This window comes from Dickeya chrysanthemi NCPPB 402 (assembly GCF_000406105.1).
In the GTDB taxonomy this organism is placed as follows: domain Bacteria; phylum Pseudomonadota; class Gammaproteobacteria; order Enterobacterales; family Enterobacteriaceae; genus Dickeya; species Dickeya chrysanthemi.
This window is the reverse complement of sequence record NZ_CM001974.1, coordinates 3,586,157-3,643,031: the sequence shown is the minus strand read 5'-3', so window position 1 is coordinate 3,643,031 and position 56,875 is coordinate 3,586,157. Positions and strand designations below refer to the sequence as shown.

The window sequence follows — 56,875 nt, the reverse complement described above, 5'->3', positions numbered from 1 at the left end:
GCGTTTTTCCGCAAGCATCCGGCCGGGCGTCAGTTTTTCGAGTTTTATGGCGAAAACCTGTTCCGCTCCGACATCTGTAACGCGGATGTGAAGCTGGGCGATTTGTTGATTCATGAAGGTGCCGCTAAAAAAGCGCAGAAATTCGCGGCTACCGTGTTCAACGCAGACAAAACCTACTTTGTGCTGAACGGGACGTCGGCAGCGAACAAAGTGGTGACCAACGCGTTGCTGACGCGCGGCGACCTGGTGTTGTTCGATCGAAATAACCATAAATCCAACCACCATGGTGCGTTGATTCAGGCCGGCGCAACGCCGATTTATCTGGAAACGGCCCGTAACCCCTTTGGTTTTATCGGTGGCGTGGATGCGCACTGTTTTGATGAAGGCTATCTGCGCGAGCTAATACGCGAGGTCGCCCCGGCGCGTGCCGACGAGCCCCGGCCATTCCGTCTGGCGGTGATTCAGTTGGGTACGTATGACGGCACTATTTATAACGCCCGACAAGTGGTGGATAGCATCGGTCATTTGTGCGACTACATTCTGTTTGACTCTGCCTGGGTGGGGTATGAGCAGTTCATCCCGATGATGGAACAGTGCTCACCGCTGTTGCTGGACTTAAATGAGAACGATCCGGGGATTTTTGTCACCCAATCGGTACATAAGCAGCAAGCCGGTTTCTCGCAAACTTCGCAAATTCACAAGAAAGACAACCACATTCGTGGGCAAAAGCGCTTTTGCCCACATAAGCGACTGAATAACGCCTTCATGCTGCACGCTTCCACCAGCCCGTTTTACCCGCTGTTTGCCGCGCTGGACGTCAACGCCAAAATGCATGAAGGGCCGGGCGGGCGCCGTCTGTGGATGGAATGCGTCAGGCTGGGGATTGAAGCGCGTAAGCAACTGCTGGAACGCTGTACGCTGATTAAGCCGTTTGTGCCGCCGATGGTCGGGGGAAAACGCTGGCAGGATCACGACACCGAAGCGATGGCGCAAGACGTGCGTTTCTTTAACTTCGAGCCGGGCGACAACTGGCATGCTTTCGAAGGCTACGCGCAGCAACAGTATTTTGTCGATCCGTGCAAGCTGTTGCTGACCACGCCGGGAATTGATGCGGCAACCGGCGCTTATACCCAATTTGGTATTCCGGCCACCATTCTCGCCAATTACCTGCGTGAGCACGGCATTATTCCGGAAAAGTGCGATCTTAACTCGATTTTGTTCCTGCTGACGCCGGCGGAAGATAGCGTGAAGATGGAGCGTCTGGTAGCGGCGCTGGTGCAGTTCGAGCAACTGATCGAGCAGGATGCGCCGTTAAGCGAAGTCTTGCCGAGCCTGTATCACAAGTATGAGCAGCGTTATACCGGCTATACGTTGCGGCAGTTATGCCAGGAAATGCATGATTTTTATGCCAGCCACGATGTGAAGCGGCTACAGAAAGAGATGTTCCGTAAAGCCTCTTTCCCGCAGGCGGTAGTACTGCCGCAGGATGCACATACCGCGTATATTCGTGGTGAAGTCGATCTGGTGCCGCTGGCTGAAGCGGAAGGGCGCATCGCTGCCGAAGGGGCGTTGCCTTATCCGCCGGGCGTGCTGTGCGTGGTACCGGGGGAAATCTGGGGCGGCGCGGTTCTGCACTATTTCCAGGCACTGGAGGCAGGCATAAACCTGATGCCGGGCTTTGCGCCGGAATTGCAGGGGGTTTACAGCGTGGCGCAGGAAGACGGCAGCAAGCGCTTGTGCGCGAATGTGATTGCCCGCTAACTGGCTTGTGCTGTATTCACCAAAGAGGAACCGGGGGAAATAAACCCCCGGTTTTTTTATCGCTAATGGGTCATCAGGCGGCTGTTTTCTCGTGCTCTGCTTTCAGCCGGTTGACTTCTTCTTTCTGTTTACGCAGCCCGTACCAGCCGGCAATCAGCATGATGGCCAGCACCGGAATGGTGGCGATAGTCCAGGTGCCGTTCGGGTAATCCAGCGCCATCAGTACCAGTACGCTGAGCAAAAACGCCAGCGTCAGCCAGGAAGAGAACGGCGCCAGCGGCATACGGAAAGAAACCGGTGCGGCTTTGCCCTGACGAATCGCCTGACGCAGCTTCATCTGACAAATAATGATGAATGCCCAGGAGCAGATAATGCCGAGCGAGGCGACGTTCAGCACGATTTCAAATACCTGCGACGGCACAATATAGTTGAGAAATACCCCGATCACATGAATACAGACGGTGACCAGAATCCCGGCATAGGGCACAGACTGGGCGCTCATGTTGCCAAGGAATTTCGGCGCGGAACCGCCCTGAGACAGCGAACGCAGGATGCGGCCGGTGGAGTACAACCCGGAGTTAAGGCTGGAGAGCGCCGCCGACAGCACCACGATATTCATGATGGTGCCGATATAGGGCACGCCCAGCTTGCTGAAGAAGGTGACGAACGGGCTTTGCCCAGCCTGATACGCATTCCACGGCAGCAGGCAAACCAGCAGAATGACCGACCCGACGTAAAACAGGCCAATACGCCAGATAACACTGTTGACCGCTTTAGGTAGCGTCTTTTCCGGGTCTTTACACTCGCCGGCGGCGGTGCCGATCAGCTCTACGCCGGCGAACGCAAAGATAACCCCTTGTATCAGCACCAATGCCGGCAGCAAGCCGTGTGGGAATAAGCCGCCGTTGTCGGTAATCAGGTGCAGCCCTGGTATGTTGCCGTCCAGCGTTTTACCGGACCCCAGAAAAATCGTACCCACGACCAGAAACAGGGAAATTGCGGCGACTTTGATCAGCGCAAACCAGAACTCCATCTCGGCGAACCATTTCACGCCAATCATGTTCATGGTGGTGACGATCGCCAGCGCACCCAGTGCGAACATCCACTGAGGGACCTCGGCAAAGGTGCCCCAGTAGTGCATGTAGAGCGCGACGGCGGTGATATCGACGATGCCGGTCATCGCCCAGTTGAGGAAATACATCCAACCGGCGACATAAGAGGCTTTTTCACCCAAAAATTCGCGGGCGTAGGAAACAAAGCTGCCGCTGGAGGGGCGATGCACGATAAGCTCGCCCAGGGCGCGCAGAATGAAGAAAGAGAAAATGCCGCATACCAGATAGACCAGCGCCAGCGCCGGGCCTGCCATTTGCAGCCGAGCACCGGCACCAAGGAATAAGCCGGTGCCAATCGAACCGCCAATGGCGATCATCTGTACCTGGCGGTTACCCATGCTTTTGTGGTAACCCGCCTCATGTGAATCGAGCCAGCGTCGTTTGGCGTGGTGTTCGGTCTCGTTTTTATGTTGATTCATTACCCGTTAGGTTCCCTTGTCTGTCATTCAGGAGCATGAAATGGCTGTTGTGTCACAGCCTGACTCATCGAGTGGATTAGGTTTTCTGGCTCTGCCGCGTTGGTGGGCCAAAAACGTCAGCGATGCTACCGTGTCCTGACCGGAGAGGCAAAAATTCTCTGCGTTGATTCAATGGGTTTGTTTTGTTTTTATGCTTTCTATTTTTATTTTTTCAAATAATTAATTTGATAAATTTAGGTTTTAAAGTCTTTAAATCTATTAATTAGCTTTTTAGATAGTGTTTGCTTATGACTGTAACCAATCGTTTGCATTGATTATTTATTAATCATTACTAATGTGTGGGATGGAGGCGGCAAGGCGGGAGGCAGAAAATGTTGACCAACAGAGGGAAACAGGCGGCGTCCGTTATGAAATCCGGACACCGCCTGTAGCGTGCGACGTTAGCGACTATAACCGCGATAGTTTTTCTGCGCCGTGTTGACCTTGTACAGATAATGCCGCGATTCCGCCGATGGATGGCGGGTGGTCAGCGTCTGGTAAACCTCGCCGGGCGACATATTATTGATAAGGCTAAACGCGGTGTCCTTATCGCTGGAGAAGACCCGCAACACGCTGCCGGCACCGCCGTTATAGGCAGTGATCATCGCGTAGCGTTGCGATGTCGGGTCCTGAATGCCCGACAGGTAGACGTTTTTCAGCATCGACAGATAAGCCGTACCGGTATCGATGTTGTTTTCCGGGTCAAACAGGTAGCTGCGGCTCGGTTGTCCCCATTTGCCTTTCATCTTGAATACGTCGCGCCCGGCGCTGTGCTGCACCACCTGCATTAATCCTAACGCGTCGGAGCGGCTCACCGCGTAGGGGTTAAAGCTGGACTCGGTTTGCATAATCGCCAGAATCAGCGAGGTGTCGATGCCATAGCGCTCGGAAGCCTGACGCACCATCGGCAGGTATTTGTGCGCGCGTTTATCCAGGTGGTTCGGCACCAGTTGAATCGTCACCGACCAGATCACGCGCATACCGGACGTGCGGCGTTGCAGTTTATTTTGCAGCAGATAATCAGCGAAATTGCCGGCGCGGCCTTCCCAGCGGATCGGCTGGCCGGTGTTGTCCAACACCTGGCCGTACAGCAACGGCTCGCGGCTGATTTGGATATCGTTGGCGTCGGAATAGAGGTCGGTATTGCTGGCGTTATCCCCCATCAGCAAGGTGGTGATGATGGCCTGACGCAGACTGGCCTGATAATTCGTTGAAGAAATGGTTTCGATGGTGATGGTACCGGCGTCAAAGTTGACGTGACTACGCGTCATATATTGATCAGAGTATTTGACGTAGTCTTTGGGGCCGGCGATCAACACCTCGTTCAATCCCCAGATGTTTTCGATGTTATTGGCGAATTGCCCCATCAAAATGTCGAAGGCGTTGGTGTCTTTGATAAAAGCCTCGTTGTTCTCACCGCCTTTTTTGCTGGAGCAGGAGATCAACAACGGGGCGACAAGCAGCAAAACAAACAGTTTCTTCATCGTATCAAGCCGTACGGGATCAGGGATGCATCAGCGCCTGGCGGCCCCTGTCATTTAATGTTGCGGCGGGGTATAACCGTCGATATGCACATCCTTGCCTTCGAACAGGAACTGCACCATCTCCTGCTCCAGCAGCTTGCGATGCTCTACATTCATCATGTTGAGCTTTTTCTCGTTGATCAGCATGGTCTGCTTGCTCTGCCACAAGACCCAGGCTTCTTTCGATATTTCGTTATAGATACGTTTACCCAGCTCGCCGGGATAGAGCTGGAAATCGAGCCCTTCGGCGTCGCGTTGTAAAAAAGTACAAAAAATGGTTCTGCTCATGCTTATTCCTCATCATGTGCGCAGGCGTCAGCGAAGACCGATTGCGGCTGAGCCAGCTGGCGTAGCAGCCGTTCCACCGGAGCGGCAAGCCCTACGGACGGCGGGTGCGCTAAGTTATACCAGAGACCGGCACCTTCATCCATGCAGGAACCGTTGTCGGAGATATCCAGCCACATCGGTACAATATCCAGGTGGAAATGGCTGAAGGTATGACGAAAAGCAATGCCCTGCCGCAGCCCCTGCCGCCGGATGCCGCGCTGCTCGAGCCATTGCGTTAGTTCATCTTTCGTGGCGAACTGTGGGAAACAGTACAGACCGCCCCACAAGCCGACGGCCGGGCGTTGCTCCAGCCAGACGGTTTGCTCGTTTTGCAGCAACAGGAACCAGGCGTCCCTTTCCGGCAGGGTCTGTTTGGGTTTTTTGCCGGGGTACTCGGCCCAGTTGTGGTTAGCGTAAGCGATACAGCCGTTGCTGAGCGGGCACAGTTCGCATTTCGGGCGACTGCGGGTGCAGACCATTGCGCCCAAATCCATCATCGCCTGATTGAATTTTTCGACGCCGTGCGCGGGCGTGACGGTTTCACTTAGCGTCCATAGCTGTTTCTCGACCTCTTTTTTGCCGGGCCAGCCGGCTACGGCATAGCAACGCGCCAGCACCCGTTTGACATTACCGTCCAGAATCGGGTAGTGCTGGCCGAGCGATAGCGAGAGAATGGCGCCGGCGGTGGAACGGCCCACGCCGGGCAGGTCGACAATGTCGTCAAAGCGAGTAGGAAAATCGCCGCCATGGCGATTAACGATGGTCTGTGCCGCCTTATGCAGGTTGCGGGCGCGGGCATAATAGCCGAGTCCGGTCCACAGATGCAGCACGTCGTCTAATGGCGCCGCCGCCAGTTCGCTTACCGTAGGAAAACGCGCCATAAACCGTTCGAAATAAGGGATGACGGTGGCGACCTGAGTCTGCTGTAGCATCACTTCCGACAGCCAGACTTTATAAGGGGTTTTTTCAAGTTGCCAGGGTAGGGTTTTACGGCCGTAGCGCTCGTACCACTCCAGTACCTGTTGCGCGAACTGTTGCGCTTGCATCATAAGGGGCGTCGTTATCCGGCAGGTAAAAATTTGACAGCGATTCCAGCACAGAGTGAATGTACTGTAAACCGGAACTTTCCGCCTCTGCCTACTTGCTAAACAACCGTATCCTTGGATAATGCGCGTTTTCCCAACCCAATCAGACTTACAGAAAGCATTATGATCAATAACGTCATCTCTCCGGAATTCGATGAAAACGGCCGCCCACTGCGTAGAATCCGCAGTTTTGTGCGCCGCCAGGGCCGCCTGACCAAAGGGCAGCAACAGGCGTTGGATGATTTTTGGCCGGTGATGGGCGTGGAATATCAGAATGAGCCGCTGGATTTTGCCCGGTTATTTGGGCGAGATGCGCCCGTGGTGTTGGAGATCGGTTTTGGGATGGGGGCGTCGCTGGTGACGATGGCGCAGCAGCATCCGGAACAAAATTTTATCGGTATAGAAGTGCATGTCCCCGGTGTGGGCGCTTGCCTGGGGGCGGCGCAGGAAGCGGGCGTCGATAACCTGAGGGTGATGTGCCATGACGCGGTGGACGTGCTTGAGCGTATGATCCCCGATGGTTCGCTTGCCATGGTGCAGCTGTTTTTCCCTGACCCGTGGCACAAGGCGCGTCATAACAAACGCCGCATCGTACAGGCGCCGTTTGCTGAACTGGTAAAGCGTAAGCTGGCGCCTGGCGGGGTGTTCCATATGGCGACCGACTGGGAACCTTATGCGCAACATATGCTCGAAGTGATGAGTGCGGTCGCAGGTTATCGCAATCTGTCGGACCATTATGATTATGTACCGCGTCCGGCTTCACGGCCGTTGACCAAATTTGAGGCCCGCGGCCAACGGCTGGGCCATGGTGTCTGGGATCTGATGTTTGAGAGGAATCAATAATGGCTAATAAGAATCGGAGTCGTCGTTTACGTAAAAAGTTACATATCGATGAGTTTCAGGAGTTTGGTTTTTCCGTCAGTTGGCGTTTTCCACAGGGAATCAGCGTGGAAGAGATTGACCGCACGTTGGATCTGTTCGTCGATGAAGTGATCGAGCCGAATGGGTTGGCGTTTGAAGGCAGCGGCTATTTGCAGTGGGAAGGTCTGGTGTGCCTGCAAAAGCTGGGTAACTGCACCGATGAACAGCGCGAGCTGGTGCGTAACTGGCTGGTATCCCATCAATTGACGGATGTGACGGTCAGCGATCTGTTTGATATCTGGTGGGATTTGCCTGCCAACCTCGGTTAAACCGCGCGTTCTTGGTCATCACTGGCGGTTATCGCCGGTGATGACGGTCGTTGGTCTTTGCCGCCGGTTATTTCCGGCTGGCGTCGGGCGCTGTTTTTTCAGGAGTCTTTATGTTGCGTAAAATGACCTTGGGAGCATTGATGTTACTGGCCTTGCAGGCGCAGGCGGCCTATCAGTGTAATGTTCAACCTCAGGACGACATCGTTATCAGCCCACAGAGTGTGAAAGTGGTGGGCGCCAGCGGCAATCTGCAAATTTCGCCGCAGGGTGACATCGTGAGCAACGGCAGTGCGCTGAACCTCAGCGCGGCACAGCGCCAGCAGGCCAAGTCGTACCAGTCTGAACTTCGCCAGCAACTGCCATGGATTGACGACGGAGCCAGGCAGCATCTGGAGAAAGCGCGCCAGGCGCTGGATAAGGTCATTGTGCAGCAATTGGGCAGCGACAGTAATGTGCGCAATCGCCTTGGTACGCTGGATGAGCAACTCAAGCAGCAGATGAATCGGATTATCGAGCATCGTAGCGATGGCCTGACTTTCCATCATCAGGCGATTAAACAGGTTGAGCAGGACGGGCGGCAAATCGTTGAACGTACGATGGGCGGCGTCTTGCAGGACAGCCTTAACGAAATGGGCGTGAAACAGATGGGGAGCGGCGGCAACCCATTACAGGCAATGATGGGCAACCTCGGCGGGTTGCAGAAAGCGATTCAGACCGAATGGAATAACCAGGAAGCGGATTTTCAGCGTTTTGGTCACGATGTCTGTAACCGGGTAACGGCACTGGAAAACCAACGCAAGACGTTATTGCAGTCGATTAAGTAACTGAGACCACTGGCTGGTATTTTGAAAACTGCGCCTTCCCGGTGGGGAAGGCGCATGGCGAGGTTAAGGTGCGGGAATGGTGAAGCGGCGGTGGATCGCTTCCAGTTCGTCAAGGATCTCGCCGTCCAGCGTCAGAGAGAGGCTATCCAGATTGATTTTTAACTGCTCCAGTGTGGTCGCCCCCAGCAGTGTACTGGCGACGAACGGCTGCTGACGTACAAACGCCAGCGCCATTTGCGCCGGATTCAGACCGTGTTTTTGCGCTAACGCCACGTACTCGGCGATGGCTTGCTGAGTATGCGGCGCAGAATAGCGCACAAAGCGGCTAAACAGCGTATTGCGCGCGCCGGCCGGTTTGGCGCCGTTCAGGTATTTACCCGTCAATGTGCCAAATGCCAGCGGCGAGTAAGCCAACAGTTCGACCCCTTCATGCTGGCTGATTTCCGCCAGACCGACCTCGAAGCTGCGATTCAGCAGACTATACGGATTTTGGATCGAAACAATCCGCGGCAGCTCGTGTTTTTCCGCCAGTTGCAGATAGCGCATCACTCCCCATGGGCTTTCGTTCGACACGCCGATATAGCGAATTTTACCTGCGCGCACCTGTTCGTTCAGCGCTTCCAACGTTTCCAGTAGCGTGACGGCTGGTTTTTCGTTGGTGTACTGATAGTTCAGCTTGCCGAAGCTGTTGGTCTGGCGTTGCGGCCAGTGCAACTGATACAAGTCGATGTAGTCAGTGTTCAGACGTCTGAGGCTGTCATCCAGCGCGGCACGGATATTTTTTCGATCCAGCGCCTGCTGCGGGCGCAGGCTATTGTCATTGAGGCGTACCGGCCCGGCGACTTTGCTGGCGATGATCAGCTTTTCACGCCCGCCGCGGCTTTTCAGCCAGGAACCGATATAACTTTCCGTCAGCCCCTGCGTTTGTGGACGCGGCGGAACCGGGTAGATTTCCGCGGTATCAATCAGGTTAACGCCGGCGGCAACCGCTAAATCCAACTGGGCGTGGGCATCGGCCTCGCTGTTCTGTTCGCCAAAGGTCATGGTGCCCAGACCCAGCGTACTGACTTCCAAACTGCTGTGGGGAATACGGTGATAGAGCATTGCGGTTTCCTTTTTATTCTTCTGAGTAACTCGGGTGCGACGGCACCGCAATTTTGACTATAACCAAGCCGTGAGGAGGGGGGAAGGCTCTTTGTGCGGCAAGGTGGAGTATTAATGCGGGGAAAACGCGTTATTCCCCCGAAGACGGGGGAATAACGGGGGACGGGCTGAACGATCGCCCCATGTGGGGCAGTTGAGGGGAAACCGGACTTAACGCTCGATAACCTGCGAAACATTGTCGTTGTTGAGCTGGTGTTGCACACCGTCTTCATCAGTATAACTGAGCAGCCCGGTGGACGAATCCAACTGCGGCTTGCCTTTGGTCAATAGCATCTGTCCGTCTTTGGTGGCGATAACATAGTGGCTGGCACAGCCGGAGAGCAGGACGACAAAAGTCAGGGCAACGGCGGTTTTTATCCGAAATCGCATACTGAATTTACCTGTTATTTAGCAAAAAAACTGAACGTCTCTTCAGTCTAGCAAAGCGTGGTTTGGCTGGGATTAGGATTTATGGCAAAAAAATTAAAAAGATACGTAAGAATAGGGTAGGAAACGGCCGATTGACCGTTTCCCACCGGGGAATTACTGTTTTTTGGAGGATTTCTTGCCACGCATCAGGTTCAGCGCTTCTACTGACATGGAGAAGAACATGGCGAAGTAGATATAGCCTTTCGGAACATGAATATCGACGCTTTCCAGAATCAGCGTAAAGCCCACCAGAATCAGGAATGACAACGCCAGCATTTTTACCGAGGGGTGACGATCGACAAATTCGCCGATGGGGCGAGCGGAAAACATCATGACGCCGACGGCAATCACCACCGCAGCCATCATGATAAACAGATGGTCAGACAAACCCACGGCGGTAATGACCGAATCCAGACTGAAGATGATGTCCAGCAGCATAATCTGCACAATGGCGCCAAAGAAGGAATGTACCTGCGAAGTATGATCTTCCGAGCCGCCTTCAATGGTTTCATGAATTTCCTTGCTGGATTTCCAGATCAGGAACAGGCCGCCAAGGAACAGAATCAGGTCACGGGCGGAAATCTCCTGCCCGAATACGCTAAACAACGGATTGGTGAGCCTGATAACCCAGGCGATGGACGCCAGCAGGCCGAGACGCATCAGCATAGCGCCCATCAGGCCGATACGGCGAGCTTTGTTCTGCTGATGTTTGGGAAGCTTGGCGACGACCAGTGACAAAAAGATGATGTTGTCGATGCCAAGTACGATTTCCAGTATGGTGAGTGTTCCCAACGCTAACCAGGCATTGGGATCTGCGATCCAATCAAACATTATCTCAGTGCATCCTTAAACGAAACGTAAACGACTATTATCTCTGTCTTGCTACTGCGCAGGCAAGAGGATTTACAGCCGCCGGACTTCAGGCGGCAGGTGTGTTGGTTTTCCTGCAACCCGACGTATTTGGGGTACAGGCTGCGCTACGCCCTGTGGGCATTACAGCAGAAAATGCCGGGCCAGTAACGGCGTAGTGAAGGTTTTCTTCAGGTAAAAACCGCGCGGCAGCGTCAGAATCGGCTGTCCGTGTTCGCCAATCGCCTCGGTTAGCGCCCGGCTATTGGCGGCCTTTGGGCGCAACTGCAACACTTCGCCGTGGCGGGCGGTGATGCTTTCCACTTTGCCCAGCACGATCAAATCCATGAGTTCTTCCCAATCCTGTCGTAATTGCCGTTCTTCCTCCGGGCTGGGGCTCCATAACAGCGGCGCGCCGATTCGGCGTTCTCCCAGCGGGATGGGGCGCGAGCCTTCCACCGGGATCCACAGCACTCGGGTTAGCTTGCGGCGCACATGGCTGCTTTCCCAGGTTACGCCGCTGTTGCCGGTGAGCGGGGCGACGCAGACAAAGGTGGTTTCCAGCGGCCGTCCTTGTGCATCGACCGGGATGGTTTTCAATTCTACGCCGATATCGGGGAAATCCTGTTCCGGCTTGCTACCGGCGCTGGCGCCCAGAAAGCGTTCCAGCAGCACACCGATCCACCCTTTATCCCGTTTCAGGTTGGCAGGCAGCGGCAGTTCGGCAACGTGGGCCAGCTCCGCCAGCGAATAACCGGCCAGCGCCTGCGCCCGTAACAGCAAGGTCTGTTCACTGTCCGGCGGAGCCTGATGGGGCGTGGGTATCTGCATGGATTGCGTATCCGTTACTGGTAATCAGGGTGATTAAAAAAAATACAGCCATAACGGAGGATAACGTCAGGCATTCAGCTATTCAGGCGGAAAATAATAATAGCATGATTCTTTTATGATTTTTTTTCCTTTCACCGTTGTGAAAAAAGTGCCGCCGATTTTTGTTCATGATAAGACACCGACAATGAACAGGATTTTACACTATGTTATCCACAGATTTTTGGGATAACCGGGATAACTCAGGATTACTGTTTTGATTTACAGCCTTGACGGGCGCTGCTTTTGCTGGTTTAGCCGATTTTTTGGCTGGTTTTCCGTGGTTGCCTGTGGATAAAACCGGCGTAGTGCGATCTTTCGCCACTCTGAAAACGGCATTAAGTTCGGGCAGTAATGAGCGGTGGAGAACGCGGGGAAAAGCACGTTAATTGATTGAAAGGGAATGGCAATTTAGCGAGAGAGATCACGCTTACGTAAAAGTCGAAACGAGTTTTACGCACTTTTTCATGATGTTCTTCACAAAGATGTCCACAGAAAAAGTGAATAAAACGGCGTAATTGCCGCTCGAATGTTTATAACTTTGATCCTATCTGTGGGTTAACGATATTTTATCTAGAGAAAAGTGCGGGTAGCGACGCAGTGGGCCGGAACCGCCGATGTCTGTGCAATTGCCGCAAACGTATCAATAAAGGGATGTAAAGCGGGAGTTTACCGCCTGTCAGGAGTGTGAAACAATCGAGTCATCTTTGCATTCTAGTTTATCGAGGTAGTCCGGTGATCGACGATGATGGCTACCGCCCGAATGTTGGTATTGTAATTTGTAATCGGCAGGGCCAGGTATTGTGGGCCCGCCGCTACGGCCAGCACTCCTGGCAGTTTCCTCAAGGGGGAATTAACCCCGGAGAGAGCGCGGAACAGGCTATGTTCCGCGAACTGTTCGAGGAGGTGGGGCTGCGGAAAAAGGACGTTCGTATTCTGGCTTCCACCCGAAGCTGGTTACGCTATAAATTGCCAAAACGTTTGGTGCGTTGGGATACAAAACCGGTTTGTATCGGCCAAAAGCAGAAATGGTTTCTGCTACAGTTAATGTGTAATGAATCCGACATCAACATGCAAAGCAGCGGCACCCCGGAATTCGACGGATGGCGTTGGGTGAGCTACTGGTATCCGGTACGCCAGGTGGTGTCGTTCAAACGTGATGTTTACCGAAAGGTGATGAAGGAATTTGTCACCGCCGTGATGCAGCTACAGGAGAATTCGGCTACCCGAATGTCATCAGGAACCAGACGAAAACGAGGATAACCCGACACATCATGATGCTCACGCGACTGCGAGAAATTATTGAAAAGGTTGCAGCCGCGGCCCGGCTGAGTGATGCGTTAGACATTCTGGTGAATGAAACCTGTCTGGCGATGGATACGGAAGTCTGCTCCATCTATCTGGCTGATCACGATCGTCAATGTTATTACCTGATGGCGACGCGCGGGTTGAAAAAACCGCGCGGCCGTACGATTACGCTGGCGTTTGGCCAGGGGATTGTCGGGCTGGTCGGCGAGCGGGCCGAGCCTATCAATCTGGCCGATGCGCAAAGCCACCCCAGTTTCAAATTCATTCCGGCCGTACGCGAACAGCATTTTCGATCGTTTCTGGGCGTGCCGGTGATCCACCGGCGTCAACTGTTGGGCGTGCTGGTGGTACAGCAGCGCGAGCACCGGCAATTCGATAAAAACGAAGAATCGTTCATGGTGACGCTGGCCACCCAGATGGCGGCGATCCTGTCCCAATCTCAGATGAAGGCGCTGTTCGGGCAATACCGGCAAACACGCATTAAGGCGATGGCCGCGTCGTCCGGCGTTGCTATCGCACCAGGCTGGCAAGACCGCAGCCAGCCGTCGCTGGAGTTGGTATTTCCGGCCTCCAGTCTCGACAGCGATCGTGAGCGTTCCCGACTATTGATGGCGATGGAAGAAGCCGGCGCCGAGTTTCGCCGTTTCAGCAAACGCTTCAGCGCCAGTTCGCAGAAAGAGAGTGCGGCCATCTTCGATTTCTATTCCCACTTGCTTAATGACGCTCGCCTCAAACGCGACCTGTTTCAGGAGGTGGATACCGGCAGCGTGGCTGAATGGGCGGTCAAGGTCGTGGTCGAGCGGTTTGCCGCGCAGTTCGCCAGCCTGCAAGATCCCTACCTGCGCGATCGCTCCAGCGATTTGCGGGCGTTAGGGCAGCGTTTGCTGTTTCATCTTGACGACAATGCGCAAAGCAACGGCCAATGGCCGCCGCGTTTTATTTTGGTCGCCGACGAACTGACGGCGACCGTACTGGCGGAAGTGCCGCAGGATCGCCTGGCCGGTGTGGTTGCCTATGATGGGGCCGCCAATTCCCATGCCGCTATACTGGTGCGAGCGATGGGGATCCCTACGTTGATGGGCGCGGATATTCAGCCCGATCTACTGCATCAGCGCCTGCTGGTGCTGGATGGCTATCGCGGTGAGTTGCTGGTCGATCCGGAGCCGGTGCTGGTGCAGGAATATCAGCGTCTGCTGAGCGAAGAAAACGAGCTGACCCGGCTAGCGGAAGATGACATGGAGCGCCCGGCGGTGCTGAAAAGCGGCGAACGGGTGGATGTGATGCTCAATGCCGGCCTGAGCGCCGAGCATGAGAAACGCTTTATTAATCAGGTTGACGGCGTGGGGCTGTACCGTACCGAAATTCCATTTATGTTGCAGAACGGTTTCCCCTCGGAAGAGGAACAGATGACGCAATATGAAGGCATGTTACGGCTATATCCGACCCGGCCGGTGATGTTGCGTACGCTGGATATCGGTGCGGACAAGCAGTTACCTTACCTGCCCATCAGCGAGGAAAACCCTTGTCTGGGCTGGCGGGGCATTCGGGTAACGCTTGATCAGCCGGAAATCTTCATGATTCAGGTTCGCGCCATGCTGCGCGCCAACGCATATATCGGCAATCTGAGCATTTTATTGCCGATGATCAACAGCCTGGATGAGATCGATGAAGCGAAGCGTTTAATCGATCGGGCGGCAGCGGAGGTGTCGGAACTGCTTGGCTTCCCATCACCGCGCCCGCGCATCGGTATTATGATTGAGGTGCCGTCGATGCTGTTCCTGTTGCCGCACCTGGTATCCCGCATCGATTTCGTTTCCGTCGGCACCAATGACCTGACCCAGTATTTACTGGCGGTGGATCGCAATAATCCACATGTCGGCACCCTTTACGACAGCCTGCACCCCGCGATGCTGCAGGCGCTGAATATGATTATCACTCAGTGCCATCATTACCAACTGCCGGTTTCGGTATGCGGCGAAATGGCGGGGGAGCCGATGGGCGCGTTGTTGCTGATCGGGTTGGGATTCCGCACACTGAGTATGAACGGGCGTAGTGTCGCCCGCATCAAATACCTGTTGCGTCGCATTGGCGAAGGCGAAACCCGTCAACTGGTCGCTAAAGTGCTCAACGCACAAACAGCCAGCGAAGTGCGCCAATGGGCGTCGATCTTCATCGAAGAGCGTGGACTTGGCGGCTTGATTCGTGGTGGGCGCTAAACGCGACAGCGCCCGCTTGCCATCCCCGTCATCCCCGTAAATGTTTACAGTTCTTTTATTCCCTCGTTGCCAACTGTTTCCGCTGGCTATGCTATCATGCGCAACCGCGGACGGCCGACGGGAGACCTGCCTGCTTCCGGCCCCTTGAATAGCCCCGAAATCAGGGACAAAGCAACGATAATGTGGTGATCGATGACGACGAGCTATCTGGTATTTCCTCAGTTTGATCCGGTGATTTTATCTATCGGGCCGCTTTCTCTGCACTGGTATGGATTGATGTATTTGGTCGGGTTTGTGTTTGCCATGTGGCTGGCGGTACGCCGGGCGAACAAACCGGGTAGCGGATGGCATAAAGACGAAGTAGAAAACCTGCTTTACTTCGGGTTCCTCGGCGTGTTCGTCGGGGGGCGTTTGGGGTATGTATTGTTCTATGCTCTCCCTTCATTTTTGGATAATCCGCTCTATCTGTTCCGGGTGTGGGACGGCGGCATGTCTTTCCACGGCGGGCTGTTGGGCGTTATCTCGGTGATGTTGTGGTTCGCGCATCGCACCAAACGTCATTTCTTTCAGGTATCTGATTTCATTGCGCCATTGATTCCGTTTGGTCTGGGCGCGGGCCGTCTGGGGAACTTTATCAATGGTGAACTTTGGGGCCGCGTCACGACCGATACGCCGTGGGCGATGCTGTTTCCCAGCTCTCGCGCTGAAGATATGACGCTGGCGGCAGGCAACCCGCAATGGCAGGCGATTTTTAACCAGTACGGCGTTTTGCCGCGTCATCCGTCGCAGTTGTATGAACTGCTGCTGGAAGGCGTGGTGCTGTTCATCATTCTGAACCTGTTCATTCGCAAATCTCGTCCGATGGGCAGCGTATCCGGGCTATTTCTGATCGGTTACGGCTCTTTCCGCATTATTGTGGAATTCTTCCGCCAGCCGGATGCCCAACTAGGATTATTCAGCGGCATCAGCATGGGGCAGATTCTGTCGGTGCCGATGGTGCTGGCCGGTATTTTGATGATGGTCTGGGCGTATCGCCGCCAGTCGAGCCGGCAGTGATTGTTGATCTAATTACGTAGATAGAGGTGGTATGAAACAGTATCTGGAACTGATGAAAAAAGTGCTCGAAGAAGGGACTCCCAAAGATGACCGCACGGGCACGGGAACGTTATCGATTTTCGGTCATCAGATGCGTTTCAACCTGCAGGAAGGGTTTCCGCTGGTGACCACCAAGCGTTGCCATCTGCGATCCATCATCCACGAACTGTTGTGGTTTCTCAATGGCGATACCAATATCGGCTACCTGAATGACAATAAGGTGTCGATTTGGGACGAATGGGCGGATGAGAATGGCTCACTCGGGCCGGTTTACGGCAAGCAGTGGCGAGCCTGGGGCGCGGCGGATGGCCGTCAGATAGACCAGTTGCAGACCGTGCTGAATCAACTGAAGCAGGATCCGGATTCCCGCCGTATCATTGTTTCAGCCTGGAATGTCGGGGAACTGGACAAAATGGCGCTGGCGCCCTGCCATGCCTTTTTCCAGTTTTACGTTGCCAACGGCAAACTCTCTTGCCAGTTGTACCAGCGTTCCTGTGACGTATTCCTCGGCCTGCCGTTCAATATTGCCAGTTATGCGCTGCTGGTACACATGATGGCGCAGCAATGTGATTTGGAGGTCGGGGATTTCGTCTGGACCGGCGGCGATACCCACCTTTATAACAACCACCTTGAGCAGACGCGCCTCCAGTTGAGCCGTGAGCCGCGTCCGTTGCCGCGACTGGTTATCAAGCGCCGTCCTGAGTCGCTGTTTGATTACCGGTTTGAAGATTTCGACATCGAAGGATATGACCCGCACCCAGCCATCAAGGCGCCGGTAGCCGTTTAAGTCTTTATTCTGTCTCGCTCTCACCGCCCAAAGGCGGATGCCGCTGACCATGGAAATGCTGTTTTCCGTTGAGTAGCCCAGCATCTGACCGATGGGCGGTTTTTTTTCTTCTCTGCTGATTTGCGGGCAAGCGCGCAATTCCCTTGTATGTTGCTACCGCACCGTATCTTGCCTGCGATACGGCTCGTAACCCTATGCTTCGGCGCTATTCATCGCATCGCTGCGCTATAGAATTGCCGCTATGAACAGACCTAACCAAAGGCAGCGGGGTTTTTCCCTGCTGGAACTCATCATCGTGATAACCATTGTGGCGTTACTGACGAGCGGTGGGATGTACAGCTGGCTGGCTTATCGGCAGGCATTACAACTGGAACAACACGCCCGGCATTTACTGGCATTTATGGGGCGCGTGCAAGCCAATGCTTACTGGCGTAACCAGACCGACACGCTGTGGCTTAAGTCTGCAAACGGCAACTGGTGTATGGGAAATGGCGCGGAACCGGCTGCCTGCCCGCCTGAAAGTACATCCATTTTTACCCGCACATCGCGGGATGTCGCGCTGGTTGAAACCACCAGTGAACGGTTGATGTTTTATGGCCTGCGTAATGCCGCGCAGGCTGGGCATCTTACATTAAGCAATCCTGCCGGGCGTGTCAGGCTGGTGATATCGGCGCGTGGTCGTTTGCGCCTTTGCAGCGAGTCCCGGCCGTTACAAGGCATCCCGGTATGTTGAAGACATTATCCGGAAAAATGGTTCGAGGGTTTACTCTGCCGGAAGTGATGCTGGCGATGGTATTGAGCAGTATGACCATGTTGGCATTGGCGCAGTTGCTGCCATTATTGCGAACTCAGATGCAGGATAGCGCCAGTCTTATCCGCCTGGAGCACCTGCTAAGTCAGACGCTGTTCGGTATAGAAAAAGATATTCGACGTGCCGGGTTTTGCGCAGGCCGCTGTCAGGGGGCGTCGTTGACGCTGGAGACCGGCGCCAGCCGGCAGGTGAGTTGCCTGACGGTGGCTTACGACGTCAACCGTAATGGGCGCTGGGAAACGGGGGAGCAGTCTGAACCGGAGTTTTTTAGCTACCGTTTACGCGGCGGCGCGCTGGAGGTACAAACCGGTGGCCCTCGTTGTCAGGGCAATCGCTGGGAGAAATTACTGGATCCTGACGAAGTCACTGTCGATCGATTTGAAATAACAGAAGTCACAAAGGATGCATCCGGTATTCGGTCTCGTTATCAGGTTTTACTGACCGGTTACTGGACTACACGCCCGGCGCAGCGGCTGCAGGTGGATAGTCTGGTGTCAGGGAGGAATCATGCAGGGTAGGCAACAGCAGGGCAGCATACTGGTGGTGGTCATGTTGGTGATGATGATAGGTATGTTGATGTTGGGCGGGTTGCAGCGCCAGTTGGATGTCCAGCTACGACAAGGTATTGATGAACAGCGCTTCTGGCAGGCATTCAATCAGGGGGTATCGTCGCTGAATTGGGGAATCAGTCTTCAGTGGCAAATCATCGAAGGATGGCAATGTCAGGCTCAACCATCAGCACAGTTACGCGTTTGTCTGCGTATAAACAGCGAAAACCGTTATGGGCTGCTGCGCGCCGAGGGAAATGTTATCGGCGAGCGGCAACCTTTGGCGTTTTATCACCGAGTGGTGGCTGATGTCGCTGCGACTGGAGGGCGGATCCAACCTGTGGCTGGCGGGTGGTCGGATTTTTGTCCTGAGACGATGGAGTTTGCCTGTGCGCCGACACCTTAAAAGGCGGCGTTGCGGCAGCTGTGCCGGTTTCAGTCTGCCGGAAACGCTGGTGGCAGCCCTGTTATTCGCGGTATCGCTGGCCGGTCTCTTGCAATATCATCAGGTACTTCAGCAATCGCTGTTGCATCAAATGCAACAGCGCCAGGCATGGCGGCTGGCCCATCACCGATTGGAAGAGGAAAGTGCCGGCCGGGTTTCCGCGTCACCGGGTATGCCGGCGGGGTGGGAACTACATCGGGCCGAGCAACTCTCGCCGCCGGCTTGTCGCCGCGTTACCGTGACGGTGGTGACGCCTTATCACTACCGGGCGGTATTGAACCGCTGGTTTTGTGATGCCGCTGATGTCGTTGCTCAACGCGACGACCCATAGCCTGAAATAAGAGCTTATATAACGCCTCTGGAGATATTGATGCGGAAATCTTGTGTTTGGTTAAGCGTGTTGCTGTTGGTTTTCTGGTTTCCGACCACTCAGGCGTCAGATGGCTGGCAGTCGTTACCGCAGACGGTACGAAAGAGTGAAAATGACGAGCGACAGTATCAGGCGATTCGGCTTGATAACGATATGACGGTGTTGCTGGTATCTGATATGCAGGCTACCCGTTCGCTGGCGGCGCTGGCGTTACCGGTCGGGTCGCTGGATAACCCGCCACAGCAGCCGGGATTGGCCCATTATCTGGAACATATGTTGCTGATGGGCTCGAAACGTTACCCGCAAGCTGACGGGTTGGCCGAGTTTCTGAAAATGCATGGCGGCAGCCACAATGCCAGCACGGCCTCTTACCGCACGGCTTTTTATCTTGAAGTGGAAAATGATGCGCTGCAACCGGCGGTTGACCGGCTGGCTGATGCGATTGCCGAACCATTACTTGATCCCGTCAACGCTGATCGTGAACGACATGCGGTCAATGCGGAATTGACTATGGCCCGCGCCCGTGACGGCCTGCGTATGGCGCAGGTCGGGGCTGAAACCATCAATCCGGCGCATCCTGGTTCCCGTTTTGCGGGCGGTAATCTGGAAACCCTCAGCGACAAGCCCGGTAGCAAGCTGCATGATGAGTTGGTCGGTTTCTACCAGCGTTATTACTCCGCCAATCTGATGAAAGGCGTGGTGTATGGCAAGCGCCCTCTGCCGGAGTTGGCGGCTATTGCCGCTTCGACGTTTGGACGGATTGCTAATCGCCAGGCCAGCGTCCCGCCGATTACTGAACCGGTGGTGACGGATGAACAACGTGGGCTGTTCATCCATTATGTTCCGGCGCAACCGCGCAAGCAGCTAAAGATTGAGTTTCGGATCGACAACAACAGCCCGGCGTTTCGCAGTAAAACAGATACCTACATCAGTTACCTGATCGGTAATCGCAGTCAGAATACGCTTTCTGACTGGCTGCAAAAACAGGGGTTGGCCGAGTCGGTGCATGCCAGCGCTGATCCGATGTCCGAGCGTAATAGCGGCGTGTTTAATATTAATGTCGATTTGACCGACAAGGGGTTGGAACAGCAGGACAATGTGATTGCCGGCGTCTTCGCCTATCTGGAAAAACTGCGCAATGAGGGGATCCAGCCGCGTTATTTCGATGAGATCTCCCGCGTACTGAATATCGACTTCCGATATCCCTCTCTGACCCGCGATATGGGCTATGTAGAGTGGCTGGTCGATACCATGTTGCGGCTGCCGGTGGAGTACACGCTTGAAGGTGCTTATCTGGCCGACCGCTTTGCCCCTGATGCAATCAAAGCGCGGTTATCAACCATGACCCCCAACAATGCGCGTATCTGGGTCATCAGCCCCGAGCAACCGCACAATAAAGAGGCTTATTTTGTCGGTGCGCCTTACCAGGTGGATAAAATCGGCGACGCACGGATCATGAAGTGGCGGCAGGTAGCTCAATCGCTGACGCTCAGCTTGCCGACGCCTAACCCGTATATTCCGGATGATTTCTCGCTGATTGCCGCGGATGCGGCGATTACGCATCCCAAGAAAATCGTCGACCAGCCTGGGCTGCGTGTGTTTTACATGCCCAGCCGCTATTTCGCCAGCGAGCCGAAGGCTGATATTACGTTGATGTTGCGTAATCGCATGGCGAACGATTCTGCCCGTAATCAGGTGCTGTTTGCCCTGAATGATTATCTGGCCGGTGTGGCGTTGGATGCTCTCAGTTATCAGGCTTCGGTGGGCGGTATCGGTTTTTCTACCGGCAGCAATGATGGGCTGGTAATGACAGCCAGCGGCTACACCCAGCATTTACCTGATTTATTGCTGACGCTGGTAGAGCAGTACGCCAGTTTTAATTCGACGCAAGAGCAACTGGAACAGGCGAAATCCTGGTATGCCGAACAATTGGATGCCGCCGATAAGGCTAAAGCCTATGAGCAGGCGATGTTTCCGATTAAAGGGCTGTCGAGCGTGCCTTATAGCGAACGCAGCGAGCGGCGCAACTTGCTGAAGGACATTACGCTGCAAGAGTTGGTGCAATACCGTAAAGCGTTGTTACAGCAGGCGGCGCCGGAGATGCTGGTGGTCGGTAATCTGGAGCAGGATAAGGTGGTTAGCCTGTCGCATAATCTGCGTGAGCGGTTGGGCTGCGGCGGTATAGAGTGGTGGCGGGGGCAATCGGTCAGCATTAGCCAGTCACAGCGAGCCATGCTGCAACGCAGCGGCGGCAGTACCGATTCGGCACTGGCGGCAGTGTATATCCCTGCCGGATATGGCGAGATAAAGAGCGCTGCGTACAGCAAGCTGCTGGGGCAGATCATTCATCCCTGGTTCTTTAATCAGTTGCGTACAGAGGAGCAACTGGGGTATGCCGTGTTTGCCACGCCGGTATCTGTTGATCGCCAGTGGGGGATTGGTTTTCTGCTACAGAGCAACAGCAAGCAGCCGGGTTACCTTTATCAACGTTATCAGGATTTTTTTGGTAAAGCCGAACAGCGTTTGAGCGCCATGAATGCACAGACGTTTGCCCAGAACAAACAAGGGTTGATCAATGCACTCAGCCAGCCGCCTCAGACGTTGGATGAGGAAGTGGCGCGTTTGCGTGGTGATTTGGAGCGGGAGAATTTTGCTTTCGATACGCGTCAGCAATTGATCGGGCAATTGGCGTCCATTTCTTCGGCTCAGTTGACGGATTTTTTCCGGCAGGCGCTGCAGCCGCAAGGGCTGGCGGTGTTATCCCAGATTTCTGGCAGTTCCAGTGGGCAGGCAGATTATGCCCGGCCATCGGAATGGCAGTCTTATGCATCAACGTCCGCCTTGCAGCAAACACTGTCGTTGAAAACGGTTGAACAGAAGCCGGCTGAAAAAGAAACCCAATAACGACGGGTGAAGAGGTTTCCACTGGTACCACACCGTGTGCGGCTGATAGCGTAAGAGAAAACCAGAAGAGAAAAGGCTGGGATGGGAAGCAGTAACGCGTGGTGATGACCACGCGTTACCGGCTTCATAGGCCGTTTTACAGGTCGATGACCAAAATCTTGGAGCGACGCTGATAATTGTAAAGCTCTTGTTTGCGTTTCGGCAGTACTGCCACTTCCGCCGGCTGAAAACCGCGCTCCTGAAACCAGTGAATACTGTGGGTGGTCAGCACAAACAGGCGTTTTAGCCCCTGCTGGCGCGCCTGTGTGGCGACATGATGCAGCAATTGATCGCCACGTGACGAGTTACGGTATTCCGGATGGACCGCCACGCAGGCCATTTCACCGATACTCTCTTCCGGGAATGGGTAGAGTGCGGCACAGGCGATAGTTAAATTATCGCGCACCACAACGGTGAATTTATCGATTTCCATTTCCAACTGCTCGCGGGAACGGCGCACCAGAATGCCCTGTTGTTCCAGCGGACGAATCAGCTCCAGAATCCCGCCGATATCGTTGATGGTCGCCCGGCGGATTTGCTCTGCGCTTTCCATTACGATTTGGGTACCGATGCCGTCGCGGGAGAACAGTTCCTGCAACAACGCGCCATCTTCCTGATAGCTGATCAAATGGCTGCGGCGCACTCCGCTACGGCAGGCTTTCACCGCTCCGCGCAGGAAACGTACGACTTCGGAGTTATAATCGCCCGCCTCTTCCAGCGACTGAATACGCTGCTGTGCTTCGTCGGGCAGCAGCTCTGACACGATGCTGCCTTCGGTATTCGTGACCCCCTGAGAAGCACAAAAGCCAATCATCTTCTCGGCTTTGAGCTTGATAGCCAGTTGGGTGGCGACCTCTTCGGAAGTGAGGTTAAAGCTTTCGCCAGTAACGGAAACGGCCACCGGGCCTAAGAGCACAATGGCGCCGCTGTCCAGTTGGCGATGCAATGCTTCTTCATCAATACGGCGGATGCGCCCGCTGTGACAGTAATCGACGCCATCATCCACGCCCAATGGCTGGGCGATGATAAAGTTACCGCTGACGACATTGATGTGCGCGCCTTGCAACGGCGTGTTAAGCAAGCTCATCGACAGGCGGGCGGTGATATCCAGTTGCAACATACCGGCCGCTTGTTTCACCAGTTCCAGCGTGGTGCTGTCTGTTACGCGGGTATGCTTGTGGTAGCGAGGTTCATAGTGATGGGCCATCAGATTCGCATCGATCTGGGGGCGTGCGCCGTAAACCACCACCAGTTTGATACCAAGACTGTGTAACAGGCCGATATCGTTGACGATTTTGGCAAAATTCTCATGTTCGATAGCTTCGCCGCCGAGCATGATGACAAACGTTTTACCGCGATGTGCGTTGATGTAAGGAACTGAGTGGCGGAAGCCTTGAACCAGTTCTGTACTACGTTCCTTCACTGCGAGCCCTCTTTGCATTTTTATTCGATATTTTCGTATTTTTATTCCTCGCAAACCAAAAGGCAAGCGATAACTTTTCGGTCTGGTCTGATAGTTTAAAGCAGTGCGGCTATCACAGTAGAAAACATCAACATGATTTTTGCATGACAGCCCGGTACGTATTGGTTAAAGTTTTCGGCGTTTTCATCAATCTGCCTGATTTCCTTAGCCATTAGCGGAGTTGCATGTCTGATTCGAAGCACCATCTGACCCGTCGTCATTTATTACAGGGCGCCGCCGCCACCTGGTTACTGAGCATCAGCGGTGTTGGGCTGGCCGCCGTCTCGCAAGTGATTGCCGTGCGGGTGTGGCCTTCTTCTGCGTACAGCCGTGTCACGCTCGAATCCAGCCAGCCGCTAAAATACCGTCAGTTTATGTTGGAAAACCCTGATCGTCTGGTCGTCGATATTGAGAATGCCTCGCTGAATAGCGTGCTGAAAAATGCAGGCCGACAATTCGAACGACATGATCCTTTTATCAAGACGGCTCGGGCCGGGCAGTTCGACAAAAATACGGTACGTTTGGTGTTGGAGTTACGGCAGAAGGTCAATCCCCGGTTGTTTACACTGGCACCGGTCGCTGGCTTTCGGCATCGTCTGGTAATGGATTTATACCCTGCCGCCGGTCGTTATGACGATGCTGATGACCCGCTGCTGGCGTTGCTGGAGGATTACAATAAAGGCGACCTGGAGCGAACGCTGCCGCCGGAAAGGCCCAAAGATGGCAAGGCCGGGCGCGAAAGACCGTTGATTATCATGCTGGATCCAGGGCATGGTGGCGAAGATCCCGGCGCCATCGGTAAAAACCGGACCCGCGAAAAAGATGTGGTGCTGCAAATCGCCCGACGCTTGAAAGCGCTGATCGAGCGTGAGCACAACATGAAAGCCTACATGACCCGTAATGAAGATGTGTTCATTCCACTTAAGGTACGGGTGGCTAAAGCACGCAAGCAACGCGCCGATTTGTTTGTTTCTATCCATGCCGATGCCTTCAGCGACCGCTCAGCCCGCGGCTCTTCGGTATTTGCCTTGTCCAAAAAAGGTGCTACCAGTTCAGCGGCGCGTTATCTGGCGCAAACGCAAAATGAGTCGGATTTGATAGGCGGGGTGAGTCTGCGCGGCGATCGTTATTTAGACAGCACCATGTTTGACATGGTGCAGACCGTCACCATTAACGATAGCCTGAAATTCGGCAAAGAAATTTTGCATCGTCTGGGAAAGGTCAATCATTTACACAAAAATAGCGTCGATCAGGCCGGGTTTGCGGTACTGAAGGCACCGGATATACCGTCAATATTGGTGGAAACGGCTTTTATCAGCAATCTGGAAGAGGAACGCAAATTGCGTACCAGCCGTTTTCAGCAACAGGTGGCGCAGTCGATTATGGAAGGGATAAAAGCCTATTTCGCGGCTCAGGCGCGTTAAGCGCCATGATGGCGTCGGCTGAACGCCAGACATAAAAAAACACCCGTCAGGGTGTCTATTTATTGGTTGCGGGGGCCGGATTTGAACCGACGACCTTCGGGTTATGAGCCCGACGAGCTACCAGGCTGCTCCACCCCGCGTCCGTCTTTTTTCTTCTATCTATGATGCTGGTACATCAATTGGTTGCGGGGGCCGGATTTGAACCGACGACCTTCGGGTTATGAGCCCGACGAGCTACCAGGCTGCTCCACCCCGCGTCCGTGGATGCGCACTATACTCCGCGCTCGCCTCGATGCAACCTCTTTTTTCAAATAGTTTACGTTTTTGCCGACAGGTGGTGGAATTGTCGCCATAGTGTTTCTTTTTTAGACTGCTGCGTGCCGTTTTGTCGTGATGCGTTTTATTCCCGCCCTCTGTTTGTTATCGTTCTGCGTGGTTTTACACTCAAGAATGAAGAGAGCACGGAAATGAAAGGATGGTGGGGGAAATACGTGTTGACCGGCGTGGTCATCGCGATATTGGCCGGTTGTCAGACCCGGCCCAGCGATCGAGGACAGCAATATAAAGATGGCCGTCTCGATCAACCGCTGGAGTGGGTAAATGCGCCGAACGCCAACGGCAAGCCGGTGAATGCGGTCGATTTTTCCCAACAGGTTAGTCAGATTCAATCTTCCTCTCCCGGACTCTATTCCCGTAACAGCGATATCTTTCAGGCCGTACAGAACTGGATTCAGGCGGGCGGCGATACGCGCCATCTGGCGCAATTCGGCCTCAACGCCTGGCAGATGGAGGGCGTGGACAGTTTCGGCAACGTGCAGTTTACCGGTTACTACACGCCGGTGGTGCAGGCGCGTCGTTATCGTCAGGGGGAGTTTCGCTTCCCGTTGTATGCCATGCCCCGAGTGCGTAAAAACGGCCGTCTGCCGGACCGGGCCGCCATTTATTCCGGTGCGCTGAGCAACGAACTGGCTATCGCCTGGACTAACTCGCTGATGGATAACTTCATGATGGAAGTGCAGGGGAGCGGCTATGTCGATTTTGGCGACGGCAGCCCTCTAACCTTTTTTGGTTATGCCGGTAAAAATGGTCATGCCTACCGCAGTATCGGCAAGGTGTTGATCGACCGCGGCGAGGTGCCCAGAGAAGAGATGTCGATGCAGGCTATTCGGCAGTGGGCTGATCGGCATTCCGAGGCCGAAGTGCGGGATTTACTGGTGCAGAACCCTTCTTTCGTATTCTTTAAATCGATGGCGTCGATGCCGGTAAAAGGCGCCAGTGCCGTACCGCTGGTGGCACGAGCCTCCGTCGCGTCTGACCGGTCGTTGATCCCGGCGGGCACTACGTTGCTGGCGGAAGTGCCGCTGCTGGATAATCAGGGCAAGTTTACCGGCCAATATGAGATGCGTTTAATGGTCGCGCTGGATGTCGGCGGCGCGATTAAAGGACAGCATTTCGATATCTACCAAGGGATTGGCACGGACGCCGGGCACGCCGCCGGTTTCTACAATCATTATGGTCGGGTGTGGGTATTGAAAAACGCGCAATCCTCCTCCGCCATGCCGCTGCTCAGTGCCGGCAACAATAATACTGCTGGAAATACCGGCGGGTTGATGGCCGGTAATTCCAATTAATGAGCAACCCCCGCCAACGTTGTTCGGTGGCGGGGGCTTATCGGCCGATAGCTTTAACCATTGAGATACAGGGCAACGAGAAGCCGCGCGGCGAATGGTACAGGCTGATTTCATCGTCGCAGAACCCCAGGGACCGATAAAACGGTGTCGCGTTCAGGCTGGCGTCAAGCCGGATTGCCGCCAGCCCTGCCGCACGCGCCAGCGTTTCCAGATGCTGCATCATCCGTTTGCCTACGCCCTTGCCCATCGCTTCTGGCTCAACGAACACCGCATCGATCATGCCGGTATGAAGATTGACCATCCCTGTCCCGACCATCCGGGCTGCTATCTCCGCCAGATGAAAATGGTGGGTGACGGTATTCTCAAATGCCTCGCTGAGCGCGCCGCTGGTCCACAGCTGTAGTTGTTCTGCCGTGTAATCATGGCGGCAACCATACAGGATGGCGCGATTGCGCAGTGCTAATACTTCCGGCGCATCGGCCCGGCGAGCCTTACGCAGTGTGATGGCGGGTGTGTGCATTAGCGGTTTCCTGTGCCGACATGGTGGGAGTGGGCATCGGCAAGCGCCGCGAGGTTCACCAGATTGGCGGGTTGACCGGCGGCAAATGCCAGCACATTCTCAAAAGCGGTTTTGAAATACAGCTCGTAGCTACCACGTTCGACGTAACCGATGTGTGGTGTTGCCAGTACATTCGGCAGCATCAGTAACGGCTCGTTTTCCGGCGCTGCCGGTTCGTTGTCAAACACATCCAGTGCCGCCTGTTTGCCGGGATGCGCCGCGAGTTCACGCCAGAGCGCGCTCGGTTCCACCAGTTCGGCTCGGCTGATGTTGACGAACAGCGAGTCTGGCTTCATCAGCGCCAGATCGTGCTGGGTTACGCAGTGGCGGGTGGCGGGGGTCAAGCGCAAATGTAGCGACAGCACATCCGCGTCGGCGAAAAACGCCGCTTTGCTGTCGGCTGCGCTAACGCCGTGTTGGCGCGCCAGTTCTCGCGATGTCTCGCTGCCCCACACCAGCACATTCATGCCAAATGCCGAGCCGTAGCGGGCGATACGCTGCCCGATTTTACCGTATCCCCAGATACCGAGCGTCAGCCCATGCAGCGTTCTTCCCAATCCCAACGTGCCGTTTTGTTGCCAGTAGCCCTGAGTCAACTGAGCGTTATAGCAGGGCAGATGACGCGATGCCGCCATGATCAGGCTCCAGCATAATTCCGCCGGTGCAATCGGCGAACCGGTTCCTTCCGCTACCGCCACGCCATGCCGGGTGCAGTCGTCCACGTTGAGGTGCTGGCTCACCTTACCGGTCTGGCTGATGAGCTTCAGGTTCGGCAGTTGGGCGAGTAATTCATCAGTAATACGGGTGCGTTCACGAATCAGCACCAGTGCTTCAACATGTTGCAGTTGCGCCGCCAGGTGGGCGGCGTCGGTATAGGTTTTATTCAGCACCTGTACCTGGTGGCCGTTCAACAGCGAAAAGCAATTCAGGTGCCTGACGGTATCCTGATAGTCATCCAATATGGCGATGTTCATGCTGGTCCTTAACCGTATTTATTGTGCGTTGGGGAGGCAGGTCATAATGAACTCCCGATCGTTTTGGTCTGTTACCCGAAATCCCAGCCGATGATACAGATGGCGGGCGGGATTATTTTTCAGCACGCTCAGCACCACCGCCTGATTTTGCGTTGATGCCTGTGTGAGCAGGTTTTCAATTAGCTGCCTGCCGAGGCCGCGGTTCTGGAAATTGGGGTGGATTTGAATCTGCATCAGATACCAGTGCTGTTCCTGCGGCATAAAACGGTACTTGAATAACCCGGCAGGCTGCCCGTCTGCCTGTACGATATGCGCGTGTTCGAATTCATAGCGTACGCGGCGCATCAGGCTCTCGTGGTCCGTCGATGCGCCGATGTCCGCCAGATATTTCCCCATGGTCAGCTTGCGCAACTGCAACAGGAAATCGATATCGGATTCGGTGGCGGGGATGAGATCAACATGCATGGTTTTTTCTCCACAGCGGAAAGCCTGATGAACGTCCATAAGGTAAGGTGCCACAGCCAGCCGGATGTCGTCACCTGTCAACAGGGTAAATATACGATTCGTGGAAAATGCCGCTGACGAAGAAAATAGCAGATCGCCGTTATCCGCTGCGTAAACGGCCTGACTGGGGTATCATCGCTGCCGTTTGTGATTGAGTGAAGGTGGGCAATGAGTACGCAATTATCCGAAAGTTATCTGCAGCGTTTTGGCGGTACGGCACGATTGTATGGCCAGCGGGCGTTATCGCTGTTTGCCGGGGCGCATGTCTGTGTTATCGGCATTGGCGGGGTTGGTTCCTGGGCGGCGGAAGCGCTGGCGCGCACCGGCATCGGCGCGATTACCCTGATTGATATGGATGATGTGTGCGTCAGCAACACCAACCGGCAGATCCACGCATTGCGCCAACACACCGGCCAGTTGAAAACCGAGGTAATGGCGGAACGTATTCTGGCGATCAATCCGGAATGCAAGGTGACCTGCGTTGATGATTTCATCAGCGCCGATAACGTGGCGGAACTGCTGGATAACCATTTCAGCTATGTGATTGACGCGATTGATAGTGTCCGCCCTAAAGCGGCGCTGCTGGCCTGGTGCCGTCGTAACAAGATTCCGGTGGTGACGACCGGCGGAGCGGGGGGGCAAATTGACCCTACGCGTATTGACGTCGCCGATCTGGCTAAAACCATTCAGGATCCGCTGGCGGCCAAGCTGCGTGAGCGGCTGAAGCACGATTTTAATATCGTTAAGAACAGCAAAGGCAAGCTGGGGATCGATTGCGTGTTTTCCAGCGAGCCATTGGTCTATCTGCAGCCGGATGGCTCGGTTTGCGCATCGCGTAGCACCGCTGACGGCGTGAAACGTATGGATTGCGCATCCGGTTTTGGTGCGGCGACGATGGTGACCGCCACCTTTGGTTTTGTGGCGGTCTCTCATGCGTTGAAAAAAATGATGGCGCGTGATGCCCGGCAGGCACAAGCCGCCGCACTGAATCAGGATTCCTGACCGGCGATATCGTGGATACGGCTGGCCAGTGCGGCCAGCCCGCCGGCCCGTGAGGCGCTGAGTTCAGCGCGTAGCCCCAGCCGCTCGAACAGCGCCAGCGGATCGCTCTGTTGCAGCGCCTGTGGCGTTTTACCTTCTACTGCCGTCAAGATAATCGCCAGCATCCCACGCACGATGCGGCCGTCGCTGTCGCCGTAAAAATGCAGCGAGCCGTCTGTCTGCCGTTGATACCCCAGCCAGACACGGTTTTCACAACCAGACAGCTCAATCTGTTGCTGACGATAGGCTTCCGGCAGCGGCGGCAGGGATTTGCTCAGCAGAATCAACTGGCGGTAGCGCTCTTCCCAGGATCGGCAGGCGTCAAAGCGGGTTATCAGCGCCGCTTCATTGATGTCGGTGCCAAACGGATGCGGTGTAGAATCGGTGGTCATTATCAATCCATCAGTAATTCAAGGGCTTTCTGGGTTGAGTGGACCAGTTGGTCCACATCCTGTTGCTGGTTGTAAGGCGCAAACGAGGCCCGCAACGTACCCGCCACACCCAGAGCGGCCATCAGTGGTTGAGCACAATGGTGACCGGCCCGTAAGGCGATGCCATCCTCCGCCAGCAACGTCACCAGATCGTGGTGGTGCACGCCATCAATAGTGAATGACAACAGGCTGGAGCCCGGCGCGCGAAAGCTGCGAAAACCGGATAGGCGGCTCAGTTGCTGTTCTGCATCGCTCGCCAGTGCAACACTGTGCCGATCGGCGGCGCGGCTGTCCTGTTGTCGCCACCAGTCAATCGCGGCGGCTAGCCCGATCACCCCGGCAATATGCGGCGTGCCGGCTTCAAATCGCTGAGGGATTGCCTGGGGCGTAAAACCGTCAAACGATACCGTCGTCATCATTTTTCCACCGCCCTGCCAGGGCGGCATGGTTTCCAGCAAGTCGGGTTTACCGTATAGCGCGCCGATGCCGGTCGGGCCATACAGTTTGTGGCCGGAAAAAGCATAAAAATCCGCACTCAATGCCGACACATCCGTCGTGGTATGCACAATGCCTTGCGCACCATCGACCATCACTACGGCGCCGGCCTGATGCGCCAGAGTAATGGCGTGTTGCAGGTCCGGCATACCGCCCGTCACGTTCGACATTTGCCCGATAGCCAGCAGACGGGTGCGGGCGTTGAGCAACGAGGGCAGCAGGTGAAGGTCGGGCAGATGATCCGCGCCAATCGGCAGCTTTACCACGCGAGCACCTGTTTGCTGCGCCACCATTAACCATGGAATCAGGTTGGCATGGTGTTCGGCTTCGCTAACCAGAATCTCATCGCCGGGTTGTAATCGTGGACGGGCATAACATTGCGCCACCAGATTGACGGCTTCCGTCGTCCCTTTGGTCCACACGATACTGCGCGCCTGCTCTGCGCCGAGGCATTTCGCGACTTTTTCGCGCGCCAGCTCGAACGCTTCCGACAACTGCCGGGCGGCGCGATGCTGGCTGCGATGTACATTACCCGTTTCGCTGGCATAACAGTGCTGAACCGCTGCGATGACGGCTTCGGGTTTTAGCGCCGTCGCGGCGCTATCGAGATAAACACCGGGCTGACGAAGCGCGGGAAATTGCCGGCGAAAGTCCGGGGCGTTAAACGATTTCATGTCTGTCCTCTGTTGAGCGACAGATCCTGTCCCATTTTTGCGCCTGAAACAAGTTTAGGACGATCCTGAACGAAAATTATGCCTTGCTTGCTACCCTTAACCTTGCTGGATTTAGCGTTTAATAACGAAAAATTGCGTTATATAAACATTAAAAATCATCAGGAGTTAATTATGAAGAATAAGATTGTTGCCGTGGCGGCCCTGGGGATAGCATTATCGCTGTCGGCCTGTTCGAGTCATTACGTGCTGGAAACGTCGGATGGACGCACCATCATCACCGAGGGTAAACCGAAGGTGGATGATGAAACCGGCCTGATAAGCTACACCGATGCTTACGGCTATCATCAACAGATCAACCGTAATGATCTGAAATCGATGACGGAAGCGAAGTAACGAATAGCGGCTGACAGAGAAAGTTCAGACGAAAAAAAAGCACCGCAAAAAACGCGGTGCTATGCAAAAATCACTTAGACAGACAGGGTAAATATACAGGAAATGAAAGGTAGCAGTGCTACCACGTCTGAAATGCAGACAGTAAACAAATAGCAAACACAACATCACAACCACAAGCCAAAAACACACCAGTCAACCTGTTGCGCTTTTCGTTCCGGCTCAGGGAAGTGGCGCTACTATAGGTATTTGCTGGTGCATCCTCAACGGACAATTTATAATGCATCGGATTACAAAAACTAATGGCAAATCGCGGTGCATTCACCGGGATAGGCCGCATACGAAGAATCCGATTTATGTCGAAACGATTGCCGCCTCTCAATGCCCTACGTGTCTTTGATGCTGCTGCCCGTCACCTGAGCTTTACCCGTGCGGCCGAAGAGTTGTTTGTGACTCAGGCCGCCGTTAGCCATCAGATCAAATCGCTGGAGGATTTTCTCGGCCTGAAATTGTTCCGTCGCCGTAATCGTTCCCTGTTGTTGACGGAAGAGGGGCAGAGTTATTTTCTGGATATCAAAGAAATTTTTTCTGCGCTTAATGAGGCGACCCGTAAGTTGCAGGCGCGTAGCGCCAAAGGTGCGCTGACGGTCAGTTTGTTGCCCAGTTTTGCTATTCACTGGCTGGTGCCGCGTCTGTCGAGTTTCAATACGGAGTACCCCGGCATCGATGTGCGGATTCAAGCCGTGGACCGCGAGGAAGAACGCTTATCCGACGATGTGGATGTGGCGATTTTCTATGGCCGTGGGAACTGGCCTGGTCTGCGGGTAGAGAAACTGTACGCCGAGTATCTGTTGCCGGTTTGTGCGCCGCAGTTGCTGACCGGCGAGCATCCGTTGAAAACGCCGGGAGATCTGGTATGGCATACGTTGTTGCATGATGCTTCGCGACGCGACTGGCTGGCTTATACCCGTCAGTTAGGGATCGCACAGATTAATGTACAGCAGGGGCCGATTTTTAGTCATAGCGCGATGGTGTTGCAGGCGGCGATTCACGGGCAAGGCGTGGCGCTGGCTAATAATGTGATGGCGCAGACCGAGATTGAGGCCGGCAGGCTGGTGTGTCCGTTTAATGACGTACTGGTCAGTAAGAACGCGTTTTATCTGGTTTGTCATGACAGCCAGGCGGAACTGGGTAAAATAGCCGCCTTTCGCCAATGGATTCTGGCTCGTGCGGCCAGCGAGCAGGAAAAGTTCCGCTTCCGTTACGACAATGGTTCTCGTTAAAAACCGTTTTGGTTGAACACCCCGTTCACGCCGGGCTTACAGGCTTGGTTTCTTTTTCTTGATAATGGAATAGATTTGAACGATGAACAGCCGTTTTATGCTGATATTCGCCGCTGTTAGCGGGTTTGTCTATGTGGCATTGGGCGCATTCGGCGCACATGTCTTGAGTAAATCGCTGGGCGAAGTCGAAATGTCCTGGCTGCATACCGGGCTGCAGTATCAGGCGTTTCATACGCTGGCGATTCTGGTGCTATCGGTGGCGATGCATCAACGGGCGAGTGTCTGGTTTTACTGGAGTGCGGCGTTTCTGGCGCTGGGCACGCTGTTGTTTAGCGGTAGCCTGTATTGCCTGGCGTTGTCGCATCTTAAACTGTGGGTATTTGTCACCCCGGTCGGGGGCTTCTGTTTCCTGACGGGCTGGCTGTTACTGTTAATTGGAGCCTTACGCTTAAAGAAAAAGGCTGAGTAGCATGAATAAAGTGATTTTGTACTGCCGCCCGGGATTTGAGAAAGAGTGCGCGGCGGAAATTACCGACAAAGCGGCGCGTTATAACGTTTATGGTTTTGTGCGGGTAAAAGATAACAGCGGGTATGTGGTGTTTGAATGCTATCAGCATGAAGACGCCGATCGGCTGATTAAGGAGTTGCCGTTTCAGGAACTGGTGTTCGCTCGTCAGATGATGGTCTGCGGTGAGTTGCTGCGCGATTTGCCGCCGGAGGATCGCATCACGCCTATCGTCGGGATGCTGACCGGGGTGCTGGAGCGTGCTGGGGAACTGCGGGTTGAAGTGCCAGATACCAATGAAAGCAAAGAGTTGATGAAGTTTTGCCGCAAGTTTACGGTACCGCTACGTGTTGCATTGCGGGAAAACCGTATTCTGCTGGCGCAGGAGAAAGCCAGCCGTCCGGTTATCCATGTGCTGTTTATCGCGCCCGGTTGCTGTTACGTCGGCTATTCCTACAGCAATAACAATTCACCGTTCTACATGGGGATTCCACGGCTGAAGTTCCCCGCGGACGCCCCAAGCCGTTCGACGCTGAAGCTGGAGGAAGCATTTCATGTGTTCGTGCCGGCGGACGAGTGGGGCGAGCGCCTCGGCAGCGGCATGTTTGCGGTGGATTTGGGGGCTTGCCCCGGCGGCTGGACCTACCAACTGGTTAAACGCAGTATGATGGTTCACGCCGTCGACAACGGTATGATGGCGCCGAGCCTGATGGATACCGGCCAGGTTATCCACCATCAGGCGGACGGTTTCCGCTTTGAGCCGCCGCGCAATAATATCTACTGGCTGGTGTGCGATATGGTGGAAAAACCGGCCAAAGTCACTAACCGTATGGCGGACTGGCTGGTCAACGGCTGGTGTCGTGAAGTGATCTTCAACCTCAAGCTGCCGATGAAAAAGCGCTATGAGGAAGTGACTCAGAATCTGGCTCTATTGACGCAGCGGCTGGAAGAAAACGGTATTAACTTCGAGATTCACGCCAAGCATCTCTATCACGATCGCGAAGAGATTACCGTCCATGCCCGGCGCATCTGGGGCGCGATTCCTGGTCGTCGCGACGAACGCTAAAGACGAGCGTTAAATGTGTCGGCGGACTGCCGTTGGTCGCTTCTGTGATTGCGCCAACGGCCTGACTACCACCTAACCCGACGCGGGCAGGCGTAGCTGCTGCAGGTTGCCGTTCAGCACCAAATCGGTTTTGAGCGTAGCGACCTGACGGCAGCGGTAAGCCGTGTCCTGCTGAGATTCTAGTTTACGTCGCCATTTCTCCGGTATCTGTTCTAACTGCTGGTATAACGCTTCCAGCGAACCTGCCTGTTGCAGCAACTGTGCGGCGGTTTTCGGCCCGATCCCGCTCACTCCGGGGATCTTGCTGCTACTGATGCCGGCCAGCCCCCAGTAATCCGGCAACTGCTCTGGTTGCACGCCGAATTCTTGTTGAATGAAAGGGACATCCAGCCAGCGCTTTTGAAAGTAATCCCGAATGCGGATGGTTGGCGCCAGTAACTGACAGTAGCCTTTATCGGTTGAAACAATGGTCGCCTGATGCCCTTGAGCGGCGACTTTGCTGGCCAGCGTGGCGGCGAGATCATCCGCTTCGTTGCCTGGCGAGTGCCAGCTGTCCACTCCTGATGCCAGAAAAGCCTCTCTGATTTGCGGCAGTTCGCGAGACAGGTTTTCCGGCATCGGCGCGCGTCCGGCTTTGTACTCCGGTAACAACTGGTGGCGCCAGCTCTGGTCGCGTTGTTCGTCGTCAAAAACGGCAACGGCATGGGTTGGTCGACTGTGCTGGATCAACTGATTCAGGGCATGTTGGCAGGCGGCCAGGCAAGGGGAACCTTGTACCGCATGAATGCGTCGGATCAGGTTGAGTGCGTCGACAATAAGCAGATGTACGGCCATAAGCGGTGATTATGCAAAGGTTCGCCACCGGATTGGTGCCGGTGGCGAACTGATGGTCAGGAACAGATTTCGTAGCACGGCACATAGGCGCTGCCGGGCAGCTTCATACGCTGCTGGGACACAAAGTCCTGCAACAGCTGATCCATGTTCTTCATGATGTCGGCATTACCGCGCAATTTGTACGGGCCAAACTCTTCGATGAGCCGAATACCCGCATCTTTGACGTTACCGGCCACGATACCGGAAAATGCCCGGCGCAGCGTTGCAGCCAACTGTTCGGCGGGCTGGTCCGGATGCAGGTTGAGGTTCGCCATATTCTCATGCGTCGGCTCAAACGGCAGTTGCAGGTCCGGAGCGATGCGCAACGACCAGTTAAAGCTGTAGGCATCACCGGTATGACGACGGTGCTCTTTTACCTGCGGCATGGTTTTTTTCATCTGGCGGGCGACTTCGGCTGCGTCGTTGATGATGATGGAATAGTAACGACGCGCCTGACGACCAAGCGTACTGACAATAAACTCATCCAGTACCCGGAAGTAGTCGGCGCTTTCCCGTGGACCGGTCAGAATAATCGGCAACACCTGCTCGCTGTTGTACGGGTCCATCATAATTCCCAATAAGTACAGAAATTCTTCCGCGGTACCGACCCCACCTGGGAAAATGATGATGCCGTGACCGATGCGTACAAACGCTTCCAGACGTTTTTCAATGTCCGGCATAATAATGAGCTCATTCACCAACGGGTTGGGCGGCTCCGCCGCGATGATGGAAGGCTCGGTCATGCCGATAAAACGCCCGTCCCGGTAACGCTGTTGGGCGTGGCCCACTGCGGCTCCCTTCATCGGCGCCTCCATAGCGCCCGGGCCGCAGCCGGTACAAATGTTCAGTTCGCGCAGGCCAAGCTGGCTGCCGACTTTACGGGCATACAGGTATTCGTTTTCATTGATGGAGTGGCCGCCCCAGCACACCACCAGATTCGGGTCTTCGCCGACATGCAGCGCCCGGGCGTTGCGCAGAATGGAAAACACCAGATTGGTGATGTGGGCCGAGTCTTCAAGGTCCAGATTCTGGTAGCGGCCGGCATTGGCTATCTGGCCGTTTACAAACAGAATATCGCGCAACACGGCGAACAGGTTGGCTTGCAGCGAACGGATAATCTGCCCGTCGACAAACGCCTCTTCCGGCGGGTTGACCAGTTCCAGTTTGACGCCGCGCTCCCGGCGCAACACATTGATATCGAAATCCTCGTAGCGGGAGAGCAACTCCTTGCTGTTGTCCGTCTGACTGCCGGAGTTCAGCACGGCGAGGGAACAATTACGGAATAATCGGTAAAGATCGCTGCTGGCAGTGCTTTTCAGCATGTCTACTTCCAACTGCGATAGTAAATCCATTGAGCCTAACGGGCTGATATGTGTGATCATACTACTCCCTGAAACGCAGTGTGCGGCTACAGTTGTTCAGTGTGTTTGTACAATAAGTTTGCACAATAGGTTTGAACGACACGCGGGTTAAATGCGTTTGTTTGATACGTTTCTCTGTTGTCTCACCTTAACGTGTCGAATGGCCTTTTGCCAAGGTATGCGCGTGCTCTGACGATAAAGTTGCGCGGCGCTACGCACTTTGATACGTATTCTGTCGACTACTGGCACGGTAGTCAGGATAAAATGCGTGTTCAGCGACAACCGACAGGTAGATTGAGAGGCGAGATGGATCAGCAGGTATCACAGGCATTGAGTGCGTTTACCCGGCGTTACGTCGAGTTATGGCAACGAGAGACGGGGCATCCGCCGGCCAGTGAAGCGCTGTTCGGCGTCGTGTCGCCCTGCATTGTCGCAACGCAGGAGAACCAGGTGCATTGGCTGCCGCAGACATCAACGGCAACTGTGCGGCTGGATGGTGTGGAACGCGCGCTGGAGATTCAGTTGCATCCGGATATTCATTCGTTTTTCACCAGCCAGTTTGCTGGTGACATGACGGCGCGTTTTGAGGATTTGGAATGTACGCTGCTTCAGGTCTGGAGTGAAGACGATTTTATTCGCCTGCAGGAAAATCTGATTGGTCATCTTTTGACACAGAAACGATTAAAATTGTCACCGACATTATTTCTTGCGACAACCGACTCTGAAATGTCGCTAATCTCTTTGTGCAATCTGAGCGGCGAAGTTGTGTTGGAAGAGTTTGGTACGCGTCAGCGCCGGGTGTTGTCATCAGATCTGAGTGGTTTTTTGTATAAGTTGTTGCCGTCTCTTGTATAAATTGTTGCTATTGATTCCATAATGCTGAATCGCGTTTCGCTTTTCGGCGTGTGAGAGATCTCTTACATTGTGTGTAAGCTATCTCTTATCTTTAATCTTAAACTAAGATTTCCATTTAATTTTTGTATTATTAATTAATGAATTAATGGCTCTCGCCAATAAACCGCACTTTTTGTATGGCTATTGTGCTGTTTGGGTGGCTTGCTGATTCGGTTTAATTAATACATCTTATTATTCAGTTTCGTAACACAGTAACAGATTATGTCGACCATGCCAGGAGGGCAGGAAGCATACTTAGTTACAGCCAGACTCTTTTTTCAGGATGAAATAAGGGACACCTCCAGGAAGGAGAATGAGAGCCGGCCTGGGAATGCCGGTGGGGCAGGAGCCTAAAGGAATGGGATCACGGATGATTATGAAGGATCGACCGTCACGGATGAAAGAGGGATCGCCAGCAAGGATTGTGGGTTAGGAAGACCATAAAGGACAAGTTTTCAAGGACGAGCAGGGAAGCAACAAGGTAGCGGGACTGCTGCAAACGAACTAAGAGGGAACCGAGAAATCGGTTCCCTCTTTTCGTTTTTGTTTATTGCCTGCACGTTGCGGCGCCGGGTTGTATGCCGATGATGAAAGGGGATTCGGGTGTCAGAATAAGGCAACGATGCTATGCTTTGCCGCCCCTGTCATTGAGCCTGATGAGAACCGGACCCCATGAGTGTAGAGATTCAGATTAGACAATCGCTATTTGCCATTGAACGTGCGCTTAAAGCGAGCTCGCTATGGCAGTCTTCGGCGCCGGATGAGGCGGCATTCGCCAGCCGGGAGCCGTTCTGCATCGATACGATGGCGGCGGAGCAGTGGTTACAGTGGGTTTTTTTGCCGCGTATGCATGCATTGCTGGATGGCGGCGCCCCGCTGCCTGCTCGGCTTGCCGTTCTGCCTTATGTTGAAGTGTCGTTCGATGGCCGAGCCGATGAAGTGGGCGAATTGCTCACGCAGTTACGCATGCTTGACGCCCTGTTCGAGGAGTAAGGATGCTGGAGATTATTTATCAGGACGAGCATCTGATCGCAGTAAATAAACCTGCGGGTTGGTTGGTGCATCGCAGTTGGTTGGATCGCAAGGAAAAAGTCGTGGTGATGCAAACCGTACGCGACCAGATTGGCCGGCATGTGTTTACGGTTCATCGTCTCGATCGCCCGACCTCCGGCGTGTTATTGATGGCGTTGTCCGCTGATGTGGCACGTTTGCTGGCGCAGCAGTTTGAACAGCACCGGATGGAGAAAATCTATCATGCCGTGGTTCGCGGTTACGTGATGGAAGACGGTGTAATTGATTATGCGCTGACGGAGGAATTGGATCGCATTGCGGATAAATTCGCTGACCCGGATAAAGCGCCGCAACCTGCAGTCAGCCACTATCGGGCATTGGCGCGTGCAGAACTGCCCGTAGCGATCGGGCGGTATGACACTGCCCGCTACAGCCTGCTGGAGTTGAGCCCCAAGACCGGGCGTAAGCATCAGTTACGGCGGCATATGGCGCATTTACGTCATCCCATCATTGGGGACACCACCCACGGCGATTTGCGTCAGAATCGTGGTATGGCATCGCACTTTGGCTGGGCCCGATTGATGCTGCACGCCAGCCGTTTGTCGTTAACCCACCCGGTGACCCACGAACCGCTGGTTATTCAGGCGCGTTGGGATGAATCCTGGCAAGGCGTCATGACGCAGTTTGGCTGGCAAGGAAGCCTTGCGGATGTTGAAAGGGTTGAGTTTCCTCAGGCGTCCGGTCAGGATAACCTGACGTCAGCGTAAAACAGGAGAATCAGCGTCATGGCGCAAGTCGGTATTTTTGTTGGCACGGTGTACGGTAATGCGTTGCTGGTGGCGGAAGAAGCAGAAAGTATTCTCAAGGCGCATGGTCATGAGGTAAAGATTTTCGAGGATGCTTCGGTGGATGACTGGCTGGCTTACAGTCAACAGACGGTGTTGGTGGTGACTTCCACCACCGGGCAAGGGCAGTTGCCGGAGTCTATCGTGCCGTTGTACGAAGCGCTGCGCGAAAAAGTCGGCTATCAGCCGGATTTGCATTACGGGCTGATTGCCTTGGGCGATAGCAGCTACGATAACTTCTGTGGCGGCGGTCATCAGTTTGATGCCTTGTTGCAGGAGATGAGCGCGAAACGCGTGGGCGAGCTGCTGGAGATTGACGCAGCGGAGCATCCGGAGCCGGAGGTGATTTCCAGCCCGTGGGTGGAATCCTGGGCGGCGATGTTGACGGCGTAATGGTTTCGCACGCCAGCGTTCAGGTCGTGACGGCGGGGCCATTAGGCCCCGTTTTTTGTGATTGCGTTCATCACATCATTACGGGTTAGTGCAACGGCGTTTGCTGTTATAGCTTGTTTACGGCTATAGCTTGCTTACGGCTATAACCTCGTTTACTGCATACGCCTCGTTTGCCATAACGCCCTGCGTGTTACTCACCCTGATTGCCGGAGGACAACGGGCGATGACCTGCGGCTTAACGTTGGGTCAGTTTTTCCAGATCGGCTTCGATTTCGCTGATCTTGTTGGTAACCACGCTTTCCAGGTGACGCAGGTCTGACAAAATTTTGCGTTTCAGATCGACTTCAACCTGGTCGCGCTGGCAAATCTGGTCGAGCTCATCCACCACATAACGCAGGTTGGGGCTGATCTCGTTAATTTCCTTGTAACCTTGCCCGGCATTGTCTGCCGCGATGGTTTTTCGCTGGCGTGGATATTTAAACTTGACGCTTTTAGCGAAGAATTCCCCTTTATCCTTGCGAAAATAAATCTTCAGAATATCGTTGTTGGCTTCCTGACGAAGGCTGTAACGGTCGATATCTTCCGGGTTGGAAATCCCAAGACTTTTCAGATTGTCGTACATAACACCACCTTTCTTGTTTTACGTCGGCCTGAAAAACTGGGCCAGTGTTGTTGGTCGTGACGGCGGGATGCCGTAAAAAAATGGCGGGTAATAACCCGCCATTCAGTGTAGTCGATAGTGGTATTAGTCGATAGTGCGCAATAACTCATTAATGCCCACTTTTCCGCGGGTTTTCGCATCGACTTTTTTCACTATCACGGCGCAATAAAGGCTGTGGCTGCCGTCTTTGGCAGGCAGGTTACCGGACACGACGACTGAACCTGCCGGTACGCGGCCGTAATGTATTTCACCGGTTTCACGATCGTAAATTCTGGTGCTCTGGCTGATGAAGACGCCCATCGAGATCACCGATCCTTCTTCTACGATCACGCCTTCCACCACTTCGGAGCGGGCGCCGATAAAGCAGTTGTCTTCGATGATGGTCGGGTTGGCCTGCAGTGGTTCCAGCACGCCACCGATGCCAACACCGCCGGACAGGTGTACGTTTTTACCAATCTGGGCACATGAACCGACGGTGGCCCAGGTGTCGACCATGGTGCCTTCGTCAACGTAGGCGCCGATGTTGACGTAAGACGGCATCAGCACGGTATTCCGGGCGATGAATGCGCCCTGGCGTACGCTGGCGGGCGGTACGACGCGGAAACCTTCACTCTGGAAACGCGCTTCATCGTAGCCGGCGAATTTCATCGGCACTTTGTCGTAGTAGCGGGTTTCGGCTCCTTCCATCAGCTGGTTGTCATTGATGCGGAAAGAGAGCAGCACCGCTTTCTTCAGCCACTGATGCGTTACCCACTGGCCGTTGATTTTTTCAGCCACTCGCAGCACACCGCTGTCTAACTGGCTGATAACCTGATTTACCGCTTCGCGCGTCACCGCATCCACATTGGCTGGGGTTATCTCTACGCGACGCTCAAATGCGGTTTCGATGATGTTCTGTAATTGCTGCATCCTGTTTCTCTTTCGTGATTAATAAAACCAGACCGCGTTCGCCATACCGGACGACGGAACGCGGTTTAACATTTAAGAAGCTACTTTATCGTTTGGGGCGAGGGCTTCTGTCAACCGTTGTTGTAACTGGAGCCGTAATTCGGGGCTTAATGCCCGTCTTTCGCTATCTGCCAGTATAAACAGGTCTTCGACGCGTTCACCGATGGTGGAAATTCGGGCGCCGTGCAGCGATAAGTTGAGATCGGCAAAGACTTCACCTACTCGCGCCAGCAGGCCCGGCTGGTCGAGGGCAACCAATTCCATATAACTGCGTCGATCGTTATGGGTCGGCAGAAAACCTACCTCGGTCGGTACGCTAAAGTGGCGCAGACGAGAAGACGGTCGCCTCACTCTTGGGTGCTGATAATCTCGCTGCGTCAATGCCTGTTCGATTGCGTGACGGATCATGTCGTGTCGGTCCGGCGCCAGCGGGCTGCCGTCGGGTTCCAGTACGATAAAGGTATCCATCGCCATACCGTCGCGACTGGTAAAGATCTGAGCGTCATGTACGCTCAGATTACGGCGGTCCAGCTCGCCGGCGACGGCGGCAAACAGATAAGGACGATCCGGGCTCCAGATGAAAATTTCGGTGCCGCCGCGGCTGGCCTGATGGCTAATCAATACCATCGGCTTGCTGGCGTCATGCTCCAGTAAATGGCGAGCGTGCCAGGCCAACTGATTAGGGGAGTGGCGCAGGAAATAATCGGCGCGGCAGCGGCTCCAGATGTGATACAGCGCTTCCTCATCGATATTGTCCATGCGCAGCAACGCCAGTGCCTGCAGGCGATGATGGCGCACCCGTTCACGCAGGTCCGGCGAGTTCTGCATACCACGACGCAACTGTTTTTCGGTAGCGAAATACAGCTCGCGCAATAGGCTTTGTTTCCAGCTGTTCCACAGCGTTTCATTGGTGGCGCAAATGTCCGCCACGGTCAGGTTCAGCAGGTAGCGCAGCCGGGTTTCGCTTTGCACCTGTTCGGCAAATTGCTGAATGACCGCCGGGTCCTGAATATCACGGCGCTGCGCGGTGACCGACATCAGCAGGTGGCAGCGTACCAGCCAGGCCACCAGCTGTGCTTCCCGCGAGTTCAAACCGTGTTGGGCCGCGAACTCCAGTGCGTCTTTTGCCCCCAGCTCCGAGTGATCGCCGCCGCGGCCTTTGGCTATGTCGTGGAACAGTGCCGCCAGCAGTAATAATTCCGGCTGCGGCAAGCGCGGATACAGCTCCACACACAGTGGATGCGAAGCGCGCGTGGCTTCTTCGGTGAAACTCTCCAGTTTCAGCAGCACCCGGATGGTATGTTCGTCGACGGTGTAGGCGTGGAACAAGTCAAACTGCATTTGCCCGACGATGTTGCCCCACAGCGGCATATAAGCCCAGAGCACGCTGTGAGTGTGCATCGGCAGCAGAGCACGGCTGACGGCGCGCGGATGGCGCAGAATGTTCATAAACAGGCTGCGGGCTTCCGGTATGGTACATAACGGCTGGCTCAGATGGCGGCGAGCGTGGCGCAGGTGGCGCAGCGTCGTCGAGTAAATACCGGTAATTCCCTGATTGCGCACCATCAGGTAGAACATGCGGATGATGGCTTCGGGCTTGTGCTCGAACAGGGTTTCGTCGCGCAGGTCGATAAGCTGGCCGCGTAGCTGGAAATCCTCATCCAGCGGACGCGGTTTATCGCTGCTATCCAGCGCCAGAATCGCTTCGTCAAACAGTTGCAGCAACATTTGATTGAGTTCGCCTACGCGACGCGTCATGCGGTAGAAATCTTTCATCATTCGTTCTACCGGCGCGTTGCCTTCGCCCTGATATTGCAGCAGTTGTGCAACATTGAGCTGCCTGTCGAACAGCAAACGGTTGTCGTAACGCGGCAGGATCAGATGCAAAGCAAAGCGAATACGCCAGAGAAAACTCTGGCACTCGTTCAGTTCATTGCGCTCGGCTTGCGTCAGAAAACCGAATCCTACCATTTCGTTCAGAGAGGTTGCGCCAAAGTGGCGCCGGGCAACCCACAGCAAAGTATGAATATCCCGTAACCCGCCGGGGCTGCTCTTGATGTCCGGTTCAAGGTTGTAACTGGTGCTGTGGTAACGTTGGTGGCGTTCCCGCTGTTCGGCGATTTTGGCGGGGAAGAACGTTTCCGACGGCCAGAACGCATCGCTGAAAATATGCTTTTGCAACAAGAGGAATAACGCTACGTCCCCGCAAATCATACGGGATTCAATCAGGTTGGTCGCCACGGAAATATCGGCCTGTCCTTCCTCCAGACATTCATCCAGCGTACGCACGCTGTGACCGACTTCCAGCCGTAAATCCCAGAGCAGGGTGATAAACGTACTGATCGTTTGTGACTGCGCATCCGTCAACTGATGTTGGCTTAGTACCAGCAAGTCGATGTCCGACAGCGGATGTAATTCCCCTCGCCCATAACCGCCCACGGCGACCAGCGCGGTTTGCGGCATGTTTTCGAAGCCGTAGAATCGCCATAACCGCTGCATCAGATGATCGATATACAGCGTCCGGGCCTCGATGAGCACTTCTGCGCTGACGCCGGCCTTGAATTCCTCCGCCAGCCAACGCTGGAATTGTTCCAGGTGGGTTTTCAGCGTCTGGCATTTCAGCATGTCGTCCGTGAAGGTGAGGGGGGAAGCCGGCGCCGGGTGGGTCGTGGTGGTGGAACCGGTGATATCGTGCGGGAAGTTTCTGTCAATCATTGCGCCACCATAAACATAAAAAAGCCGGCGTTAGCCGGCTTATGCTCAATTATTCCTGATGCGTGATGATGTTGGGGATGGTGTCATCCTTACGCAACGTCATTATTTCGCAGCCGTTTTCAGTCACCACAATAGTATGCTCGTACTGTGCCGACAAGCTGCGATCCTTGGTTTTTACCGTCCAGCCGTCTTTCATGGTGCGGATGCGGTAATCGCCGGCGTTAACCATCGGTTCCACGGTAAACGCCATGCCCGGCTGCAACACCACGCCGCCGTCGTCGGCGTCGTAATGCAGTACCTGTGGTTCCTCATGAAAACCGCGGCCGATGCCGTGACCACAGTACTCGCGCACGACGGAGAAATCCTGTGCTTCCACGTATTTCTGGATTTCGCGGCCCAGTGTGCGTAACCGGATGCCCGGTTTGATCATCCGTAGCGCCAGATACAGGCTTTCCTGGGTCACTTTGCACAGGCGTTCTCCCAGAATCGTCGGTTTGCCGACGATGAACATTTTGGAGGTGTCGCCGTGAAAGTCGTCTTTAATTACCGTAACGTCAATGTTGACGATATCGCCGTCTTTGAGGATTTTGTCATCGCTTGGAATGCCATGACATACCACTTCGTTAACTGAAATGCAGACGGATTTCGGGAAGCCGTGGTAGCCGAGACTGGCTGAAATTGCGTTTTGCTTATTGGTGATGTGGTCATGACAGAGACGATCCAACTCGCCGGTACTCACGCCGGGCACCACGTACGGCTCGATGATTTCCAGCACTTCCGCCGCCAGGCGGCCGGCCACACGCATTTTTTCGATATCTTCAGAGGTTTTTATTGAGATTGCCATTGAGTTCAGTCCGCAGGTATCGCCGTTTTCGACGAAAGAGGGTCAGTAAATAGTGATTTATGGTATCAGCCCAGCCAGACACTGCCAAATCATCATTCCGTCATGGGAGTGTCATCGGGGATGTGGCGCGCGGCGCTAGAATGCAACAAAAGTTGGTGTCCGGGGGCGGTTTATGGTATAAAGCGCGCCGGTGTTCCGGCTGGAATTTTCAGATGACTGAGTCCTGCCGGTTCAAACTGAACTCACTATGTGTATAACACACACGTGTCGGCACATTCGCCGGGGTGCCTGAGTGGTTTGCTCCATTCGGGTCGGCGCAATGGGACACGTGGAGGCATAACCCCATACTTAATCTACAGAGGTAATCATGGCAACTGTTTCCATGCGCGACATGCTCAAGGCGGGCGTACACTTTGGTCACCAGACTCGTTACTGGAACCCGAAAATGAAACCGTTCATCTTCGGTGCTCGTAACAAAGTTCACATCATCAACCTTGAGAAAACCGTACCGATGTTCAACGAAGCCCTGGCTGAGCTGAGCAAAATTTCTTCCCGTAAAGGCAAGATTCTGTTTGTCGGTACTAAACGCGCAGCAAGCGAAGCGGTAAAAGAAGCTGCCAACAACTGCGACCAGTTCTTTGTGAACCATCGCTGGTTGGGCGGTATGCTGACTAACTGGAAAACCGTTCGTCAGTCCATCAAGCGTTTGAAAGATCTGGAAACTCAGGCTCAGGACGGCACGTTCGACAAGCTGACCAAAAAAGAAGCGCTGCTGCGTACCCGTGAACTGGACAAGCTGGAAAACAGCCTGGGCGGTATCAAAGACATGGGTGGTCTGCCTGACGCGCTGTTCGTTATCGACGCCGATCACGAACACATTGCTATCAAAGAAGCAAACAACCTGGGTATTCCGGTATTTGCGATTGTTGATACCAACTCCGATCCGGATGGCGTTGATTACATCATCCCTGGTAACGACGACGCCATCCGTGCAGTAAGCCTGTACCTGAGCGCTGTTGCCGCCGCTGTCCGTGAAGGCCGTTCTCAGGATCTGGTCGAGCAGGCAGAAGAGAGCTTCGTCGAAGCTGAATAATAAGGCCAGCTCTGTTGAGCCCTTATTAACCAGGTATTGACATATGTTGGTTAGGGGGCCTTGTCAGGCCCCCTTTTTACTTATCTCTTACTTATCTCCGCCACGAGATAACCGAGGAAAAGATAATGGCTGAAATTACCGCTGCCCTGGTAAAAGAACTGCGCGAACGTACCGGCGCAGGCATGATGGAATGTAAAAAAGCTCTGGTTGAAGCTAACGGCGACATCGAGCTGGCAATCGACAACATGCGTAAGTCTGGCCAGGCTAAAGCTGCTAAAAAAGCAGGCCGCGTTGCCGCTGAAGGTGTGATCCTGACCAAGATTGCCGCTGACGGCAAATACGGCATCATCGTTGAACTGAACTGTGAAACTGACTTCGTAGCAAAAGATGCCGGCTTCAAAGCGTTTGGCGAAGAAGTTGCCACCGCAGCACTGAACGAACGCATCACCGATGTTGAAGTTCTGAAAGCGAAATTCGAAGAACAGCGTACCGCGCTGGTTGCGAAAATCGGTGAAAACATCAATATCCGTCGTATTGCTGTTCAGACTGGCGACGCACTGGGTTTCTACATGCACGGCGCACGTATCGGCGTTATGGTTGCTGCAACCGGCGCTGACGAAGAGCTGATCAAGCACATCGCCATGCATATCGCCGCCAGCAAACCGGAATACGTCAATGCTAACGACGTTCCGGCCGACGTGGTTGCTCGTGAGCATCAGATTCAGCTGGATATCGCCATGCAGTCTGGTAAGCCGCGCGAAATCGCTGAGAAAATGGTTGAAGGTCGTATGCGTAAGTTCACCGGCGAGATCTCTCTGACCGGCCAGAACTTCGTTATGGACCCGAACAAAACCGTTGGTCAACTGCTGAAAGAGCACAATGCTTCCGTCAGCAGCTTCATCCGCTACGAAGTGGGTGAGGGTATCGAAAAAGCTGAAGTTGACTTTGCTGCTGAAGTCGCAGCAATGAGCAAACAGTCTTAATGAAAAAGGAGCCGCCAGTTGGCGGTTCCTTTTTATCCAGCCAAGCTATTCGCGATACCCGTAATTCGTGATACAAGCAAATTTCATGGCATCTGGTGCCTTCCTCTTTGATGCGCCGGGTGTGGCAGTAATAACCCCCAGTACGATGACAGCCTGTTAGGACAAAAACACCATGGCAACCAACGCAAAACCCGTATATCAACGTATCCTGCTTAAGCTGAGTGGCGAAGCGCTGCAGGGAGCTGAAGGTTTCGGTATCGATGCGAGCATCCTTGATCGCATGGCCCAGGAAGTAAAAGAGTTGGTTGAATTGGGCATTCAGGTCGGTGTGGTGATCGGCGGCGGTAATCTGTTCCGCGGCGCGGGTTTGGCCAAAGCAGGTATGAACCGTGTGGTGGGTGATCATATGGGTATGCTGGCGACCGTGATGAACGGCCTGGCAATGCGCGATTCGCTGCATCGTGCTTATGTTAACGCCCGTCTGATGTCGGCGATTCCGCTCAATGGCGTGTGTGATAACTACAACTGGGCTGAAGCCATCAGTCTGTTGCGTAACAATCGTGTGGTGATTTTCTCTGCCGGAACCGGCAACCCTTTCTTTACCACCGATTCCGCCGCCTGTCTGCGTGGGATTGAAATCGAAGCGGATGTCGTGTTGAAAGCCACCAAGGTTGATGGCGTATTCTCGGCCGACCCGGTCAAGGATCCGAACGCGACGCTCTACGAATCACTGAGTTATCAGGAAGTCCTGGAGCGCGAACTCAAAGTCATGGATCTGGCCGCCTTTACGCTTGCTCGCGACCATAACCTGCCGATCCGTGTGTTCAATATGAACAAGCCGGGCGCGCTGCGTCGTGTAGTCATGGGCGAAAAAGAAGGGACGTTGATCAGTAATAACGGCTGATGTCTAATTTAAGGTAATATCTTGTTTTGGTGATATACCCAAAATAATTCGGGTTGCAGGAAGGCGGCAAGTGAGTGACAAATTCGTCGGGAACGAATTTGACCAGCCAACGGCTGGCCTGCGGTGAGAGACAGGATGTCTCTCATTTCATCCCGATGAGCTTACTCAGGTAAGTGATTCGGATGAGCGACAAATCTGCCAGGAGCAGATTTGAACGCAGCTCGCTGCGGCCCCGAAGGGGCGAGGCCCATGGATGGGCCGAGTAATAAAGCCAACACACCTGCAACTTGATGTATGACGGGTATACAAGATTGCGCCATATATTGCCAGCCTGCAGCTGGTAATCAATGATTCGCTGGGTCATGCAAGCTGTGCGTGGCCTGACTGGCAACCAGTTTTCAAGGGTTCACAACGTGATTAATGAAATCAGAAAAGATGCCGAAACGCGCATGGATAAATGCGTAGAAGCTTTCAAGAACCAGATCAGCAAAGTGCGTACCGGCCGTGCGTCGCCCAGTCTTCTGGACGGTATTCATGTGGAATACTACGGTAGCTCAACCCCATTACGCCAGTTAGCCAATATCGTGGTGGAAGACTCACGTACGCTGGCCGTCACCGTATTTGACCGCACATTGGGCCCGGCGGTGGAAAAAGCCATCATGGCATCCGATCTGGGGCTGAACCCGATGTCTGCGGGTACGGTCATCCGTGTTCCGCTGCCGCCGTTGACGGAAGAACGCCGTAAAGATCTGATCAAAGTTGTACGCGGTGAAGCCGAGCAAGGACGAGTGTCGGTACGTAATGTTCGTCGCGATGCTAACGATAAGCTGAAAGCGCAGCTTAAAGATAAAACCATCAGTGAAGATGAAGAGCGTCGTGCTCAGGATGATATCCAGAAACTGACCGACGGTTTTATCAAGAAGATTGATGCCGCTCTGGCGGAGAAAGAAAAAGAACTGATGGATTTCTGATTCGGCAGTTCGGCATAGCGCCGCTGGCAGGTGTGCAGGGTCAGCCCCGCCCCTTCCGCGGCGTTTTGCTTTTTCAGCTTTTGATGCGGGATGTTTTGCGTAACGCCACGCATTTTCATACCAGCCTCATCGACAGGCCGGCGATGACGTTACAGACTGGCACCACGCCTGTAATCAACCCCCAGTTTTATCAGGTCATATTCATGAAGCAACTGACAATCCTCGGTTCCACCGGTTCTATTGGCGTCAGTTCCCTGGCCGTGGTCAGGGCCAACCCAGACAAGTTTTCGATCATGGCGTTGGTCGCCGGACGCAATGTTTCTCTGATGGCGGAGCAATGCCTGGAGTTCTGCCCCGCTTATGCCTCTATGGCGGATGAGAACGCCGCGCGTGAACTGCGTCTCCGCTTACGGGATGCGGGCAGCAATACGGTAGTGCTATCGGGCGAACAGGCTGCCTGTGAGCTGGCGGCGCTGGATGACGTCGATCAGGTGATGGCAGCGATTGTCGGTGCAGCCGGACTGTTGCCGGCATTAGCGGCGATCCGCGCCGGCAAGCAGGTTCTGCTGGCTAATAAAGAATCGCTGGTGACCTGTGGTCGTCTGTTCATGGACGAGGTAGCGAAAAACGGGGCGCAATTGTTGCCGGTTGATAGCGAACACAGTGCCATTTTTCAGAGTTTACCTGAGCCAATCCAGCGGCAACTGGGATATGCTTCCCTAACGCAATACGGGGTTGAGCGGGTGGTGCTGACCGGTTCGGGTGGCCCATTCCGTGAGATTCCGTTTGCTGCATTGGAGAGCGTCACTCCTGAGCAGGCGTGCGCCCATCCAAACTGGTCTATGGGGCGAAAGATTTCGGTGGATTCCGCCACCATGATGAATAAGGGACTGGAATATATTGAGGCGCGTTGGCTGTTTAACGCCTCTGAATCACAGATGGAAGTGGTTATCCATCCCCAATCCGTTATCCATTCTATGGTGCGTTATCGGGATGGCAGTGTATTGGCGCAGTTGGGAACGCCAGATATGCGAACCCCTATAGCCTATGCGATGGCTTATCCTGACCGTGTTTTTTCCGGTGCGCCTGCGCTTGATTTCTGCCAGTTGGGGGAGTTGACCTTTTCTGCACCGGATTTCCAGCGTTACCCTTGTCTGCGTCTGGCTATTGATGCATGTAATCAAGGGCAAGCCGCCACTACGGCGCTCAATGCGGCAAATGAAATTGCGGTTGCGGCATTCCTTCAATCCGGTATTCGTTTTACCGATATCGCCGCAGTCAATCAGTGCGTGATGGAACAACTGACACTACCTGAGCCGCAAAGTGTTGATGATGTATTGTCTATCGATACCTGGGCAAGACAAGCTGCAGAAAATGTATTGCGGCGTTATCAGTGACCCTAAGCTGGTGTGTTTGTTCACATGCGCCTGAAATGGTATAGTCAGCGCCGCTTGATGCAGGTGGTTATTAATAAACGCCACGGTGATGAAAGCTGTGTGTTCACAGCTTTTTTTATGCTGTCAGGTTTGGCTGCGACTGGAATAATCATTTTCTTGCTCGAGGAAATCAATACACGCTATGCCCTCCGAAAATCAACACGGTAGTCAGAAGTTGTTACCTAACGGTCCGCGCCATGTAGCAATAATCATGGATGGCAATGGCCGTTGGGCTAAACAGAGGGGAAAGCTGCGGATCTTCGGTCACCAGGCTGGAGTGAAGTCAGTACGCCGAGCGATCAGTTATGCGGTTGGACAGAACCTTGAAGCCTTGACGTTATACGCATTTAGTAGCGAAAACTGGAACCGTCCTGCACAGGAAGTCTCTGCGCTGATGGAGTTGTTTGTGCGTGTATTGAATAGCGAAGTCAAAAACCTGCACAAGCACAATGTCCGTTTGCGCGTGATCGGTGATATTAGTCGATTCAGTAGCCGATTACAGGGGCTTATACAGCGTTCTGAAGCGATGACGGAAAATAATACCGGCCTGACTCTGAATATTGCTGCGAATTATGGCGGGCGTTGGGATATTATCCACGGGGTCAGAAAAATTGCCGAGCAGGTCCAGGAAGGGTTGCTGCGTCCTGATACTATTGACGAGTCGACTCTGAATCGTTACATGTGCTTAAACGATCTGGCTCCGGTTGATCTGCTAATAAGAACCAGTGGAGAACATCGCATCAGCAATTTCCTGTTATGGCAGATTGCGTATGCAGAACTCTATTTTACCGATGTTCTCTGGCCGGATTTTGACGAACAAACCTTTGAAGGTGCCATTCATGCCTTTGCTCAACGTGAGCGTCGCTTTGGGGGAACCACGCCTGACGATGCGAATGCATCGTAGGGGGTATTTTTGCTGAAGTATCGCCTGATTACTGCGCTGATTCTTATTCCTTTAGTTATTGCGGCGCTTTTTTTCCTGCCGCCGTTGGTTTTTTCTCTGGTGACGCTGGCTGTTTGTATGCTGGCCGCCTGGGAGTGGGGTCAACTGGCTGGTTTGGTTTCTTACACTCAGCGAATCTGGCTTGCCATCGCCTGCGGTTTTCTGCTGGCGGCGATGATGCTGACCTTGCCTGATTATCACTATTCCGTTGCGTTTGTGCCGGTTTGCCTGTCTCTATGGATCTCCCTGATCTGGTGGGGGATAGCACTGCTGATGGTGCTGTTTTATCCGTCTTCTGCTGCATTGTGGCGTCATTCTCGTCTGCTGCGTCTCTGCTTTGGCTTGTTGACTATCGTACCTTTTTTCTGGGGGATGCTAGCGCTGCGGCAATTCGAGTATGAATCCAATCCTTTTAGCGGAGCCTGGTGGTTACTCTATGTGATGGTGCTGGTATGGGGCGCGGATAGCGGTGCTTATATGTTTGGTAAACTGTTTGGCCGACATAAACTGGCGCCCAAAGTCTCGCCGGGAAAAACCTGGGAAGGATTCATCGGCGGCCTGGCAACATCAGCGATGATTGCGTTACTGTTTAGCCACTATGCGCCATTGTCTGTTTCGACCTTTACCCTGCTGGTTTGTTCTATTGTAGCAACGCTGGCTTCGGTATTGGGCGACCTGACGGAAAGCATGTTCAAGCGTGAAGCCGGTATCAAGGACAGCAGTCACCTGATTCCGGGTCACGGTGGGGTACTGGATCGTATTGACAGTCTGACCGCAGCCATACCGGTATTTTCCTGTCTGATGCTGCTGCTGTTCAAGGCTGTTTAGGAATACAAGTAGAGTCGGTTTATGCTGAATATTCTCTGGAGCCTGGCTGCATTCGTCGTTGCGCTCGGTGTGTTGATCACTGTGCATGAATTTGGGCATTTCTGGGTCGCCCGCCGTTGCGGCGTTCGTGTTGAACGATTCTCCATCGGCTTCGGCAAGGCGTTATGGCGCCGCCGCGATCGGCAGGGGACAGAATATGTGATCGCGCTGATTCCGCTCGGCGGTTACGTGAAAATGCTTGACGGCCGGGTCGATGAGGTGCCTGCCGGGCTCCGGCATCAGGCATTCAACCACAAAATGATCTGGCAGCGAGCGGCGATTGTCAGCGCCGGGCCGATTGCCAACTTCGTGTTTGCCGTCATGGCTTATTGGCTGGTGTTCATCATTGGCGTTCCGGGTATCCGCCCGGTGGTCGGCGAGGTTTTACCCGGCTCGATTGCGGCAACGGCCCAAATTTCACCGGGAACGGAACTAAAGTCGATTGACGGTATCGAAACGCCTGATTGGGATAGCGCACGCCTGGCCTTGATTGGCAGGATTGGCGAGCCTGACGTGGTGATTGAAACTGCGCCGTTAGGTACCGCTAATACAGAGAGCAAACGGCTTGAGTTGCAAGACTGGCATTTCGACCCGGAAAGGCAGGATCCGGCGGTATCGCTGGGGATTGTGCCTAAAGGGCCGCAGGTTGAAACCGTGCTGACGCAGGTTCAGCCTCGTTCCGCGGCTGAAAAAGCGGGTTTGCAAGTCGGGGACAGGATCGTTAAAGTCGATGGTCAACTGTTGGCGCGCTGGCAGCAGTTTGTCATTGCCGTGCGTGATAACCCAGGTAAACCGGTTGCGCTGGAGGTGGAAAGAGGCGGAAATACCCTTTCTGTTACGCTAACTCCAGACAGTAAAACGGTGGCGAAAGGGCGTCTGGAAGGGTTTGCCGGCGTGGTGCCTAAAGTGACCCCTCTGCCTGATGAGTATAAAACCGTGCGCCAGTATGGGCCGTTCAGCGCCATCTATGAGGCCGGGAATAAAACCTGGCTGTTGATGAAGCTGACAGTCAGTATGCTGGGTAAGTTGATTACCGGCGACGTGAAACTGAATAACCTGAGCGGCCCGATCTCCATCGCGCAGGGAGCAGGCATGTCAGCAGATTATGGATTGGTGTATTACCTGATGTTTTTGGCGCTGATTAGCGTCAATCTGGGGATTATCAATCTGTTCCCTCTGCCGGTACTGGATGGTGGTCATCTGCTCTTTCTGGCTATCGAAAAGCTGAAGGGTGGACCGGTTTCCGAGCGTGTGCAGGACGTCAGTTATCGCATTGGCACGGTGTTGCTGGTGATGTTAATGGGTCTTGCACTTTTCAATGATTTCTCCCGCCTTTAGGCGTGGATTAGGTTAGGAAAAACGCATAACAACGATGGCGATGAAAAAGTTGCTCATAGCGTCGCTGCTGTTTAGCAGCGCCACCGTATACGGTGCAGACGGGTTCTTAGTGAAAGATATTCATTTCGAGGGCCTGCAACGGGTTGCCGTCGGTGCGGCATTGCTCAGCATGCCTGTTCGGGTAGGGGATACTGTCACTGACGAAGATATCGGTAACACCATTCGAGCTTTGTTTGCGACCGGGAACTTCGAAGATGTTCGTGTCCTGCGCGATGGGAATTCGCTGCTGATTCAGGTCAAGGAACGTCCGACCATCGCCAGCCTGACCTTTTCCGGCAACAAGGCGGTGAAGGAAGAGATGCTCAAGGAGAATCTGGAAGCATCGGGCGTACGCGTAGGTGAAGCGCTCGACCGAACCACCTTGTCCAACATCGAGAAAGGGCTGGAAGATTTCTACTACAGCGTGGGTAAATACAGCGCTACGGTAAAGGCCGTCGTCACGCCGCTTCCTCGCAATCGCGTTGATCTCAAATTGGTGTTTACCGAAGGGGTATCTGCCAAGATCCAGCAGATCAATATCGTCGGCAATAAGTCCTTCAGCTCTGATGAATTGATTTCCCGCTTCCAGTTACGTGATGAAGTGCCGTGGTGGAACGTGGTCGGGGATCGCAAATATGAGAAGCAGAAACTGTCCGGCGACCTGGAAACGCTACGCAGTTTTTATCTTGACCGCGGTTATGCTCGCTTCAACATTGACTCGACGCAGGTGAGCCTGACGCCCGACAAGAAAGGCATTTATATCACCATCAATATTACCGAGGGTAACCAATACAAACTCTCCGGCGTGATGGTTCGCGGCAACCTGGTTGGGCATGCCACTGAAATTGAAGATTTGACTCGTATCCAGCCGGGTGAGCTGTATAACGGCACGAAAGTGACCCGGATGGAAGAGGACATCAAAAAACTGCTGGGCCGCTATGGCTATGCCTATCCGCGCGTGGTGACTCAACCGGAAATCAACGATGCCGACAAGACGGTGCGGTTGAATATCAATGTGGATGCGGGGAACCGTTTTACGGTGCGTCGCGTCCGTTTTGAAGGTAACGATGTCTCCAAAGATTCCGTGCTGCGTCGCGAAATGCGCCAGATGGAAGGCGGCTGGCTCGGCAACGATTTGGTACAGCAGGGTAAAGAGCGTCTGAACCGCCTTGGCTATTTCGAAAGCGTGGATACCGAAACCCAGCGTGTGCCGGGTACGCCGGATCAGGTGGACGTGGTGTACAAGGTCAAGGAGCGTAATACCGGTAGCCTTAACTTTGGCGTCGGCTTCGGTACGGAAAGCGGCATCAGCTTCCAGGCGGGCGTTCAGCAGGACAACTGGCTGGGAACCGGTAACTCCGTCGGCATCAGCGGGACTCGCAACGACTACCAGACGTATATAGAGTTGTCGATGACCGACCCGTACTTCACTGTGGATGGCGTGAGTCTCGGCGGCCGTATTTTCTATAACAACCTCGAGGCGCTGGATGCGGATCTTTCCGACTACACCAACCAAAGTTATGGTGCGGGTACAACGCTGGGCTTCCCAATCAACGAGAATAACTCGCTGCGCGTCGGTTTGGATTACGTGCACAACTCGTTGTCTGACATGAAGCCTCAGGTCGCCATGTGGCGCTACCTCAACAAAGCCGGCGTGGATCCTGATCCGAGTACGACGTCGAGCGCCAGTTTCGACGCCAACGATTTCTTCCTGACATCGGGCTGGACTTACAATAACCTTGACCGTGGTTACTTCCCGACAGCGGGCAACCGTGCCAACCTGAACGCTAAGGTGACGGTGCCGGGATCCGACAACGAATACTATAAGCTGACCTTTGATTCGGCGAGTTACTTCCCACTCAGCGAAAGCCACAACTGGGTACTGATGGCGAAAACCAAAGCAGGTTATGCCGATGGATTAAGTGGTAAAGAAGTGCCGTTCTACGACAACTTCTTCGGTGGCGGCTCCAGCTCGGTGCGCGGCTTCCGTTCTAATACCATTGGTCCGAAAGCGGCTTACTACACGAACTGCGCTAATCGGAGTGTGTCGTCGTGCAGCATTGATGGATCTGAAATGAGTGATGCGGTGGGTGGTAACGCTATGGCGACCGCCAGTGCGGAATTGATCGTGCCTACGCCGTTCATTAGTGATAAATATTCCAGTTCGGTACGTACTTCTTTCTTTGTTGATGCTGGTACCGTGTGGGATACGCACTGGGAAAATACCGCCCAGACGCTGGCGGCTGGCGTGCCGGATTACAGTACGCCCGGCAATATTCGTATGTCCTCCGGTCTCGCCGTGCAATGGATGTCGCCGCTGGGGCCGTTGGTGTTCTCGTACGCGCAGCCGTTTAAGAAATATGAAGGCGATCGCTCCGAGCAGTTCCAGTTTAACATTGGTAAGACCTGGTAATCGGGCTGCGTACCGTTTGAATCGAATGGAAAATATACCGGCATTCGGTGGTACTTTAAGCGAACAGCTTGGCTGCCGATGCCGTGATTACGATAAGCGCAATCAGCGCAGAAATACTTAGGGTAAGGAGTTTTAACGTGAAAAAGTGGTTGTATGCCGCAGGGTTGGGTTTAACGCTGGCTGTCTCTGCCGGTGCTCAGGCTGCTGACAAGATTGCTATTGTCAATGTTTCCAGCATCTTCCAACAACTGCCGCAGCGTGAAGCCGTAGGCAAACAGCTGGAAAACGAGTTCAAAGGCCGTGCCGCTGAACTGCAGTCTATGGAACGCGGCCTGCAGGAAAAAATGCAGAAGCTGCAGCGTGATGGTTCTACCATGAAAGCCAGCGAACGTTCCAAGATGGAAAGCGACGTGATGGCTCAGCGTGAGCAGTTCTCCAGCAAAGCGCAGGCGTTCGATCAGGACAATCGTCGTCGTCAGATGGAAGAGCGTAACAAAATCCTGAGCCGTATTCAGGATGCGGTAAAAGCCGTTGCGACCAAACAGGGTTATGACGTAGTTATCGACGCTAACGCCGTTGCCTATGCAGACAACGCGAAAGACATTACTGCTGATGTGCTGAAACAGGTTAAATAATTCATGTTTTCAATTCGACTGGACGCCTTGGCTCAACAGTTGGATGCACAATTACACGGTGATGGCGATATCGTCATCACCGCTGTTGCTTCTATGCATTCAGCGCAGGCTGGACAGATTACATTTTTATCCGATAGCCGCTATCGTGAACAACTGGGCAGCACTCAGGCCTCGGCAG

The 56,875-nt window shown here is 54.2% G+C and carries 55 protein-coding genes and 2 tRNA genes (2 of these 57 cut by a window edge); 35 read left to right on the top strand and 22 right to left on the bottom strand.

What is annotated here, in order from left to right:
- Positions 1-1,761 carry the 3' portion of an ornithine decarboxylase gene (locus DCH402_RS16010; RefSeq protein ID WP_040002225.1) on the top strand. The gene continues 393 nt to the left of window position 1, outside the view, so 1,761 of the gene's 2,154 nt are visible here — the last part of the coding sequence; the start codon falls outside the window, past its left edge; it ends in the stop codon at positions 1,759-1,761.
- A gap of 73 nt (positions 1,762-1,834) precedes the next feature.
- Here DCH402_RS16010 and ansP read toward each other — a convergent pair whose 3' ends face one another.
- From ansP to mutY, 4 genes are all read right to left on the bottom strand, one after another.
- Positions 1,835-3,292 carry an L-asparagine permease gene (gene ansP / locus DCH402_RS16005; protein WP_040002224.1) on the bottom strand — a complete coding sequence of 486 codons (1,458 nt, stop codon included), beginning with the start codon at positions 3,290-3,292 and terminating at the stop codon, positions 1,835-1,837.
- Positions 3,293-3,732: 440 nt separating this feature from the next.
- On the bottom strand, positions 3,733-4,815 hold the full coding sequence (gene mltC, locus DCH402_RS16000; RefSeq protein ID WP_040002223.1) for a membrane-bound lytic murein transglycosylase MltC: 1,083 nt from the start codon (positions 4,813-4,815) through the stop codon (positions 3,733-3,735).
- A 54-nt stretch (positions 4,816-4,869) separates the two neighbouring features.
- Positions 4,870-5,142 carry an oxidative damage protection protein gene (locus DCH402_RS15995; RefSeq protein ID WP_040002222.1) on the bottom strand — a complete coding sequence of 91 codons (273 nt, stop codon included), beginning with the start codon at positions 5,140-5,142 and terminating at the stop codon, positions 4,870-4,872.
- 2 nt (positions 5,143-5,144) lie between these two features.
- Positions 5,145-6,230, bottom strand: coding sequence for an A/G-specific adenine glycosylase (mutY, locus tag DCH402_RS15990; RefSeq protein WP_040002221.1), 1,086 nt, complete (start codon positions 6,228-6,230; stop codon positions 5,145-5,147).
- A 159-nt stretch (positions 6,231-6,389) separates the two neighbouring features.
- On the opposite strand from mutY, the gene trmB reads away from it, so the two are divergent.
- The 3 genes from trmB (at position 6,390) to DCH402_RS15975 (ending at position 8,280) form a co-directional block, all read left to right on the top strand.
- A complete protein-coding gene (gene trmB, locus DCH402_RS15985) occupies positions 6,390-7,109 on the top strand; it encodes a tRNA (guanosine(46)-N7)-methyltransferase TrmB (RefSeq protein WP_040002220.1) in 720 nt (239 codons plus the stop codon).
- Positions 7,109-7,456, top strand: a complete 348-nt coding sequence (locus tag DCH402_RS15980) for a YggL family protein (protein ID WP_040002219.1) — start codon at positions 7,109-7,111, stop codon at positions 7,454-7,456. The genes trmB and DCH402_RS15980 overlap by 1 nt, the downstream gene beginning before the upstream one ends.
- 110 nt (positions 7,457-7,566) lie before the next feature.
- Positions 7,567-8,280: a YggN family protein gene (locus DCH402_RS15975; RefSeq protein ID WP_040002218.1), complete on the top strand. Its 714-nt coding sequence runs from the start codon at positions 7,567-7,569 to the stop codon at positions 8,278-8,280.
- A 63-nt stretch (positions 8,281-8,343) separates the two neighbouring features.
- Here the strand turns inward: DCH402_RS15975 and DCH402_RS15970 are convergent, their stop codons facing one another.
- The 4 genes from DCH402_RS15970 to mutH all read right to left on the bottom strand — a co-directional run bounded on the left by DCH402_RS15970 (position 8,344) and on the right by mutH (position 11,532).
- Positions 8,344-9,384 carry an NADP(H)-dependent aldo-keto reductase gene (locus DCH402_RS15970; protein WP_040002217.1) on the bottom strand — a complete coding sequence of 347 codons (1,041 nt, stop codon included), beginning with the start codon at positions 9,382-9,384 and terminating at the stop codon, positions 8,344-8,346.
- 210 nt (positions 9,385-9,594) lie between these two features.
- Positions 9,595-9,813 carry a YgdI/YgdR family lipoprotein gene (locus DCH402_RS15965; protein ID WP_040002216.1) on the bottom strand — a complete coding sequence of 73 codons (219 nt, stop codon included), beginning with the start codon at positions 9,811-9,813 and terminating at the stop codon, positions 9,595-9,597.
- A gap of 153 nt (positions 9,814-9,966) precedes the next feature.
- Positions 9,967-10,683 (bottom strand): TerC family protein, encoded by a 717-nt coding sequence (locus tag DCH402_RS15960; protein ID WP_027712923.1) that lies wholly within the window; start codon positions 10,681-10,683, stop codon positions 9,967-9,969.
- A gap of 162 nt (positions 10,684-10,845) precedes the next feature.
- Entirely contained in the window at positions 10,846-11,532 is a 687-nt protein-coding gene (gene mutH, locus DCH402_RS15955) for a DNA mismatch repair endonuclease MutH (protein ID WP_040002215.1), read from the bottom strand.
- Positions 11,533-12,303: 771 nt separating this feature from the next.
- On the opposite strand from mutH, the gene rppH reads away from it, so the two are divergent.
- From rppH to ptrA, 9 genes are all read left to right on the top strand, one after another.
- Positions 12,304-12,831 (top strand): RNA pyrophosphohydrolase, encoded by a 528-nt coding sequence (gene rppH / locus DCH402_RS15950; RefSeq protein ID WP_012770870.1) that lies wholly within the window; start codon positions 12,304-12,306, stop codon positions 12,829-12,831.
- Positions 12,832-12,845: 14 nt separating this feature from the next.
- A complete protein-coding gene (gene ptsP, locus DCH402_RS15945) occupies positions 12,846-15,092 on the top strand; it encodes a phosphoenolpyruvate--protein phosphotransferase (RefSeq protein WP_040003658.1) in 2,247 nt (748 codons plus the stop codon).
- A 192-nt stretch (positions 15,093-15,284) separates the two neighbouring features.
- Positions 15,285-16,148: a prolipoprotein diacylglyceryl transferase gene (gene lgt / locus DCH402_RS15940; RefSeq protein ID WP_040002214.1), complete on the top strand. Its 864-nt coding sequence runs from the start codon at positions 15,285-15,287 to the stop codon at positions 16,146-16,148.
- A 31-nt stretch (positions 16,149-16,179) separates the two neighbouring features.
- Entirely contained in the window at positions 16,180-16,974 is a 795-nt protein-coding gene (gene thyA, locus DCH402_RS15935; RefSeq protein WP_027712919.1) for a thymidylate synthase, read from the top strand.
- Positions 16,975-17,215: 241 nt separating this feature from the next.
- Positions 17,216-17,707 (top strand): prepilin peptidase-dependent protein, encoded by a 492-nt coding sequence (locus DCH402_RS15930; protein WP_040002213.1) that lies wholly within the window; start codon positions 17,216-17,218, stop codon positions 17,705-17,707.
- A complete protein-coding gene (locus DCH402_RS15925) occupies positions 17,701-18,303 on the top strand; it encodes a prepilin peptidase-dependent protein (RefSeq protein ID WP_040002212.1) in 603 nt (200 codons plus the stop codon). Before DCH402_RS15930 ends, DCH402_RS15925 begins: the two co-directional genes overlap by 7 nt.
- Entirely contained in the window at positions 18,293-18,739 is a 447-nt protein-coding gene (locus tag DCH402_RS15920) for a YgdB family protein (RefSeq protein WP_200864857.1), read from the top strand. Before DCH402_RS15925 ends, DCH402_RS15920 begins: the two co-directional genes overlap by 11 nt.
- Entirely contained in the window at positions 18,723-19,109 is a 387-nt protein-coding gene (locus tag DCH402_RS15915) for a prepilin-type N-terminal cleavage/methylation domain-containing protein (RefSeq protein ID WP_027712915.1), read from the top strand. Before DCH402_RS15920 ends, DCH402_RS15915 begins: the two co-directional genes overlap by 17 nt.
- A 39-nt stretch (positions 19,110-19,148) precedes the next feature.
- Positions 19,149-22,052, top strand: a complete 2,904-nt coding sequence (gene ptrA / locus DCH402_RS15910; RefSeq protein ID WP_027712914.1) for a pitrilysin — start codon at positions 19,149-19,151, stop codon at positions 22,050-22,052.
- A gap of 136 nt (positions 22,053-22,188) precedes the next feature.
- Here the strand turns inward: ptrA and argA are convergent, their stop codons facing one another.
- Positions 22,189-23,532 (bottom strand): amino-acid N-acetyltransferase, encoded by a 1,344-nt coding sequence (gene argA, locus DCH402_RS15905; protein WP_196808437.1) that lies wholly within the window; start codon positions 23,530-23,532, stop codon positions 22,189-22,191.
- 206 nt (positions 23,533-23,738) lie between these two features.
- Here argA and amiC point away from each other — a divergent pair, with 206 nt between their 5' ends.
- A complete protein-coding gene (gene amiC, locus DCH402_RS15900; RefSeq protein WP_040002211.1) occupies positions 23,739-24,977 on the top strand; it encodes an N-acetylmuramoyl-L-alanine amidase AmiC in 1,239 nt (412 codons plus the stop codon).
- A gap of 63 nt (positions 24,978-25,040) precedes the next feature.
- Here the strand turns inward: amiC and DCH402_RS15895 are convergent.
- Together DCH402_RS15895 and DCH402_RS15890 are read right to left on the bottom strand one after the other, a co-directional pair.
- Positions 25,041-25,117, bottom strand: a tRNA-Met gene (locus DCH402_RS15895).
- Between the two features lie 40 nt (positions 25,118-25,157).
- Positions 25,158-25,234, bottom strand: a tRNA-Met gene (locus DCH402_RS15890).
- Between the two features lie 210 nt (positions 25,235-25,444).
- On the opposite strand from DCH402_RS15890, the gene mltA reads away from it, so the two are divergent.
- Positions 25,445-26,608 (top strand): murein transglycosylase A, encoded by a 1,164-nt coding sequence (mltA, locus tag DCH402_RS15885; RefSeq protein ID WP_040003654.1) that lies wholly within the window; start codon positions 25,445-25,447, stop codon positions 26,606-26,608.
- A gap of 37 nt (positions 26,609-26,645) precedes the next feature.
- On the opposite strand, the gene DCH402_RS15880 is transcribed toward mltA, so the two are convergent.
- The 3 genes from DCH402_RS15880 to DCH402_RS15870 are packed head-to-tail and all read right to left on the bottom strand — an operon-like array spanning position 26,646 to position 28,606.
- Entirely contained in the window at positions 26,646-27,128 is a 483-nt protein-coding gene (locus DCH402_RS15880) for a GNAT family N-acetyltransferase (protein ID WP_040002209.1), read from the bottom strand.
- Positions 27,128-28,141 carry a D-2-hydroxyacid dehydrogenase family protein gene (locus tag DCH402_RS15875; protein ID WP_040002208.1) on the bottom strand — a complete coding sequence of 338 codons (1,014 nt, stop codon included), beginning with the start codon at positions 28,139-28,141 and terminating at the stop codon, positions 27,128-27,130. Before DCH402_RS15875 ends, DCH402_RS15880 begins: the two co-directional genes overlap by 1 nt.
- An 18-nt stretch (positions 28,142-28,159) precedes the next feature.
- On the bottom strand, positions 28,160-28,606 hold the full coding sequence (locus DCH402_RS15870; protein ID WP_040003653.1) for a GNAT family N-acetyltransferase: 447 nt from the start codon (positions 28,604-28,606) through the stop codon (positions 28,160-28,162).
- A gap of 207 nt (positions 28,607-28,813) precedes the next feature.
- Between DCH402_RS15870 and tcdA the strand changes: the two genes are divergently transcribed.
- Positions 28,814-29,647 (top strand): tRNA cyclic N6-threonylcarbamoyladenosine(37) synthase TcdA, encoded by an 834-nt coding sequence (tcdA, locus tag DCH402_RS15865; RefSeq protein WP_040002206.1) that lies wholly within the window; start codon positions 28,814-28,816, stop codon positions 29,645-29,647.
- Here the strand turns inward: tcdA and csdE are convergent.
- Both csdE and csdA read right to left on the bottom strand, forming a co-directional pair.
- Complete coding sequence (gene csdE, locus DCH402_RS15860) at positions 29,635-30,078, bottom strand: cysteine desulfurase sulfur acceptor subunit CsdE (protein ID WP_040002205.1); 444 nt, start codon at positions 30,076-30,078, stop codon at positions 29,635-29,637. The two genes, tcdA and csdE, sit on opposite strands and share 13 nt — an antisense overlap.
- A gap of 2 nt (positions 30,079-30,080) precedes the next feature.
- Positions 30,081-31,286, bottom strand: coding sequence for a cysteine desulfurase CsdA (gene csdA / locus DCH402_RS15855; protein WP_040002204.1), 1,206 nt, complete (start codon positions 31,284-31,286; stop codon positions 30,081-30,083).
- Between the two features lie 171 nt (positions 31,287-31,457).
- Here csdA and DCH402_RS15850 point away from each other — a divergent pair, with 171 nt between their 5' ends.
- The 4 genes from DCH402_RS15850 to rlmM all read left to right on the top strand — a co-directional run bounded on the left by DCH402_RS15850 (position 31,458) and on the right by rlmM (position 34,530).
- On the top strand, positions 31,458-31,679 hold the full coding sequence (locus DCH402_RS15850) for a YgdI/YgdR family lipoprotein (RefSeq protein ID WP_040002202.1): 222 nt from the start codon (positions 31,458-31,460) through the stop codon (positions 31,677-31,679).
- A gap of 353 nt (positions 31,680-32,032) precedes the next feature.
- The gene (locus tag DCH402_RS15845) at positions 32,033-32,959 is read left to right on the top strand and encodes a transcriptional regulator GcvA (RefSeq protein ID WP_027712901.1); all 927 of its coding nucleotides are present in this window, start codon (positions 32,033-32,035) and stop codon (positions 32,957-32,959) included.
- Positions 32,960-33,041: 82 nt separating this feature from the next.
- Entirely contained in the window at positions 33,042-33,428 is a 387-nt protein-coding gene (locus tag DCH402_RS15840) for a DUF423 domain-containing protein (protein ID WP_012770849.1), read from the top strand.
- 1 nt (position 33,429) lies between these two features.
- Positions 33,430-34,530 carry a 23S rRNA (cytidine(2498)-2'-O)-methyltransferase RlmM gene (rlmM, locus tag DCH402_RS15835; protein WP_040002201.1) on the top strand — a complete coding sequence of 367 codons (1,101 nt, stop codon included), beginning with the start codon at positions 33,430-33,432 and terminating at the stop codon, positions 34,528-34,530.
- 72 nt (positions 34,531-34,602) lie between these two features.
- On the opposite strand, the gene xni is transcribed toward rlmM, so the two are convergent.
- Positions 34,603-35,364 (bottom strand): flap endonuclease Xni, encoded by a 762-nt coding sequence (xni, locus tag DCH402_RS15830; protein ID WP_040002200.1) that lies wholly within the window; start codon positions 35,362-35,364, stop codon positions 34,603-34,605.
- Between the two features lie 56 nt (positions 35,365-35,420).
- Entirely contained in the window at positions 35,421-36,785 is a 1,365-nt protein-coding gene (ppnN, locus tag DCH402_RS15825) for a nucleotide 5'-monophosphate nucleosidase PpnN (RefSeq protein ID WP_040002199.1), read from the bottom strand.
- Between the two features lie 285 nt (positions 36,786-37,070).
- Here ppnN and syd point away from each other — a divergent pair, with 285 nt between their 5' ends.
- From syd to DCH402_RS15805, 4 genes are all read left to right on the top strand, one after another.
- Positions 37,071-37,619, top strand: a complete 549-nt coding sequence (gene syd, locus DCH402_RS15820; RefSeq protein ID WP_040002198.1) for a SecY-interacting protein — start codon at positions 37,071-37,073, stop codon at positions 37,617-37,619.
- A 711-nt stretch (positions 37,620-38,330) separates the two neighbouring features.
- Positions 38,331-38,651 carry a YqcC family protein gene (locus tag DCH402_RS15815; protein ID WP_040002197.1) on the top strand — a complete coding sequence of 107 codons (321 nt, stop codon included), beginning with the start codon at positions 38,331-38,333 and terminating at the stop codon, positions 38,649-38,651.
- 2 nt (positions 38,652-38,653) lie between these two features.
- Positions 38,654-39,436 carry a tRNA pseudouridine(65) synthase TruC gene (truC, locus tag DCH402_RS15810; RefSeq protein WP_040002196.1) on the top strand — a complete coding sequence of 261 codons (783 nt, stop codon included), beginning with the start codon at positions 38,654-38,656 and terminating at the stop codon, positions 39,434-39,436.
- Between the two features lie 18 nt (positions 39,437-39,454).
- Entirely contained in the window at positions 39,455-39,907 is a 453-nt protein-coding gene (locus DCH402_RS15805) for a flavodoxin (RefSeq protein WP_040002195.1), read from the top strand.
- Between the two features lie 235 nt (positions 39,908-40,142).
- Here DCH402_RS15805 and DCH402_RS15800 read toward each other — a convergent pair whose 3' ends face one another.
- The 4 genes from DCH402_RS15800 to map form a co-directional block, all read right to left on the bottom strand.
- Positions 40,143-40,529, bottom strand: coding sequence for a DUF3461 family protein (locus DCH402_RS15800; protein ID WP_012770841.1), 387 nt, complete (start codon positions 40,527-40,529; stop codon positions 40,143-40,145).
- 123 nt (positions 40,530-40,652) lie between these two features.
- Positions 40,653-41,477 (bottom strand): 2,3,4,5-tetrahydropyridine-2,6-dicarboxylate N-succinyltransferase, encoded by an 825-nt coding sequence (gene dapD / locus DCH402_RS15795; protein WP_040002194.1) that lies wholly within the window; start codon positions 41,475-41,477, stop codon positions 40,653-40,655.
- Between the two features lie 72 nt (positions 41,478-41,549).
- Entirely contained in the window at positions 41,550-44,231 is a 2,682-nt protein-coding gene (gene glnD / locus DCH402_RS15790) for a bifunctional uridylyltransferase/uridylyl-removing protein GlnD (protein ID WP_040002193.1), read from the bottom strand.
- Positions 44,232-44,280: 49 nt separating this feature from the next.
- The gene (map, locus tag DCH402_RS15785; RefSeq protein ID WP_027712893.1) at positions 44,281-45,075 is read right to left on the bottom strand and encodes a type I methionyl aminopeptidase; all 795 of its coding nucleotides are present in this window, start codon (positions 45,073-45,075) and stop codon (positions 44,281-44,283) included.
- A 367-nt stretch (positions 45,076-45,442) separates the two neighbouring features.
- Here map and rpsB point away from each other — a divergent pair, with 367 nt between their 5' ends.
- The 11 genes from rpsB to lpxD form a co-directional block, all read left to right on the top strand.
- Complete coding sequence (gene rpsB, locus DCH402_RS15780) at positions 45,443-46,168, top strand: 30S ribosomal protein S2 (protein ID WP_040002192.1); 726 nt, start codon at positions 45,443-45,445, stop codon at positions 46,166-46,168.
- Positions 46,169-46,293: 125 nt separating this feature from the next.
- Complete coding sequence (gene tsf, locus DCH402_RS15775; protein ID WP_040002191.1) at positions 46,294-47,151, top strand: translation elongation factor Ts; 858 nt, start codon at positions 46,294-46,296, stop codon at positions 47,149-47,151.
- A 172-nt stretch (positions 47,152-47,323) separates the two neighbouring features.
- Positions 47,324-48,055: a UMP kinase gene (gene pyrH / locus DCH402_RS15770; protein WP_012770835.1), complete on the top strand. Its 732-nt coding sequence runs from the start codon at positions 47,324-47,326 to the stop codon at positions 48,053-48,055.
- A 413-nt stretch (positions 48,056-48,468) separates the two neighbouring features.
- A complete protein-coding gene (gene frr / locus DCH402_RS15765) occupies positions 48,469-49,026 on the top strand; it encodes a ribosome recycling factor (protein ID WP_012770834.1) in 558 nt (185 codons plus the stop codon).
- Positions 49,027-49,229: 203 nt separating this feature from the next.
- Entirely contained in the window at positions 49,230-50,423 is a 1,194-nt protein-coding gene (gene ispC, locus DCH402_RS15760; protein ID WP_040003651.1) for a 1-deoxy-D-xylulose-5-phosphate reductoisomerase, read from the top strand.
- Between the two features lie 181 nt (positions 50,424-50,604).
- Positions 50,605-51,366 carry a (2E,6E)-farnesyl-diphosphate-specific ditrans,polycis-undecaprenyl-diphosphate synthase gene (ispU, locus tag DCH402_RS15755; RefSeq protein ID WP_012770832.1) on the top strand — a complete coding sequence of 254 codons (762 nt, stop codon included), beginning with the start codon at positions 50,605-50,607 and terminating at the stop codon, positions 51,364-51,366.
- Positions 51,367-51,375: 9 nt separating this feature from the next.
- The gene (gene cdsA, locus DCH402_RS15750) at positions 51,376-52,233 is read left to right on the top strand and encodes a phosphatidate cytidylyltransferase (RefSeq protein WP_040002190.1); all 858 of its coding nucleotides are present in this window, start codon (positions 51,376-51,378) and stop codon (positions 52,231-52,233) included.
- Between the two features lie 21 nt (positions 52,234-52,254).
- A complete protein-coding gene (rseP, locus tag DCH402_RS15745; RefSeq protein WP_040002189.1) occupies positions 52,255-53,610 on the top strand; it encodes a sigma E protease regulator RseP in 1,356 nt (451 codons plus the stop codon).
- A 34-nt stretch (positions 53,611-53,644) separates the two neighbouring features.
- On the top strand, positions 53,645-56,062 hold the full coding sequence (bamA, locus tag DCH402_RS15740; RefSeq protein ID WP_040002188.1) for an outer membrane protein assembly factor BamA: 2,418 nt from the start codon (positions 53,645-53,647) through the stop codon (positions 56,060-56,062).
- A 137-nt stretch (positions 56,063-56,199) separates the two neighbouring features.
- Entirely contained in the window at positions 56,200-56,697 is a 498-nt protein-coding gene (gene skp, locus DCH402_RS15735) for a molecular chaperone Skp (RefSeq protein WP_040002187.1), read from the top strand.
- Between the two features lie 3 nt (positions 56,698-56,700).
- Positions 56,701-56,875, top strand: partial view of a UDP-3-O-(3-hydroxymyristoyl)glucosamine N-acyltransferase gene (lpxD, locus tag DCH402_RS15730; RefSeq protein WP_040002186.1) — the beginning only. Its footprint extends 848 nt past the window's final position; 175 of the gene's 1,023 nt are visible here — the first part of the coding sequence; the start codon lies at positions 56,701-56,703; its stop codon lies beyond the right edge, outside the window.

Coding starts and splice junctions, on each gene's coding strand:
- ansP (WP_040002224.1), bottom strand. CDS start 3,292: ATGAATCAACATAAAAACGAGACCGAACACCACGCCAAACGACGCTGG.
- mltC (WP_040002223.1), bottom strand. CDS start 4,815: ATGAAGAAACTGTTTGTTTTGCTGCTTGTCGCCCCGTTGTTGATCTCC.
- DCH402_RS15995 (WP_040002222.1), bottom strand. CDS start 5,142: ATGAGCAGAACCATTTTTTGTACTTTTTTACAACGCGACGCCGAAGGG.
- mutY (WP_040002221.1), bottom strand. CDS start 6,230: ATGATGCAAGCGCAACAGTTCGCGCAACAGGTACTGGAGTGGTACGAG.
- trmB (WP_040002220.1), top strand. CDS start 6,390: ATGATCAATAACGTCATCTCTCCGGAATTCGATGAAAACGGCCGCCCA.
- DCH402_RS15980 (WP_040002219.1), top strand. CDS start 7,109: ATGGCTAATAAGAATCGGAGTCGTCGTTTACGTAAAAAGTTACATATC.
- DCH402_RS15975 (WP_040002218.1), top strand. CDS start 7,567: ATGTTGCGTAAAATGACCTTGGGAGCATTGATGTTACTGGCCTTGCAG.
- DCH402_RS15970 (WP_040002217.1), bottom strand. CDS start 9,384: ATGCTCTATCACCGTATTCCCCACAGCAGTTTGGAAGTCAGTACGCTG.
- DCH402_RS15965 (WP_040002216.1), bottom strand. CDS start 9,813: ATGCGATTTCGGATAAAAACCGCCGTTGCCCTGACTTTTGTCGTCCTG.
- DCH402_RS15960 (WP_027712923.1), bottom strand. CDS start 10,683: ATGTTTGATTGGATCGCAGATCCCAATGCCTGGTTAGCGTTGGGAACA.
- mutH (WP_040002215.1), bottom strand. CDS start 11,532: ATGCAGATACCCACGCCCCATCAGGCTCCGCCGGACAGTGAACAGACC.
- ptsP (WP_040003658.1), top strand. CDS start 12,846: ATGCTCACGCGACTGCGAGAAATTATTGAAAAGGTTGCAGCCGCGGCC.
- lgt (WP_040002214.1), top strand. CDS start 15,285: ATGACGACGAGCTATCTGGTATTTCCTCAGTTTGATCCGGTGATTTTA.
- thyA (WP_027712919.1), top strand. CDS start 16,180: ATGAAACAGTATCTGGAACTGATGAAAAAAGTGCTCGAAGAAGGGACT.
- DCH402_RS15930 (WP_040002213.1), top strand. CDS start 17,216: ATGAACAGACCTAACCAAAGGCAGCGGGGTTTTTCCCTGCTGGAACTC.
- DCH402_RS15925 (WP_040002212.1), top strand. CDS start 17,701: ATGTTGAAGACATTATCCGGAAAAATGGTTCGAGGGTTTACTCTGCCG.
- DCH402_RS15920 (WP_200864857.1), top strand. CDS start 18,293: ATGCAGGGTAGGCAACAGCAGGGCAGCATACTGGTGGTGGTCATGTTG.
- ptrA (WP_027712914.1), top strand. CDS start 19,149: ATGCGGAAATCTTGTGTTTGGTTAAGCGTGTTGCTGTTGGTTTTCTGG.
- argA (WP_196808437.1), bottom strand. CDS start 23,532: ATGCAAAGAGGGCTCGCAGTGAAGGAACGTAGTACAGAACTGGTTCAA.
- amiC (WP_040002211.1), top strand. CDS start 23,739: ATGTCTGATTCGAAGCACCATCTGACCCGTCGTCATTTATTACAGGGC.
- mltA (WP_040003654.1), top strand. CDS start 25,445: ATGAAAGGATGGTGGGGGAAATACGTGTTGACCGGCGTGGTCATCGCG.
- DCH402_RS15880 (WP_040002209.1), bottom strand. CDS start 27,128: ATGCACACACCCGCCATCACACTGCGTAAGGCTCGCCGGGCCGATGCG.
- DCH402_RS15875 (WP_040002208.1), bottom strand. CDS start 28,141: ATGAACATCGCCATATTGGATGACTATCAGGATACCGTCAGGCACCTG.
- DCH402_RS15870 (WP_040003653.1), bottom strand. CDS start 28,606: ATGCATGTTGATCTCATCCCCGCCACCGAATCCGATATCGATTTCCTG.
- tcdA (WP_040002206.1), top strand. CDS start 28,814: ATGAGTACGCAATTATCCGAAAGTTATCTGCAGCGTTTTGGCGGTACG.
- csdE (WP_040002205.1), bottom strand. CDS start 30,078: ATGACCACCGATTCTACACCGCATCCGTTTGGCACCGACATCAATGAA.
- csdA (WP_040002204.1), bottom strand. CDS start 31,286: ATGAAATCGTTTAACGCCCCGGACTTTCGCCGGCAATTTCCCGCGCTT.
- DCH402_RS15850 (WP_040002202.1), top strand. CDS start 31,458: ATGAAGAATAAGATTGTTGCCGTGGCGGCCCTGGGGATAGCATTATCG.
- DCH402_RS15845 (WP_027712901.1), top strand. CDS start 32,033: ATGTCGAAACGATTGCCGCCTCTCAATGCCCTACGTGTCTTTGATGCT.
- DCH402_RS15840 (WP_012770849.1), top strand. CDS start 33,042: ATGAACAGCCGTTTTATGCTGATATTCGCCGCTGTTAGCGGGTTTGTC.
- rlmM (WP_040002201.1), top strand. CDS start 33,430: ATGAATAAAGTGATTTTGTACTGCCGCCCGGGATTTGAGAAAGAGTGC.
- xni (WP_040002200.1), bottom strand. CDS start 35,364: ATGGCCGTACATCTGCTTATTGTCGACGCACTCAACCTGATCCGACGC.
- ppnN (WP_040002199.1), bottom strand. CDS start 36,785: ATGATCACACATATCAGCCCGTTAGGCTCAATGGATTTACTATCGCAG.
- syd (WP_040002198.1), top strand. CDS start 37,071: ATGGATCAGCAGGTATCACAGGCATTGAGTGCGTTTACCCGGCGTTAC.
- DCH402_RS15815 (WP_040002197.1), top strand. CDS start 38,331: ATGAGTGTAGAGATTCAGATTAGACAATCGCTATTTGCCATTGAACGT.
- truC (WP_040002196.1), top strand. CDS start 38,654: ATGCTGGAGATTATTTATCAGGACGAGCATCTGATCGCAGTAAATAAA.
- DCH402_RS15805 (WP_040002195.1), top strand. CDS start 39,455: ATGGCGCAAGTCGGTATTTTTGTTGGCACGGTGTACGGTAATGCGTTG.
- DCH402_RS15800 (WP_012770841.1), bottom strand. CDS start 40,529: ATGTACGACAATCTGAAAAGTCTTGGGATTTCCAACCCGGAAGATATC.
- dapD (WP_040002194.1), bottom strand. CDS start 41,477: ATGCAGCAATTACAGAACATCATCGAAACCGCATTTGAGCGTCGCGTA.
- glnD (WP_040002193.1), bottom strand. CDS start 44,231: ATGATTGACAGAAACTTCCCGCACGATATCACCGGTTCCACCACCACG.
- map (WP_027712893.1), bottom strand. CDS start 45,075: ATGGCAATCTCAATAAAAACCTCTGAAGATATCGAAAAAATGCGTGTG.
- rpsB (WP_040002192.1), top strand. CDS start 45,443: ATGGCAACTGTTTCCATGCGCGACATGCTCAAGGCGGGCGTACACTTT.
- tsf (WP_040002191.1), top strand. CDS start 46,294: ATGGCTGAAATTACCGCTGCCCTGGTAAAAGAACTGCGCGAACGTACC.
- pyrH (WP_012770835.1), top strand. CDS start 47,324: ATGGCAACCAACGCAAAACCCGTATATCAACGTATCCTGCTTAAGCTG.
- ispC (WP_040003651.1), top strand. CDS start 49,230: ATGAAGCAACTGACAATCCTCGGTTCCACCGGTTCTATTGGCGTCAGT.
- ispU (WP_012770832.1), top strand. CDS start 50,605: ATGCCCTCCGAAAATCAACACGGTAGTCAGAAGTTGTTACCTAACGGT.
- rseP (WP_040002189.1), top strand. CDS start 52,255: ATGCTGAATATTCTCTGGAGCCTGGCTGCATTCGTCGTTGCGCTCGGT.
- bamA (WP_040002188.1), top strand. CDS start 53,645: ATGGCGATGAAAAAGTTGCTCATAGCGTCGCTGCTGTTTAGCAGCGCC.